General features: G+C 71.8%; 27 protein-coding genes (2 of these 27 running past the window's edge). 18 read left to right on the forward strand and 9 right to left on the reverse strand.

Features of this window, described 5'->3' with window-relative positions:
- Positions 1-2,522 carry the 5' portion of a hypothetical protein gene (locus tag K8612_RS20945; RefSeq protein WP_223763572.1) on the reverse strand. 106 nt of this gene lie to the left of the window's left edge, so only the first 2,522 of its 2,628 coding nucleotides appear in the window; it begins with the start codon at positions 2,520-2,522; the stop codon falls past the left edge of the window.
- Between the two features lie 135 nt (positions 2,523-2,657).
- On the opposite strand from K8612_RS20945, the gene K8612_RS20950 reads away from it, so the two are divergent.
- From K8612_RS20950 to K8612_RS20985, 8 genes are all read left to right on the forward strand, one after another.
- Complete coding sequence (locus tag K8612_RS20950; RefSeq protein WP_223763573.1) at positions 2,658-4,127, forward strand: NADH-quinone oxidoreductase subunit F; 1,470 nt, start codon at positions 2,658-2,660, stop codon at positions 4,125-4,127.
- Positions 4,115-6,778 carry a formate dehydrogenase subunit alpha gene (fdhF, locus tag K8612_RS20955; protein ID WP_223763574.1) on the forward strand — a complete coding sequence of 888 codons (2,664 nt, stop codon included), beginning with the start codon at positions 4,115-4,117 and terminating at the stop codon, positions 6,776-6,778. The genes K8612_RS20950 and fdhF overlap by 13 nt, the downstream gene beginning before the upstream one ends.
- 98 nt (positions 6,779-6,876) lie before the next feature.
- The gene (locus K8612_RS20960) at positions 6,877-8,115 is read left to right on the forward strand and encodes an efflux RND transporter periplasmic adaptor subunit (RefSeq protein WP_223763575.1); all 1,239 of its coding nucleotides are present in this window, start codon (positions 6,877-6,879) and stop codon (positions 8,113-8,115) included.
- Positions 8,112-8,807, forward strand: coding sequence for an ABC transporter ATP-binding protein (locus K8612_RS20965; RefSeq protein WP_223738247.1), 696 nt, complete (start codon positions 8,112-8,114; stop codon positions 8,805-8,807). Before K8612_RS20960 ends, K8612_RS20965 begins: the two co-directional genes overlap by 4 nt.
- Positions 8,804-9,970, forward strand: a complete 1,167-nt coding sequence (locus K8612_RS20970; RefSeq protein WP_223763576.1) for an FtsX-like permease family protein — start codon at positions 8,804-8,806, stop codon at positions 9,968-9,970. The genes K8612_RS20965 and K8612_RS20970 overlap by 4 nt, the downstream gene beginning before the upstream one ends.
- 3 nt (positions 9,971-9,973) lie before the next feature.
- The gene (locus K8612_RS20975) at positions 9,974-11,131 is read left to right on the forward strand and encodes an FtsX-like permease family protein (protein ID WP_223763577.1); all 1,158 of its coding nucleotides are present in this window, start codon (positions 9,974-9,976) and stop codon (positions 11,129-11,131) included.
- Between the two features lie 5 nt (positions 11,132-11,136).
- Positions 11,137-11,862 (forward strand): TVP38/TMEM64 family protein, encoded by a 726-nt coding sequence (locus K8612_RS20980; RefSeq protein WP_223763578.1) that lies wholly within the window; start codon positions 11,137-11,139, stop codon positions 11,860-11,862.
- A gap of 67 nt (positions 11,863-11,929) precedes the next feature.
- Positions 11,930-12,634 (forward strand): phosphoribosyltransferase, encoded by a 705-nt coding sequence (locus tag K8612_RS20985; protein ID WP_223763579.1) that lies wholly within the window; start codon positions 11,930-11,932, stop codon positions 12,632-12,634.
- Between the two features lie 6 nt (positions 12,635-12,640).
- On the opposite strand, the gene K8612_RS20990 is transcribed toward K8612_RS20985, so the two are convergent.
- Positions 12,641-13,063, reverse strand: a complete 423-nt coding sequence (locus tag K8612_RS20990; protein ID WP_223738242.1) for a CBS domain-containing protein — start codon at positions 13,061-13,063, stop codon at positions 12,641-12,643.
- A gap of 255 nt (positions 13,064-13,318) precedes the next feature.
- Here K8612_RS20990 and K8612_RS20995 point away from each other — a divergent pair, with 255 nt between their 5' ends.
- Together K8612_RS20995 and K8612_RS39605 are read left to right on the forward strand one after the other, a co-directional pair.
- Positions 13,319-13,621, forward strand: coding sequence for a hypothetical protein (locus tag K8612_RS20995; RefSeq protein WP_223763580.1), 303 nt, complete (start codon positions 13,319-13,321; stop codon positions 13,619-13,621).
- A 17-nt stretch (positions 13,622-13,638) separates the two neighbouring features.
- Positions 13,639-14,292 carry a DUF4091 domain-containing protein gene (locus K8612_RS39605; protein WP_223763581.1) on the forward strand — a complete coding sequence of 218 codons (654 nt, stop codon included), beginning with the start codon at positions 13,639-13,641 and terminating at the stop codon, positions 14,290-14,292.
- A gap of 22 nt (positions 14,293-14,314) precedes the next feature.
- Here the strand turns inward: K8612_RS39605 and K8612_RS21005 are convergent, their stop codons facing one another.
- From K8612_RS21005 to K8612_RS21020, 4 genes are all read right to left on the reverse strand, one after another.
- Positions 14,315-14,677, reverse strand: a complete 363-nt coding sequence (locus K8612_RS21005; RefSeq protein WP_223738240.1) for a YciI family protein — start codon at positions 14,675-14,677, stop codon at positions 14,315-14,317.
- A 241-nt stretch (positions 14,678-14,918) separates the two neighbouring features.
- A complete protein-coding gene (locus tag K8612_RS21010) occupies positions 14,919-16,073 on the reverse strand; it encodes a protein kinase (protein ID WP_223763582.1) in 1,155 nt (384 codons plus the stop codon).
- A 155-nt stretch (positions 16,074-16,228) separates the two neighbouring features.
- On the reverse strand, positions 16,229-18,037 hold the full coding sequence (locus tag K8612_RS21015; protein ID WP_223763583.1) for a serine/threonine protein kinase: 1,809 nt from the start codon (positions 18,035-18,037) through the stop codon (positions 16,229-16,231).
- Positions 18,034-18,903 (reverse strand): DUF2381 family protein, encoded by an 870-nt coding sequence (locus K8612_RS21020; protein WP_223763584.1) that lies wholly within the window; start codon positions 18,901-18,903, stop codon positions 18,034-18,036. Before K8612_RS21020 ends, K8612_RS21015 begins: the two co-directional genes overlap by 4 nt.
- Before the next feature lie 192 nt (positions 18,904-19,095).
- Here K8612_RS21020 and K8612_RS21025 point away from each other — a divergent pair, with 192 nt between their 5' ends.
- Together K8612_RS21025 and K8612_RS21030 are read left to right on the forward strand one after the other, a co-directional pair.
- The gene (locus K8612_RS21025; RefSeq protein ID WP_223763585.1) at positions 19,096-19,362 is read left to right on the forward strand and encodes an efflux RND transporter permease subunit; all 267 of its coding nucleotides are present in this window, start codon (positions 19,096-19,098) and stop codon (positions 19,360-19,362) included.
- Positions 19,278-20,756 (forward strand): efflux RND transporter permease subunit, encoded by a 1,479-nt coding sequence (locus K8612_RS21030; protein WP_223763586.1) that lies wholly within the window; start codon positions 19,278-19,280, stop codon positions 20,754-20,756. Before K8612_RS21025 ends, K8612_RS21030 begins: the two co-directional genes overlap by 85 nt.
- Here the strand turns inward: K8612_RS21030 and K8612_RS39305 are convergent.
- Both K8612_RS39305 and K8612_RS39310 read right to left on the reverse strand, forming a co-directional pair.
- Positions 20,734-21,498, reverse strand: a complete 765-nt coding sequence (locus K8612_RS39305; RefSeq protein WP_223763587.1) for an immunity 52 family protein — start codon at positions 21,496-21,498, stop codon at positions 20,734-20,736. The genes K8612_RS21030 and K8612_RS39305 overlap by 23 nt on opposite strands.
- Before the next feature lie 12 nt (positions 21,499-21,510).
- Positions 21,511-22,662 (reverse strand): Tox-REase-5 domain-containing protein, encoded by a 1,152-nt coding sequence (locus K8612_RS39310; RefSeq protein ID WP_306799692.1) that lies wholly within the window; start codon positions 22,660-22,662, stop codon positions 21,511-21,513.
- Positions 22,663-23,223: 561 nt separating this feature from the next.
- On the opposite strand from K8612_RS39310, the gene K8612_RS21045 reads away from it, so the two are divergent.
- Positions 23,224-24,276 carry a hypothetical protein gene (locus K8612_RS21045; RefSeq protein WP_223738234.1) on the forward strand — a complete coding sequence of 351 codons (1,053 nt, stop codon included), beginning with the start codon at positions 23,224-23,226 and terminating at the stop codon, positions 24,274-24,276.
- Positions 24,277-24,290: 14 nt separating this feature from the next.
- The gene (locus tag K8612_RS21050; protein ID WP_223763588.1) at positions 24,291-25,613 is read left to right on the forward strand and encodes a glycosyltransferase; all 1,323 of its coding nucleotides are present in this window, start codon (positions 24,291-24,293) and stop codon (positions 25,611-25,613) included.
- On the opposite strand, the gene K8612_RS21055 is transcribed toward K8612_RS21050, so the two are convergent.
- The gene (locus tag K8612_RS21055) at positions 25,588-26,463 is read right to left on the reverse strand and encodes a class I SAM-dependent methyltransferase (protein ID WP_223738232.1); all 876 of its coding nucleotides are present in this window, start codon (positions 26,461-26,463) and stop codon (positions 25,588-25,590) included. The genes K8612_RS21050 and K8612_RS21055 overlap by 26 nt on opposite strands.
- A gap of 162 nt (positions 26,464-26,625) precedes the next feature.
- Here K8612_RS21055 and K8612_RS21060 point away from each other — a divergent pair, with 162 nt between their 5' ends.
- From K8612_RS21060 to K8612_RS21075, 4 genes are all read left to right on the forward strand, one after another.
- Positions 26,626-27,780 (forward strand): hypothetical protein, encoded by a 1,155-nt coding sequence (locus K8612_RS21060; protein WP_223763589.1) that lies wholly within the window; start codon positions 26,626-26,628, stop codon positions 27,778-27,780.
- Between the two features lie 134 nt (positions 27,781-27,914).
- The gene (locus tag K8612_RS21065; RefSeq protein WP_223763590.1) at positions 27,915-30,422 is read left to right on the forward strand and encodes an acylase; all 2,508 of its coding nucleotides are present in this window, start codon (positions 27,915-27,917) and stop codon (positions 30,420-30,422) included.
- Positions 30,423-30,635: 213 nt separating this feature from the next.
- Complete coding sequence (locus K8612_RS21070; RefSeq protein ID WP_223763591.1) at positions 30,636-48,638, forward strand: non-ribosomal peptide synthase/polyketide synthase; 18,003 nt, start codon at positions 30,636-30,638, stop codon at positions 48,636-48,638.
- Positions 48,631-57,671, forward strand: the 5' portion of a protein-coding gene (locus K8612_RS21075) for a non-ribosomal peptide synthetase/type I polyketide synthase (RefSeq protein ID WP_223763592.1). It continues 3,244 nt past the right edge of the window; the window shows 9,041 of its 12,285 coding nt (coding positions 1-9,041); it begins with the start codon at positions 48,631-48,633; its stop codon lies beyond the right edge, outside the window. The genes K8612_RS21070 and K8612_RS21075 overlap by 8 nt, the downstream gene beginning before the upstream one ends.

The following is a 57,671-nucleotide window of genomic DNA, read 5'->3' on the forward strand; positions in this document are numbered from 1 at the left end:
AGCCACTCCTGATACCTGGCCGAAGCAGGCCCGCCGTCCGCGCCGAGCGCGCTCCGGAGCGACTCGGCCGTATTGGAGAAGTGCACCGCTTCGCGCACCCGCTGGCGCCGGAGCGCCGCCAACCGGATCCCCTGGGCACGCCAGTCCTTCAGCAGGGCATCCCACCCGGAGCCTGCACCCGGGGCTCCAGCCGGCGACGGCAGCAGGTCCCGCGCATCGGAGGCGAGCGCGAACTCCGGCAGGACCTGGAGCGGGAGCGTGTTGCGCAGCCAGACCCGCGCCGTCCACTCCCGGCCATACACGGCGCTGCCCTTGGCGCAGTGGGAGACGAGTTGCTCCACCTGTTGGCGCACCCGCGTTTCGTAATCCGTGACCCTGGCCTGACTCAGCTCGGGCTTCAGCACGGACATGACGCCGGGGTCCCCCTTCCAATGCCAGTGGCCCAACGGATCGCCCGCCACGGAGCAGATGTTCTCCACCCACGCCGCCTGGATGAGGCGGGCGCGCAGGTTGGCGTCCTGGGAGTCATTGAGGAACTCCAGGGGGAGCTGACCGAGGAACGCGCGCCACTGGGCGGTGAGGATGGCGAACTCGATGAAGGTGCTCCACGAAGGAGGCGTCCACCAGGAGTCCACCTGGACGAACGGCGTCCCGTTCGTGTGCTCCACCCAGAGCTCGTGGACGGTCACGACCATCTCCGGGCTCATCTCGAAGGGCGTCACGTTCGCGCTCAGCACGCGGGGCTGCTCGAACAGCATCAGCACGTCATGCAGGATCATGAACCAGCCCGCGACGTTCGCGGGCATCGGCGCTTCGCGGCCGGCTCCCGTCAGCTCCTTCAACACCAGCACCACGTCGTGGAAGCGGCGCAGGTGGATCTCCGTGCTCAGCAGCCGGTCGTGCGATTGCGGTCCGTCTCCGTCCAGGTCGCCGGGGATCCCCCGCAGGACGCCATGGAGGCTGGTGCGCTTGACGCGACGGACGGGCTTGCCGGTCAGGTCCAGGAAGACGCGTCCCTGGTCGTCATGCCGGAGAATGCGGTGGAGCAATTGCTCGCTCGCCCAGGCCGGCAGGTCGCTCTCGTCGATGGCGTTGCGGAGCATGTCCTTGGCGATCCGGACCGCGGCCCCGCCCTGCTCCTGAGCGCTGAAGCCAGGGGTCGATGAGCCAGGTCCATGGACCTCACGCCGGACCGCATGCCAGAGGTCCTGCAGGGTCCGCGCGGGCAGCCTGAGGGCGTTCCTGCCGGCGTGGGTGAGGATCGGCTCGTCCTTGAGCGCGCTGGATTCGTGCGCCTGCTGACCGTCATCGGCGGCGACGGCGTCCCGGTAGGCCCGCGCCACGTCGGCCTGGAGTTGATGCTTCAGGTCGAAGAGGGCGGCGAAGGATTTCAGCAGCGGTTCCCCGCTCCGCGCTCTTCCCGGCAAGTCGATGCGTCCCAGGAACTGGCCCAGGGATTCGCTCTTCCCTCCCTCCACGGTGAAGTGCCAGGCCTCGTAGGGCTCCACCGGCCTCAGCGAGATGCGGTAGCTGGGGGGCAGCGCCCGGCGCAGCGTGGTGGCGGCCTGCCGCCGGGCGATGGCGAGCGTCTCCTCCTGATCGCTCACGCCGATGCCGGCCTGTCCGGAGACGATGAACTCCTTCTGGAAGGAGCGCTCCATGAAGCGCTGGAACTCCTGGTGGCCCGCGGCCAGCACGAACCAGAGGTGGCGGCTGGCCACCATGCGCGTGAGCTTCACGATGTTGTAGAGGTGCTCGATGCTGCGGTCGACGTTGTCGATGGGCAGCACCAGCAGCACCTGGTCCCCCCCGGACGGACCGAAGCGCGGCATGGCCAGCGTGCGGGCCACGTCCTCCATGGCCTCGGCGAAGCGCGTCTGGAAGTTGGCGTAGATCTCCGACGCGCGGATCTGCTGCTCCGCGCGCACGCGGGCATCGGTGGTGGCCGGGATGTCCTCCCACATGAACGACGCGTCACGGATGAGGTGATCCAGCTTCCCCCACGTCTCCTCCGCGCCCTCCTCCAGGATGGAGGAGGACCATCGCGCGGACTCACCCTGCGCGCCCTTCACGTGCCGCTGCTCGTCCAGCGCGGCCCGCACGCGGACCAGCAGCGTGGCCAGCAGGTTGGCATTGGGCGAAACGGGCTCCAGGTCGAGCGGCTCCAGCCAGTGGATGCGCCGCTCCAGCCGTTCGAGCATCCGCGCCAGCTCGACTTCGTGCCCCGAGTCACCGACGAAGTGCTTTGAGTCCGTCAGGGCCTGCACGGCGCTGAGCAGGAGGGTCGTCTTCCCGGAGCCACGGTCACCGGAGATGAGGAGGCTGGTGGACAGGTGCTCGTTCTCGTGGCCCGCGACTCGCGCGCTGTTCTCGCAAGCGGCCTCCAGCCAGGAGAAGAGCTTCCCGAGTCCCTCGCGGGTGGAGGTCAGCAACTGCGCCCACTCGAAGGCCCGGGCCTCCGGAAGGGGGGTGGGCAGGTACGGCGTGCGCGCGCCCGGGGCGCTGTCCGGTGTCGTTGCCATGGCCCCGGAGGATGGCCCTGGGGCTGCACGGTGCGAATCACCCTGGAGTGGTGAGGGATGTCACGCCGAGGAAGCAGCGCGGGCGCGAAGTCCGAGCCTCGCGAACGTGCACACCGTTGCGGGAGGAGGCGGCGCATGAAGCCAGGGCAGCACACCCCCGAACTCGAATCCTTCTACCACCTCGGGCCCGGCCCCCTGGGGACGCATGCCTGCCATGGCACCGCCTGCTTCGTCGCGCGCCACCTGGATGCCGCGCGCTGGCGGCAGGCCACCTCGGGTGACACCCGCGTCTACTGCCTGGGCCAGTGCTACCGGGCCCCCTCCGTGACGGGAGAGGACGCCCGCCCCGAAGTGCACGTCCGGGCACCGCAAGCCATCACGCTGGGGCGCGTCGCCCAAGGTGGAGCGCGCGACCTGCCGGAGGCCACCCGCCAGGGCGCCTACGCGGCGCTGGAGCAGGCGCTGTCCTCGCCCCCGGAGGCACTCATCGCGCAGGTGGAGCAGTCCGGGTTGCGCGGCCGGGGAGGCGCGGGCTTCCCGACCGGACGCAAGCTGCGCGCGGTGGCCGCCGCGCCCGGCGGGGAGAAGACCGTCGTGGCCAACGCGGACGAGGGCGACGCCGGGGCCTATATCGACCGCTTCCTGATGGAGGACGACCCCCACGCCGTGCTGGAGGGCCTGCTCCTGGCGGCGTACGCGGTGGGCGCTCGCCGGGGCGTCATCTACGTGCGCAAGGAGTACCCGCTGGCGGCGTGCGCGCTGCACGTGGCCCTGCACGAGGCCCACCGCGAGGGCGTGCTGGGGCCACGCATCCTGGGCAGCGCGTTCTCCTGCGAGATCTCCATCGAGGTGGGGCGCGGCAGCTACCTGTGCGGCGAGGAGACGGCGCTGCTCAACGCCCTGGAGGGACGCCGTCCCTTCGTGCGCGCGCGGCCCCCCTACCCCGCCCAGGCGGGCCTGTTCGGCCAGCCCACGCTGGTGCAGAACGTGGAGACGCTCGCCAACCTCCCGTGGATCGCGCGCCATGGCGGCGAGGCCTACGCGGCGCTGGGAATCCCAGGCAGCCGGGGCACGAAGGTGCTGTCGCTCAACTCGCTCTTCCAGCGCCCGGGGCTCTACGAAGTGGAGCTGGGCACGCCGGTGCGCACCGTGGTGGAGGAGCTGGGAGGCGGGCTGCGCACCGGACCGCTGAAGGGCGTGCTCATTGGAGGGCCGCTGGCGGGCATCCTCCCGCCACGGCTGCTGGACACCCCGCTGGGCTTCGAGGAGCTCCGGGCCGTGGGCGCCTCCGTGGGGCACGGCGGCGTGGTGGCCTTCGACACGCACACGTCCATCGCCGCGCTGGTGCACCACGTCTTCTCCTTCGGCGCGTACGAGTCGTGCGGAAGGTGCACGCCGTGCCGCATGGGGGCCCGGCACGTCGAGCAGCTCTTCGCGCGCGTGCTGGAGACCGGCGCCGCCCCCCGTGCCGGCGCCGCGGACTGGGAGGAGGTCGCCGAGGCGCTGCGCCTCACGAGTCTGTGTGGACACGGCACCGGCCTGGGGGAGTTCGCCCGGAGCGTGCTGCGCTACTACCGGGAGGAGGTGGAGGCATGCTTCGGGTGACCATCGACGGTCAGCCTCGCGAGTGCGCGCCCGGCACCGTGCTGGAGGCGCTGGAGTCCCTGGGCATCTCCATTCCCGCGCTGTGCGCCGACGCCCGCCTGACGCCGGTGGGCGCGTGCCGCACGTGCATCGTGGAGGTGCGGGGTTGCGATCATCCGGTGGCCGCCTGCACCACTCCGCTGGTGGAGGGCATGGAGGTGCGCACGCGCAGCCCCCAGGTGGAGGCGCAGCGCCGGGTGCTGCTGCGGCTGCTGGCCTCCCAGTACCCGGCCGAAGCGGTGGAGCGCCATCCGGACAAGCCCTTCCACCGCGCGCTGCGCGAGTACGGCCTGGAGGACGAGGTGCGCGGCGCACCCCGGCCGGAGTCGCTGGACGACTCGCACCCGTATCTCCACGTGGACATGTCCCAGTGCATCCACTGTTACCGCTGCGTGCGCATCTGCGACGACGTGCAGGGCCAGTTCGTCTGGCGGGTGTGGAACCGCGGCGCCGCGACGCACATCCTCCCGGACGGGCCGGACCTGAGGCAGAGCTCGTGCGTGTCCTGCGGGGCGTGCGTGGACAGTTGCCCCACCGGCGCGCTGGAGGACCGCACCCTGCTGGACCGGGGCTGGCCGGAAGCATGGACGCGGACCATCTGCTCCTACTGCGGCGTGGGCTGCGAGATGGACGTGGGCACGCGGGACGGCCGCATCGTCACCGTGCGCCCCTCCCGCGAGGGCCCGTCCAACCGGGGCCACCTGTGCTCCAAGGGGCGCTATGCCTTCGACTTCGTGACGGCGCCGGACCGCGTCACCGTGCCGCTCCTGCGCGAGGCGGGCGGCTGGCGGCGGGCCTCGTGGGACGAAGCGCTGGGCTTCATCGCGGAGCGCCTGCGCCGCCTGCGGGACGCGCACGGCCCGGACTCGGTGGGCATGCTGGGCTCCGCGCGGGCCACCAACGAGGAGAACTACCTGGCGCAGAAGCTGGCCCGCGTGGTGCTGGGGACGAACAACGTGGACTGCTGCGCCCGCGTGTGCCACGCGCCCAGCGCCGCCGGGCTGAAGCGGATGCTGGGCACGGGCGCCGCCACCAACTCCTTCGAGGACGTGGAGCACGCGCGCACCCTGCTGGTGGCGGGCAGCAACACCACGGAGTGCCACCCCGTCGTCGGCGCCCGCATCAAGCAGGCGGCGCTCCGGGGCGCGAAGCTCATCGTCATCGACTCGCGGCGCACGGAGCTGGCGCGCTACGCGGACGTGCACCTGCGGCCCCGGCCCGGCACGGACGTGCCGCTGCTCAACGCGCTGGCCCAGGTCATCGTGACCGAGGGCCTGTGCGCCCCGGACTTCCTGCGCGAGCGCGTGGACGCCGTGGAGGACTTCCAGGCCTTCATCCGCGACTGGACGCCCGAGCGCGCCGCGCGGCTGTGCGAGGTGGACGCGGAGGACCTCCGGAAGGCCGCGCGCCTCTACGCCACGCACGGCCCGTCCATGATGGTGCACGGGCTGGGCATGACGGAGCACGTGCAGGGCACGGAGACGGTCATGGCGCTGGTGAACCTGGCGCTCCTCACGGGCAACCTCGGCGGGCCGGGCATGGGCGTCAACCCGCTGCGCGGACAGAACAACGTGCAGGGCTCCGCGCACATGGGCTGCGAGCCGGGGCAGCTCACCGGCTACGTCCCCTTGGAGGAGCACCGCGCCCGCTTCGAGGACGCCTGGGGCGCGCCCCTGCCGTCCACGCCGGGGATGGACCTGATGCGGATGATGGAGGCGGCGCGCGGCGGGCGGCTCAAGGCGCTGTGGGCCTTCGGCTACGACGTGCTGCTCACCAACCCGGGGGCGAACGCCACACGCGAGGCGCTGGAGCGGCTGGAGCTGCTGGTGGTGCAGGACCTGTTCCTCAACGAGACGGCGAAGGCCCTGGGCCACGTCTTCCTGCCCGCGTGCACGTCTTTCGAGAAGGACGGCACGTTCATGAACGGCGAGCGGCGCGTGCAGCGGGTGCGCGCGTCGCTGCCCCCCATGGGAGAGTCCCTGCCGGACTGGGAGATCCTCTGCCGGGCGGCGCGCGCGCTGGGACACCCCGAGGGCTTCGCGTTCACCTCTCCGGAAGAAATCTGGAACGAGGTACGGCGCGTGTGGCCCGTGGGCGCGGGTCTGTCATATGCGCGGCTGGAGCGCGGCGGTCTCCAGTGGCCCTGCCCTGACGAAACGCACCCGGGCACCCGGGTGCTGCACACCCGTGGCTTTTCCCTGGGCCCACGGGCGGCGCTGCGCCGTATCGGCTACACGCCGTCGCCGGAGGCGCGCTCGGACGACTTCCCCTTCGTGTTGATGACGGGCCGGCGGCTGTATGGGTTCAACGCGGGCACCATGACGTCACGCACGCCCCACGCGCGGCTCCAACCCGGGGACTGGCTGGACATGGCCCCGGCGGACGCGGAGCGGCTGGGGCTCCAGGAGGGCGCGCGCGTGCGGGTGCGCAGCCGCCATGGCGAGGCGGTGTTGCCCATGCGCCGCGCGGAGGGCCTGCGGCCCGGCGAGCTCTTCACCACCTTCCACACCGCGGAGACCTTCATCAACGCCGTCATCGGACCGCATCAGGACCCGTATACCCATACGCCCGACTACAAGGTCACGGCCGTCCGGGTGGAGCACGTGGAGTAGCCGGGGCGCGGCGGCGAGCGGCGCCTCGCTCGTGGCACCCCGCCCTCCGCCTCCCTACCCTCATCCACGAGGTCCCGGAGTCCGGGCCGGGAGGTGCCATGGCCGACGCACAGTCCCAGACCGCGTTGAGCGCCCTGCGCATCGACCGCTCCGCCGCTCCCGTGAAGCGGCGGCGCAGGCTGCGCTGGCTCATCCCCGCCGGGATCCTGGTGGGGGTGCTCGTCCTGGTGGCCGCCCTGGTGGCGCGCCGCGCGCCCACCGTGCGCGTGGCCGAGGTGCGCGAGCCGCTCCCCGGCGAGCAGCAGACGGAGCTGTCCGCCTCCGGCTACGTCGACTCGCGGCGCCGCTCGGTCATCGCGCCGCTCGTCGCGGGTCAGCTCGTGCAGGTCGCCGTGGAGGAAGGCGAGGCCGTGCGCAAGGGCCAGGTGATTGCCCGGCTGGATGACCGGGACGCCCGCGTGGTGCTGGACCGCGCCGAGGCGGCGGTGCGGGCCTCCGAGGCCCAGCTCGCCGCCTCCGAGGCCCAGACCCTCAACGCGGAGCGCACCACGCAGCGCACGCGCAACCTCGCCAGTCAGGGCGTCATCCCCCGCGCCCAGCTCCTGGACGTGGAGACCGCGGGCCGCGCCACGGAGGAGTCCCTCAACCAGGCCCGGTCGCAGCTCGCCGTCGCCCGCCGTGCGAGCGAGGCGGCCCGCCTCCAGCTCACGCACACCGTGGTGCGCGCGCCGTTCGACGGCACCGTGTCGAAGAAGCTCGCGAACGAGGGCGCGGTGCTCGCGCCAGCCGCCCTCACCGGCACCAACCTGGGCGGCATCGTGGAGCTGGTGGACCTCAACGCCCTGGAGGTCGAGGCCGAGGTCAGCGAGGAGCAGCTCTCGCGCATCCGCATCGGCCAACCCGCGCTCATCTTCCTGGACGCCATGCCGGAGCGCGCCTTCCCGGGGACGGCGACCACGGTGCGCCCCGCCATCGACCGCTCCAAGGCCACCGCCACCGTGCTGGTGCGCTTCCAGTCCGTCCCCCAGGGCGCGCTGCCGGACATGGGCGCCAAGGTGTCCTTCCTCCGCCAGCCGCTGCCCCCCGGGGAGCTGGCCGCGAAAGGACAGCCGCCGCGCGTGCCCGCCAGCGCGGTGGTGCGCGACGCGAAGGGCGCCGCCGTGTGGGTGGTGAAGGACGGGCGGACCACGCGCCAGCCGGTGCGCGTGGGCGAGCGCGTGGGGGACGAGGTGTCCCTGACGCAGGGGCCGGGCGCGGGCACGCAGGTGGTCGTGGCCCCGGATCCGAAGCGCCTCCGCGACGGCCGGCGCGTGAAGGTGCAGGCGGGGGGCGGATGAGCCTGGATGCGCCATCCGCGACGGCCCCCATGGTGCGCCTCCAGGGCGTGTCCAAGACGTACCGGCGCGGCACGGTGGAGGTGCCCGTGCTGGCCGGGGTGGACCTGACCATCGGCACCGGCGCCTTCGAGGCCTTCATGGGCCCGTCCGGCTCCGGCAAGTCCACGCTGCTCAACCTCGTCTCCGGGTTGGACCGGCCCACCACGGGCGTCGTCGAGGTGGCCGGCCGCGACCTGGCGGAGATGGACGACCGGGAGCTCAGCGACTGGCGCGCCGCCCACGTGGGCTTCGTGTTCCAGCTCTACAACCTCATCCCCGTGCTCACCGCGGCGGAGAACGTGGAGCTGCCCCTGTTGCTCACGCCGCTGACGCGCGGGGAGCGGCGCCAGCACGTGGCCGCGGCGCTGGAGCTGGTGGGGCTGGGCCACCGCGTGGGCCACCGCCCGCCGCAGATGTCCGGCGGCGAGCAGCAGCGCGTGGCCATCGCCCGCGCCATCGTCTCCGACCCGGACCTCATCATCGCGGACGAGCCCACGGGGGACCTGGACCGCAAGGCGGCGGAGGCCGTGCTGGATCTCTTCGGCGTGCTCCACCGGGACCTGCACAAGACGCTCGTCATGGTGACGCACGACCCGCACGCCGCCGAGCGCGCGGGCCGCGTGCACCACCTGGACAAGGGGGTGCTCCAGTGAACTACGTGGGACTCGCGGGCCGCGACCTGATGCGAAACCCGCTGCGGCTGACGCTCACCGTCCTCGCGGGCGCGGTGGGCGTGACGGCCTTCATCTTCCTGAGCACCGTCGTCGACATGTTCTATTACAACGCGCGGGCCGCGCAGGTGGACCGGCTCATCGTCCGCAACAAGGTGTCCTTCACCCAGCCGCTGCCGCTGTCCTACTACGCGCGCATCGCCGCGCTGCCGGGCGTCACCTCCGTCACGCACCAGGAGTGGTTCGGCGGCACGCTGGGCGACACGCAGAAGGACTTCTTCGCCAACTTCGCCATCGACGCCCGCACCTTCCTGGACGTCTTCCCGGAGTTCATCGTCCCGCCCGCGCAGCTCGCCGCCTTCCGCGGTGACCCATGCGGCGCGCTCGTGGGGGAGCAACTGGCCCGGCGCTTCGGGTGGAAGGCGGGGGACCGGGTGACGCTCAAGGGGCAGCTCTACCCCGGCGACTGGACGTTCAACGTGCACGGCATCTACCGAGGCGCGCGGCCCGGCGTGGACACCACCGCGCTGGTGTTCGGCTACCGCTGCCTCAACGAGAGCGACCGGCTGACCGAGGCCATGAAGGACAAGGTCGGCATCTACGCGGTGCGCGTGGACGACCCGTCGCGCTCGGCCGAGGTGGCGGCGGCCATCGACCACCTGTTCGACAACAGCCCCTTCCCGACGAAGACGGAGAGCGAGAAGGCCTTCCAGTTGGGCTTCGTGGCCATGTCCTCCGCCATCGTCACCGCCGTGCGGGTGGTGTCCTCCGTCATCCTGCTCATCATCCTGCTCGTCATCGGCAACACGCTGGCCATGGGCGTGCGCGAGCGCACCCGGGACATCGCCACCCTGCGAGCCCTGGGCTTCCGCCCGCGCACCGTGGTGGCGCTCGTCTTGGCCGAGTCCTCCTTCATCGGCCTGTGCTCGGCGGCGCTGGGCGTGACGGCCGCGCCGGTGCTGGTGAGCCTCTTCGCGAAGCTCATCGCCTCGCGGTTCGGCCCCATGCCGGACCACCTCACGCGCTGGCACACGCTCTGGGTCTCCGCGCTCGCGGCGGTGGCGGTGGCCCTGCTGGCGGGCGTGGGGCCGGCGCTGCGCGCGGTGCGGCTTCCTGTGGCGGAAGGCCTGCGGAAGGTGGCCTGAGCGATGGTGCCGCTCTTCTACAACGCCCGCAGCCTGTGGGCGCGCCGGCTGTCCACCGGCCTCACGGTGGTGGGGCTGGGGCTCGTCGTCTTCGTCTTCTCCGCGGTGCTGATGCTGGCCAACGGCATCGAGTCCGCGCTGGCCTCCGGAGGGGACGCGTCCAACGTCGTGGTGCTGCGAAAAGGGGCCACCAGCGAGCTGGTCAGCGGCCTGGAGCGGGACGCGGTGCGCATCCTCGCCACGGAGCCCCAGGTGGCGTCCGGGGCGGACGGCCAGCCGCTGGTGGCCGGAGAGCGGGTGGTGCTGCTGACGCTGCCCAGCGGCAGCACGAAGGCGATGAACACGTCCGCGCGAGGCATCAGCGCGGAGAGCTTCGAGGCGCGGCCGGAGGTCCAGCTCGTCGCCGGGCGCAGGCCCCGGCCGGGCACCAACGAGGTGGTGCTGGGCCGCTCGCTCGTCGGGACGTCACCGGAGGCCACGCTGGGAGGGGAGCTGCGGTTCGCCCGGCAGCGCTGGCCGGTGGTGGGCGTCATCGCCGCCCGGGGCGGCGCCTTCGAGTCCGAGGTGTGGGCGGACGCCATGCGCCTGGGCACGGCGTTCGGCCGCGACGACTTCAGCTCCGCGGTGGTGCGGCTGCGCTCGCCCGCGGAGGTGGACGCCTTCGTGAAGCGGGTGGACGCCAACCCTCGCTTCACGCTGGAGGCCAAGCCGGAGCCGAAGTACTGGGCGGATCAGGCCAGCGGGCTGGCGGCCTTCATCCGGGTGCTGGGCCTCTTCGTGTCCTTCGTCTTCAGCGTGGGCGCGGTGCTGGGGGCGATGATCACCATGTACGCGCAGGTGGCGACGCGCGTCGCGGAGCTGGGGATGCTGCGCGCGGTGGGCTTCCGGCGGCGCAGCGTGCTGGCCAGCGTGGTGGTGGAGTCCGCCATGCTGGGCGCGGCCGGAGGCGTGCTGGGCGCGCTGGGCGCGTTGGCCACGCGGTGGATCCACATCCGCACGCTCAACTTCCAGACGTTCGCGGCGGTGAGCTTCGGCTTCTCCCCCACCCCCGCCATCCTGCTGGGCGCGCTGCTGTTCGGCACGGCGATGGGGCTGTTGGGCGGACTGCTGCCCGCGCTGCGCGCCGCGCGCCTGTCCATCCTGGACGCGCTGCGCGCCTGAAGGCCATGAACCCCTCCTCCCAACCCCAGGGCGAGCGTCATGGGCTCCCCGCCATGTGGGGCCGGGCGCTCCTGCTGGGGCTGCTGCTCACGGGACTGGCGCTGCTCGCGTCCTCGGAGGCGTTCCAGTCCCGCCTGCGCCAGGTCGTCGACGCGGTCGCGCCGATCATCTCCACGCATCCGGTGTGGGGCGCGGTGCTCTTCGTCATCCTCTCCGCCCTGTCGGCGATGCTCGCCTTCTTCTCCAGCGCGCTGCTGCTGCCGGTGGCGATCCAGGCCTGGGGAAAGGCGATCAGCGCGCTCTTGCTCTGGGTGGGCTGGATGCTGGGCGGCGCGTGCGCGTACGTCATCGCCCGCGCCTGGGGCAGGCCCGTCATCCGCAGGCTCACCTCCGCCAGCCTGCTCGCCCGTTACGAGGAGCGCATCTCCCGGCGCACGCCCTTCGGGGTGGTGCTCCTCTTCCAGCTCGCCGTCCCCTCCGAAATCCCGGGCTACGTGCTCGGGCTCGCGCGCTATGGCCTGCGCCGCTACCTGGCCGTGCTCGCCCTGGCGGAGCTCCCCTACGCGGTGGGCACGGTCTACCTGGGCGCCAGCGTCCTGGAGCGCCGCACCTCCGTGCTGCTGGGCCTGGGCGCGGCCGGCATCCTCGTGGGCCTGTGGGCCTTCCATCTGCTGCGCAAGCGCCTCGGCGCGCGGTCGCCAGCGGGCCGGAGGGGGGATGGCACCTCGTGACCTGCCACGGCCGGCAGCGGGCCCCACTTTGTTCCGGATGCCACGGTCACTTTCGGGAGAGCACGCCATGCCTGTTTCCTGCTCGGGGGAGCAGCCCCTGTACTTCGAGGACCGTGTGGATGCGGGCCGGCGGTTGGCGCGGAGGCTGCTCGAGCGCGGGTACACGGGCGAGGACACCCTCGTCGTGGGCTTGCCCCGGGGCGGGGTCCCCGTGGCCTACGAGGTGGCGGCGGCGCTGGGCGCCCCCTTGGATGTCTGCGTGGTGAAAAAGCTCTGCGCACCGGAGTACCCGGAGCTGGGCCTGGGGGCGGTGGCGGAGGGAGGCGTCGTCTTCCTCAACCGGAAGCTGATGGACGAGCTGGCCCTCAAGGAGGACGACCTCCGTGGAGCCATCCGCCAGAAGACCGCCGAGGTGGACGCACGCGTGAGGTGCTTCCGCCAGGAGGCCAGGCCGTCGCGGGTGGAGGGAAGGCGCATCATCCTCGTCGATGACGGCATCGCGACCGGAGCCACCGTCCGGGCGGCCCTCCAGGCGCTGCGCGCGAGAAGGCCCGGGCGGCTGGTCCTCGCCGTCCCCGTGGCGGACACCCTGACGCTCAACGAGCTGAAGCCGCTGGTGGATGACGTGGTGTGCGAGTGCTCCACCCTGTCGATGTCCGCGATCGGCCAGTGGTACCGCGACTTCCTCCAGGTGCCCGACGAGGAGGTGGTGGAGCTGCTGGCGCTGGCGCGGAGCACCTCCAAGCAGGGCCGAGGCACGGTCCCGGGATGACCGGCCTCAGGGCCCCTGGTTGTCGCGAACGGCGGCGGCGGTCTGGTCCAGCTCCGCGGACAGCAGCACCCAGAGGTCATCGAGCGAGACGAGCCCCGCCACGTGTCCCTGCTCGTCCACGATGGGCAGGCGGCGCACGCGGTGCTGCCGGAAGGCGAAGAGGGTCCTGTCGATGGAGTCCTCCTGACGGACGACGACGGGCCGGGACGACATGGCGTCCGAGACGGGGGTGGCGGCCGGGTCCTTCCGTGCGGCCAGCACCCGGGTCACGATGTCCCGGTCCGTCAGCATGCCCACCGGACGCAGGTCCTGCTGCACCACGACGAGCGCGCCCACGTGCTGGTCGCGCAGTGCCTCCGCGGCCTCGGACACGCTCTGCGTGGGCTGGATGATGGCCACCGGCTTGCGGCAGAACCTTGCGAGCGACATGGTGCCTCCCCGGACGTCGCGGCCGTGCGTCCAGTCGCACGTCCCGTTGGCGAGGTGTCCCCGCGCGCGTCCTCCTCCCCAGGACGCAGCGCACGCCAGCGGCCGGATGCAACCCACGGCCCACCCGGCGCCGCCACCATGGCCCGAGTCGTACCGGAGGGCAGACCGGATGCCCGCCGGTGTCGGATGCCCTACAGGCGCTGGTACCGGGGGACGGCTTGCCGCAATCCCTCTCAAATCCCAGCCTGGGATGCCATGCAACTCCTCAAGCTGGGACTCGCCTGTGTGTTGTTGCTGGGGAGCCAGGTCGCCTGGGCGCATCCGTCGCGTCCGGCCGTCTGGGGCGAAAGCGCGATGGTGAAGGTGCGCCCGGAGACGCCTCCCCGCGTCCAGCGCTCCGTGTCGCTGACCGCCGCGCGCAACGAGTTCGTGTCGTTCCAGGTGGTGCTTCACGGAGGCCGCTCGGGCCTGCGGGGCGTGAGCGCCGTCCTGCCGGAGCTCCGCGGGCCCCGGTCGCGCATCCAGGGCGGGGACCTGCTGCTCTGCGCACGCTGCTGACCAGCACCGTCACCGAGGTGGAGGCCCATGGGCTGCTGGAGGAGATCGACATCCTCACCGTGCTGGTCAACTTCATCGACGGAACCCAGCCTCCCTACGTGGGGGACCAGCGCCCGAAATACGATGACTTCCTCGACCTGCCCCACCGGGAGCTGTGGCTGTACCAGAGCTGCGCGAGCCACGGCTGCTCCCCCTCGGAGCCGCCCCCGCCGGAGAACAAGCCCGGCCAGGGCTGGCCCTCGTACATGGTGGACCGCTCGGCGGCGAAGGCGCGCGGCATGCAGTGGCTGGACTTCATCAACGGCGCCAGCGGCGAGCTGTACTACCAGACGGTGGGCCTGCTCTACACCGCGTGGACGACGCAGTTCCGCTTCAATGGCAACGGTGACGGCACGCTCTTCTATCCGGGGCTGCCCTCCATCATCGGCGGCACCACCGAAATCCCCCTGCCCTCCATCCGCATGAAGCTCATCCGGCAGGGCATGCAGGACTACGAATGGCTGAAGCTGGTGAGTGACGCGGGAGACCCGGCGTATGCGCGCGCCGTGGCCCGGAAGCTCATCCCGCACGCCTGGGCGGTCCCCGACGACGGCGAGGCCTTCGACCGGGCGCGGCTCCAGCTCATCCGGCGCTACCTGCAGTTGTGCCGCGACCGCGCCACGGCGCCGTAGGCCATGGCGCGCGCGGCCCCGCTCACGGCTCGTAGCAGGGGCCGCTCTGGCGGACCTCGACGGTGGACCACTCCGCCGCGGGGCACTGCGTGGCCAGCTCCAGCGCCTCCTCGCGCGTCTTCACGTCGATGAGGAAGAAGCCGCCGATGATCTCCTTGGACTCGGTGAAGGGCCCGTCGCTGAAGCTGAGCTTCCCGTCGCGCCGCTCCACCCGGACGCCCTCCGCGTCCGAGCGCAGGGAGTCCGCCGCCTGGAGGATGCCGCGCGCCTGGAGCGAAGCCCCGAAGCTCCGCATGCGCTCCATCCGGTCCGCCGCGACGCGCTTCTCCTCCGCCGTCTGGGGCTTCCCGCCCCCCGTCTGCATCACCACCAGCATGTACGACATGGCCCGCTCCTTGTTGGGGGCGCAGCCTATGCCACCGGTCCGACGCGGCCACCACTCCCCTTGGGTTCGCCAAGGGGAGCGTCCCCTTCGCCAGGTCGGCAGGAAACCTCACGCAGGACGCGCGGTGCCCCACCTGCCGCCCTGGTTTCGCTTGGGACGTCATCCCGTTCTGTTCCCGGCTGTGCCCCTTCAATCCACGCTGGAGGGGCACACTGGGGGCACATGACGGCCCGGCCTTCCGCTATCTGGTGGTGATATCGTCCAAGCGCACCGAAGCAGGACGGCGGCTCCGGAGTCCAAGCTCCACCAGGGCCTGCCCCGCGTCCGTCACGGCCTTCTCAAGCTCCGCAGCGGCTTCCTCCTGTCCGAAGACGACACCCTTCCCGAGCCAGCCATTCAGCTCGGCGGCCAACGCACGCGCCGACGGGTAGCGGTCAGCGGGCGACGGCTGAAGGAGCTTGCGAAGCGGCAGGCGGAGGGGCTCGGGGAGCTTCGCGGTCAACGCCTCCAGGTCCGCCTGTGTGTAGGTCGCCGCGCGCCAGATGGCCGCCTCCGTCCGGACGTCACATCCCGCCAGCCGGGCCCGACGAATCGCACGCCGGACGCGCACGAGCTTCCGCTTCGACAGCGAAGCCTTCACCTCTTCCGTCACGTCGTCCGGGGCATCCAGCAGGTTCCTGCCCGTGGCCAGTTCGAGCATCACAACGCCCAGATTGAACAGGTCCGAGCGCGCATCGACACGGCCGGACAGGAGCATCTCCGGGGACGCGTAATAGGTGTCCCCCTGCGGCCTGTGCACGGTGGAGGAAACGCGCCCCGGCAATGAGGACAGCGCGAGGCCGAAGTCGGAGACCCGCACGTTGCCCTTCCAGTCCACGAAGACGTGGTCCAGGTCGATGGCACGGTGAACGATGTTCAAGGGGTTGCCGTTCGCGTCCTTCGCTTCGTGCGCGTGCGCCAGCGCTTCCGCGACCCGTGCGCCGACGTGCAGCACGAAGAGGGGCGAGAACCAACGACGGCACTCCGAGACGATGGTCAGCAGGTCGCACAGGCTGTGACCGGACGGATGCTCCGTGATCACGTACCAGTAGCCTTCCGCCTTCTGCATCCCCTCGACGCGGAAGATGCCCGGGTGATCCAGGAAGGAGGCAAGGCGCACCTGCTCCTCCAGCTTCGCTCGCGCCCGCTTCACGCGCGTCATTCCCTGGTCGCTCGAAACGCCAATCGCCTTGAGCAGCACCCGGCCCTTGATCTGCCCCTCTTCCGTGCGACGCCGCGCCACGAGGAGGCTGATTCCGTGATGCGCCTCGCCCAGGTCATCGCGGAACTCGTACTGGAAGCCATCCTTCGTGAAGAGGATGGACCCTCTTGGAGCCTTGAACTCGACTGCCGTCATCCGCCGTCTCCTCTCGCCCGGGCAACATCCCGACGCGATACCGTGCACGTTACCCAGCGGATGGGGAGGATTGGAACTACCCCGTGAGGTCGTGTCGCCCCACGAGTGGAATCCGGCGAAACCGACCACCTACCCAGGACGTCTCTTCGCCCCGCTCAGGGCCAGCGGTCCACAACGTGTCCGCGAACGGCGTTCGTCACGGCCTGCACCCGGCCATCCTTGAAACCCATGGCGGGGATCTCCACCACGAAGCAAACGGGCTGCTCGTCCTGTCCAGGGAGCTTCACGCGGTCATATCGAATCACGGCCGCCGGCCCGTCAACGCGCCCCTTCGAGTCAGGGGTGTAGTACGCCGTGCCATAGAAGCGCGTTCCTGGAGGAGCCACCTGCCTCTGTCGTGGATCGGTTGCCCCCTTGGGAACAACAGCCACCACCGCCGCACCTGCGGTGAGCCAAAGTGGCTCCATCATGTCGTGTCGGTCATCGGAGATGACCAGGAAGCTGTCGCGCACTTCCCAGTGAAGCTCTTCCCGCATGGCCCGTTCCGCACCGGCTGGGCACGTGAACGCCTCGGGGCGAATCTGGGAGCCGGGGCAGCCCGCCGCCAGCGCCGCCACCAGGGACAGCGACGCGCACCCGACGGCACCAGGGGTTCGCTTCTGCATGCGGGTCGCGGCCTGGGGGGGCGCTTCGAGTGACGGGGTCTTCACGGGTGAACCTTCCTTGCGGGCGGCGACGATTTCGGGTCTCGGAGTGGATACGGGTGCCGGGCCAGTGGGTGACATACCAGGGGCCAGGGGCATGGACGGCGAGGAACGAACGGTGCCGGGTGGGGTCTGCGAGGCAAGCACACGCGGTGCCTGCGGGGGCGACGCCCCAGGGCGGGACCAGAAGGCCGCAATGGCGACGAGTGCGCCGAGCGCGACGACTGCGAGCCAGCGCCGCGTATCGCGGGGGCGAGGCATCAGGCTGACGTGCCGTTTGAGCGGGGAGGGATGAAGCGACGGCACCAGGGCGGTAGGGAGCACGCTGCCAGCCGGCTCAATCTGCCGCTGTTCAGAGGGGGCATGCACCGGCACGTCGTAGTCGCTCCCGGGAGCGGCGAGCAGTTCCGAGAACTCGCGACGTAGCGCTTCGGTATCGACCGGACGCCGCTTGGGGTCACGAGAGAGGATGTCGTCGACGAGATCACTCAGCGCTTCGGGAACGCGGGCATTGACCGCGCGAGCAGCGGGCGGCGGTGCGACCGGGCTGTTCAAGGCAAAGCGCCCGTTGAACTCCGTGGGGCGTGGATCCGTCAGCAGTTCATAGAGCATGGCGCCGACGGCGAAGATTTCGTCCGCCACCTTGAAGGCGTACCGTGCCCGGTGCTCGTCCTTGTGCTCCCGTAGGAACTGGAACTGCTCGGGGGCACGGAAGCGATCTGTCCCCGGGGGCAACCCGCCCTCCGTCAGCTCCTCAGCGAGCGTGTGGGTCGCACAACTGAAGTCGATGATGACCGGCTCGCCGTCGCTCTTGCGGATGAGGACGTTGCTCGGCTTCAGGTCGCGATGAAGCACGCCCCGCCCGTGCATGTAGGTCATCGCGGCGCACAACTGGTCAAAGACCTTCAGGATCTCGCGCACCGTGGGGTGTTTGCGCTCCTTCCACTCCGCCAGCGTCCAGCCCTCTACGTAGTCGAGCGCAAGGTAGGCATTGCCACTCTCCGCGTAGCCGTACCCCCGGTGCCCGACGATGTTGGGATGGTCCAGCAGGAGCAGCGCCGTCAGCTCGCGCAGCGTGCGGGCGTGGGTCTTCTTGAAGTCCCCGCTGGTTTCACGGTGACGCGCGATCTTGAGCGCGCATTGAATCCCGTTCTTCTCCACGCGGTAGACGACAGCGAAGCCGCCGTTGCCAAGCTCTCCTGTGACGCGCCATCCGTCCACGACGGCCCCTGACGGCAGTCTGAGCAAGGTCGCGGTCATTGGGCTCTCTCTGGAGTGGGCTTGGGGAAGCGCACCTTCTGAATCGTGAGGCTTCGTCCCCCATCCCCGCGTACCTCCAGGGTGAAGCTGGGGCTGGCCTCCAATCCTTGCGCATTCGCCACTACAAGCATCCGCCGCTCCTCCCCTGGAGGAATCGCATCCCCCTGGACGTTCACGAGCCGTGTCCTCAAGGGTCCCCCCACCCGTCCCACCAACAGTGCCTCACGCGGCGTCCACGCTGGCCGGTCCACACCGTTCATGATCAGGAGATCCACCAGCACCCACCCCTTGCCCCGGAAGGACACGGCCTTGCTTGACGTAAGCCCCTGGGCGCCGGGCTTGGCGATGTTGATCTCGGAGGTCGTGACGCCCATCTCATCCACGTAGCCCAGCAACACGAAGTCCTCCGGCTGCGGCACCTTGGCTTGAGCGTCCGTCGGACAAGTCTCGTTCGGCGGCGCGGGACGCTGCACGTCGATCCGCGTGTCCACTTTCGCCGGGTCGGTGACGAGCACGAAGGCGGCCCGCGCGGGTGCCCTGCCGTCAACGAAGAAGACCCCCATCTCCTGCTGCTCGTCCTTCCGGAGGTCGGACACGGCCTGGACGATGACCGACCGTTCCCCCGCATCCAGGACGCGGATCCGCGACTCATCGAAGGTGAGGGACTTCCGCTGAATCGGATCGGGGAACAGGAACAGCGTCGGTGTGTCCTGGGCGATGTGGACCACGGGCAGAGGTTCACCCGCGGTACTCGCGACGGTGACAGGCCGTTCCCGTCGGACGCGGCCCCCAGGTGATGGCTCGGCGTGCGCCGCAGCTCCCCACGCGAGCGCAAGCGCAAGGGCCAATCTGAAAGGTTGGAGCAAGGATGAGTGACCTCCCAGATGGGCACGCTAGCATCGCCAACACTCGCGCAGGGGTGCTCTCTGCGCGCGGCTGCCAGATCCAATGGGACACAGCATTGGATCCGGGCGCCTGCGGCAGAGCTTCACGGCAGCGGCGTTGAACAGGCCCGTCTGCGGGAGAACGCGCACCTGCCGGAGGACCAGCGGCAGCCCATGTTGGGGGTCATCTATCAGGCCTCCATCGAGGTCCGTCACTCCATCGTCTTCGCCACGTTGATCATCATCCTCGTCTTCCTGCCGCTCTTCTTCCTGTCAGGGCTGGAGGGGCGGATGCTGGCTCCGCTGGGGCTCGCGTACATCCCCGGGCCATCCTCGCGGGGGCGGGGCTGGCGCTGGTGGCCACGCTCGCCGTCGTGCCGTTCCTGGGGCGCGCGTTCCTCCCCGAGTTCAACGAGGGCACGCTCACGCTCAACGTCGTGACGTTGCCGGGAACCTCCCTCCAGGAGAGTGACCGGCTGGGCCGGCGCGTGGAGGAGGTGCTGTTGTCCTTCCCCGAGGTCACCTCCACCTCCCGGCGCACGGGGCGCGCGGAGCTGGACGAGCACGCCCAGGACGTCAACGCGGCGGAGCTGGACGTGGGGCTGGACCTGTCCCGGGGAACGCGAAGCAAGGAACAGCTCCTGGAGGCCCTTCGCAAGGCGCTGACGCAGGTCCCGGGTGTCATCGTCACCATCGGCCAGCCGCTCAGCCATCGCATCGACCACATGCTGTCGGGGACCCGCGCCAACATCGCGTTGAAGGTGTACGGCGATGACCTCGACCAACTGCGCACGCTGGCCGAGCAGGTGAAGAAGGTGGCGGAGACCACGGCGGGGGCGGTGGACGTGGCCATCGAGCAGCAGGTGGACATCCCCCAGATTGGGATCCGCGCGGACCGCGACACGGTGGCCCGCTACGGACTCACTTCAGGAGAGGTGGCCGAAGCGGTGGAGCGCGCCTTCGCCGGAGAGACAGTCGGCACCGTGCTGGAAGGCCAGCGCGTGGTGGACATCACAATGCGTCTGGATGACGCCTCCCGAGAGGATCTGGACGCCATCGCGGCGACCCCCATCGACACGCCCACGGGCCACCGGATCCCGTTGAAGATGCTGGCGAGCCTCACGCGGGAGACAGGCCCCAACACCATCAGCCGCGAGGGCGTCCAGCGCAAGATGGTGGTGCAGGCCAACGTGGCGGGGCGCGACCTGTCCACGGTGGTGGAGGAACTGCGCGCCCGCATCACGCGCGAGGTGCCCATGCCCACGGGCTATTACGTGGACTACGGGGGACAGTTCGAGAGCGCGGAGGCCGCCACGCGCACCATCGGCTGGTTGAGCGTGGGCGTGGTGGTCGGCGTCTTCATGCTGCTCGTCGTGGCCTTCGGCTCCGTGCGCAACGCCCTGCTCACGCTCATCAACCTGCCGCTGGCGCTCATCGGCGGGGTGCTGGCGGTGGCGCTCACCTCCGGCGTGGTGAGCGTGGCGTCGCTGGTGGGGTTCATCACGTTGTTCGGAATCGCCACGCGCAACGGCATCCTCATGGTGAGCCACTACGAGCACCTGATGACCGTGGAGCGGAAGGGGCTCGCGGAGGCCGTGGTGCAGGGCTCGCTGGAGCGTCTGGCGCCCGTGCTGATGACGGCCCTGTGCGCGGGGCTGGCCCTGGTGCCGCTGGTCATCGCGGGAGGCGAAGCAGGCAACGAGATCCAGGCCCCCATGGGCGTGGTCATCCTGGGAGGGCTGCTGTCCTCCACCTTCCTCAACATGCTCGTCGTGCCGGTCCTCTTCCGCCTCTTCGGACGCGCGTCCCCTTTCAGGACGCCGCGGATCTCATGAGTCCCGCCCGGGCCAGCAGTTCGCGCACCCGCCGCGCCAGTTCGATGTGCTCGGGGTTGGTGGCCGTGAATCGATCAGGGGTCAAGATGATCAACGTGCCCTTGTCCTCGACAGGCTCGATGCGCACCGGAGCAGGAAGCGGCGGCACCGTTCCCCGGTCACGGGACAGGTAGGTCACCCAGCCCAGCGAGATGTCCTCCTGACTCGCCGGATCTTCCATGTCTCTATGCGCATGGGACATGGCCACGGCCCATTCCGGCTCCCATGCCAGCGCCATACTGCGCACGACCTCCATCAGAACGGGAGTCGTCATCAGCCGCTCTGCGTTCGGACTGCGACCGAGCGTGGGCAACGTCAACACGCAGGAGTTTGAGCCCGCTTCCGAGTAGCCCCCACTGTAGATGCGCAGACTCGCACGGTCGTAATCACGCCCCCCGTTACCGAACCAGAAGCCATACCCCAGTCTCTCGATGGCAGGGCCTCCCTTCTCGCGGTTGACGCCAAGCCGGAACTGCTCCGTGAGCATCGGCACATCGGGCGGCATCAGCGGGTACTCACGCGACTCCTTGGGTGATCGCGTGGGCAGGTACCACTGAGAGAGGAAGGGGTCGCATGACGCCAGCAAGGTAAGGAACTCAGCCGTGCGTCTGGCGCACTCCTCAGGCGACTCCTTGCGCGCTCCCCAGTAGGCCCCTGCGTAGTAGGTCTCGGGAGGGGGCCTGGCCTTGGGCTTGGCTGTCACGGTGTTCTCTCTTCACAGTGCCGGGGTGTGGATGACCGCAATCTCACGGACCCCATTGTCCTGAAGCAATTTCCGGATGGCCTTCGCGGCTCCTTCTTCAGCAACGTGCCACTCAATCGCGATCCCCATCCCCAAGACGCTGTCCCGTTGTCTCAGGGCTTGATCAACGAGCCCCTTGGCGCCTGTCGGCTCAAACCAGGACTTCGGATCAAGCGTATCGAGAAACTTGTTCGTGTAGCCGGGACCTTTGGCCTCCAGTAACACACCCTTCTTGAATCCATCGAACTTCACGCCTGCGACCCAGTACGCCTCATCCGCCGTATGCCCCGTGATTTGCTCCTGGTAGCGCCGGGCACGCGTGGACATCGACTCCTGGGCGGGCCCCCACTGCCCTGGCCCCTGGGAAGGTGCTCCTCCATTCGGGGTCGTGTTCGCCCGCTGGAGGATGACGACCGCACCGGGTCCGCCGCTCACCGCAGCCGCCGCGCGCCCTGCAGGCACCGCGACGCGCTCCAACGCCAGCGCGCCCTCCGCCGACAGCGAGAGCACCGGCACGGTGGCCTCCGCGCCCAGCGCCATCCCTTTCAGCGTCCGCGTCGTGGCCGAAGCCGCGCCCCCTGTCATGATCAGGCCCGTCGTCAGCCGCGACACTTCACGGATCTGCTCGCCACGGGTCATGGACTGGAAGCGCTCCCAGTACATGGGCGACGAAGTGATGAGCGCTGCTACACCCGCTGGCAGGTTGCTCAGCCCTGCGATGCTGTCCACGGGGCGCGTCAGCAGTTGGCCCAGCGCGTGGTACAGCTCCACGAACGCATCTTCCGCTCCATCCAGGGTGCGGTTGATGACATCCGCGTCGTCGTACACCTCGGCCAGCGGGCGCCAATCCGAGGCCTGAAGCCGCGCGTCCACAGTCCGGAAGACACCCCCCTTGCCGCTGTAGAAGCGGCCCAGCTCGAAGCCATGCGCTCGGAAGGCGCCGTCCTTCCACTCGACCGTCGCCACCTTCTGCTGTGTGCGCCCGGTGAGGGCCCACGCCAGAGCGCCATCCGGTCGCAGCACCGCGATCTGCTCCCGGGAGAAACGCTCCACCCGCCGCAACAGCTCCTGCCGCGTGACTTCGCCTCCCTCCATCACCTCGCGCAGGATGAAGCCCACGGCCATGCGAGGCGGGAAGGTGCTCAACGTGACGGGCTTTCCCAGCAGCACCTCCAGCAGACGCGCGGCCTGCGCGGGCTTCAGCCCCCCTCCCAGAGGGCGCTCGTCCCGCGCTTCCAGGCCCGCGTTCGTCAGCAGCCGATCCCAGACGTCCGCCTTGGCCTCCGTGCGAACGGGACGTGCCCACGCCCCAGGAGAGTCCGTGGCCGTGGAGGACGTGTAACTCAGCGTCCTTCCGGACGCGTGCGGCACGGATGCGCAGCCGGTGAAGAGGAGGACCACGCACCCGAGCAGGACTTCAACGCGCATTGTCCAACCCCCTGGCCCACTGACGCGAAGGCCCCTGCACTCCAGTGTAACGCACGGAAACGCGCCTTATCCCCCAGGTACGAAAGTCCCGAAGGTCTGGCTCAGCCACTACGCCCGCGCCCACCACATCGCAGCTCGAATCGCGACCGCGCCCCGCGAGCCGGGATGTCTTGATAATCCGTCACTCCCATGTATCAGCGACTTGCGTTGACAGGCCCTCCGAAGCCCTGTAACCCCGAGGCATCGGAGCCAGACACCATGATCGTCCGGGACGCGCTCGAGCACGCGAAGCACTGGGTGGACACCGAAGGCAGCCGGATCCCCGGCTTCGTGGGGGCCTACGTGGCGGGGCGCATGGCGTCGCTCCCGCTGGACACGCCCTTCAGCGCGTGGCGTGACGTGGACCTCGTCATCGCCACGAGCGACGCGGAGCAGGCCCGGGCGTCGCGCCTGGAGATGCTCCACAAGGGCGTCATCGTCGAGTGCTCCGTGCTGGACGCGGCGCTGTTCCAGAAGTTCGAGGCCGTCGTCTCCAACCCGGAGCACGCGGACAACGTGCGCGAGGGCCGCATCCTCGCGGACCCCACCGGCGCCTTCCAGACGCTGCACGAACAGGTGGCCCGGGAGTTCCCCCGCCGCACCTGGGTGAAGGCCCGCTGTGACTCCCACCGGCGCGCCGTCCTGGGCCACCTGGAGCAGGCCCTGCAGGACGCCGGCGCCGGGGCCATCCCCCGGATGCTCCTGAACTTCCACGCCGCCATGGTGTACCTGTCGGGGCTCGTGGCGCTGTCCCACCTGAAGCCCATCACCGTCCGCCAGTGCTACGTCCTGTCGGGGGAGCTGCTGGAGCGGCAGGGCCACGCGGCGCTCCACGAGGAGTGCCTGGCGCTCCTGGGCTGCGCGGACCTGTCCCGGCAGGAGGTGGAGGGCTACCTCGCGGACTTCATGAGGGCCTTCGACCGCGCCGTGGAGGTGAAGAAGGGCGACGTGCCCTATGGCTTCAAGCTCCGCGCGCACCTGCGGGGCGCCTACCTGGAAGGCACGCGGGAGATGATCGACGCCGGGCGCCACCGCGAGTCGATGTTCTGGTTCTTCGGCCTCTACTTCCTGGCCCTGATGGTCATCCAGAACGACGCCCCCGAGGCGGAGAAGGCCGCGTTCCAGGCCCGCTTCCACGCCTTCTTCGGCCGGCTCGGCTTCCTGCCCAACGCCCCCTGGGCCGCCCGCTTCCAGCAGACGAAGGCGGTGTTCGAGAAGCTCTCCCGCGCCGCGGACGAAGCCATCGCGAGCAACACCTCCCTGCCGGACTGACGCGGCCTCCTGCCATGGCGAACGTCCTCATCGCCCCCTACCCCAGCCACGGCCACGTCAACCCCACGCTCAAGGCCGCCCGGGCCCTGCGCGAGCGCGGCCACCACGTGGTGTACGCGGGCCCCGTGGATGCCCGGGAGCTGGTGCTGCGCGCCGGGTTCGAGTTCTTCCCCGTGCTGGAGGCGCAGTTCCCCGAGGGCAGCTTCCACGCCTTCGGGGCCCGCGGCTTCCTGGAGCACGTGCGCAAGCTGCGCCAGTACTCGCGGCGGGTGGATGACGCGCTGAAGGCCATTGGCGACGGCGCGCTGGACGACCTCTTCGAGCGCACGCGGCCGGACGTCGTCGTGTGCGACTCCATGCTGCCCTATCCCGCCATGGTGGCGCGCAGCCGCCAGGTGCCCGCCGTCTTCTTCAACGTCACCATCCCGCGCGAGCTGGTCCACCCGTTCCTCGCCCGTCCCGCCACCGCCTTCCCGCGCCGGGTGCGCGCCGTGGGCGTCCACACGCTGCTGTCCCTGATGGAGCTGCTGGGGGTGGCGCCCGCGATGCGCAAGCGCAACGCGCGGATCGCCCAGCGCTACGGCTACCCGGTGGAGGAGCTGGCCACGGAGCCCGAGCCCATCCTCGTGCGGGGCATCCCGGAGCTCATCCTCGCCCCGCGCGAGTTCGCCGAGCCCTCCGGCAGCGTGGACTCCACGTACCTCTACGTGGGGCCCAGCGTGGACCTGGATCGCCCTCCGTCCGACTTCCCCTGGGAGCGCCTGGCCGCGGACAAGCCGCTCATCCTCTTCTCCCTGGGAGGCATGGGCGGCTACAGCCGCGCCCTGGAGACGCGGGTGCTGGACGCCATGTTCGAGGTCGCCCGGGCCCGGCCCCAGTGGCAGTTCGTCTTCGCGGTGAACCCGACCCACGAGACGCAGCGCTTCGACGCGCTCTCCAACGTGGTGGCGGTGAAGCACGCCCCGCTGCTCCAACTGCTGGAGCGCGCCGCCGTGGCCATCACCCACGGCGGCTTCAACACCGTGAAGGAGTGCATCTACTTCGGCGTGCCCATGGTGGTCGTCCCGCTCGCGTTCGACCAGCCGGCGGTGGCGCGCCAGGTGGAGCTGCGCGGCCTGGGCGTCCACTGCCCGCCCAAGACACTGGACGCGTCCCAGATGCTGCGGCACCTGGACGCGCTGGTGGGCGATCCCCGGTGGCGCAAGGCCATGGAGCCGCTGCGCGAGCGCTTCCATGACAGCGAGCGCAACGCCTCGGCCGCGGACGCCATCGAGCAGTTGCTCCAGGCGCCCGGGGGCCGGACCGCCGCGCCTACGCCGGCTGCTTCCGCACGGTGAGCTGGAAGCCCTTGCGCACCACCTTCAGGTGGCGCGCGGCGGCGGAGACGAACGCGTCGATGCCGATGTCCGGCCGGTCGATGCTGTCGTAGTTCGCGAGCTGCGCGGTGGCCATGCCGTAGTCGTCGAAGGTCATGATGCCGCCCGGCTTGAGCAGCCGGAAGCACAGCACCGCGTCCTCCAGCGTGTCATACGCCTCGTGCGAGCCGTCCACGTAGATGTAGTCGTACACGGGCTCCGGCGGGAGCTGCCGCAGGACGACGCCGGACAGGCCCGCGCGCTTCTCCACGCGGTCGGCCGCGCCGCTCGCCGCCAGGTTCTCGTCGAACCGCTTCGCCGCGTCACCCTGGAACAGGTCCACGCAGGTCAGCCGGGAGGTGGGGTGCGTGAGCACGTTCTCCAACAGCCAGAGCGAGGAGCGCCCCTCGAAGCTGCCAATCTCCAGCGCGCGCACGCCGGGGGCGCCCATCAGCGGGGCGAGCGTCTCGCGCCACTCGGCCTCGCAGTTGGACATCCAGTCCGAGGAGAAGCGGTACTTGCCCACCTGCCGCGCCGCCGGGTTGCGCTCCAGGTACCCGTGCACCGCCGTCTTCACCTCCGGGCTGACCCAGTTGAAGTCCAGCAGCCGCGTGAGCGCGGTGCGCACCGTGAGCTTCAGGTTGTCCACCGAGGCGGCGTGCGGCCCCAGCCGGGCCACGGCCCCGTCCGTCAGCATCCCGCTCAGGGTCTCCACTTCCTGGATCCACCCGAGGATGGCGGGGTTCGCGGCGGAGGGCTCCATCCGAAGGAAGCCCTGGAAGCGGGCCGCCAGCGAGGACACCTGCGATGCGAGATCAATCCCGGGATTCACGCTGCGACCTGCCTTTCACCTGTGAAGGGGCCGGGATGGTTCCATGACGCAACTCACGCGGTCAACGAGAGCCAGGCAATACAAGAAAGAAAACCTCTTCCCGAAATCGCCTATAAGAGCGCACCTCCTCCGTCAGGGCCCGGCGGCCCGCCCACCTTCGACATGAACGACACGCGCCTCCTGGTCAGCAGCATCATCCGGATCACCGAGCCAGGCGCGCACAGCGGCTCCGTGCGGCTCGTCAGCGTGAAGGAGCGGCGCGTGCTGGCGACGTGGCCCATCCCCGAGTCGCCGTTTCGCGCGTTCGACCCCAACCCTCGCGGCGGGCTGCGCGGCGCCCGGGGCATCAGCGGGGATGGGGAGCGCATCGTGGTGTCGGTGACGGACCGCCTCTATGTCTTCGACCGCGCGTGGAGGCAGGTGGGGGAGCTGACGCACCCGCTGCTCGGGCAGGTGCACGACATCCTGGTGGAGCGGGATGGCGTCTGGGTCACGGCCAGCGCGTCGGACGTGGTGATGAAGCTGGGCTGGGACGGCGCCGTGCTGCGCACCTGGAGCTGGCGGGAGGACACGGCGCTGGCCCGGGAGCTGAACCTGCTGGACGCGCTGCACGGCGAGCCGTGTGACGACTACCGGGACCCGCGCAAGCTGCCCGCCGCGTTCGACTTCGTCCACGTCAACAGCGTGGCGCGCTGTCCGGAGGGGCTGCTGTTGTCCTTCGGCTTCGTGCCCTCGCGCGCCTCGCGGCGCATCCAGTGGTGGTTCGACCTGCCCGGCGCGCTGCAGCGGCGCCTGGGGAAGAAGGAGCAGGCGGCGCGGCCCTCCAGCCTCTTCGCGCTGCGCTTCATGGCCTCCAGCTTCACCACGTCCTCGTGGGTGGGCGTGCTGCTGCCGGACCAGGGGCCCGCGCGCGTCGTGGCCCGCCAGGACGGCATCATGCGGCCCAACCACAACCTGCTGCGGCACGCGGACACGCTCGTCTACAACGACACCCACGGCAACCGGCTCGTGCAACAAGCGTGTGACGGGAGCTGGACGAAGCACGTGCAAATCCCCGGCGACCCGCCCTTCGTCCGGGGGCTCGCGCCGTTCGGCGGCAACCGCTTCCTCGTGGGCAGCCAGCGGCCCGCGGCCCTCTACGTGGTGGACCTGGACGCCGGGAGCTGTGAGCGGCTGCTGGAGCTGGAGGGCGGCTCGCCGCACGAGTGCGTCTACGGCATCCACGCCGTGCCGGACGGCTTCGCGGAGCCGCCCGCCGCGCTCTGGGGACAGGGCCCCAAGGCCCCCAGTGACGACGTCCACCCACAGGTCGCCTGAGCCCCTGTCGCAGGCCGACGCGTCACATCCTATTTGTCTCGGATAACAAGTTAATTCAGTTCCAAAGGAATGGCTCAGAATCACGGCTGGTCAATTTGACCTTGTGAATCAGCTTTTCCTATCCTCCGCGCGCGATGCCCCCTGCCCGCTCTCCGAGGCCTTCTTTCGCAGCACCTTCGCACTCCCCACGTCGCGGCCCCTGGAGGCATCGTGCGCTCGCGCTCGCGCTGCTGCTGGGCGCGTCCGCCTGCGACGATGACGCGCCGGAGTCGCCGCCCGCGCCGGAGCCGGCGCCCCGGTACGAGGCGACGATCCGGCGCTCGGGCAACGGCGTCCCGCACATCACGGCGAAGACCCTGGGCAGCGCGGCCTTCGGCCAGGGCTACGCGTTCGCCCAGGACAACGTGTGCACGCTGGCGGATCAGATCCTCAAGGTGCGCAGCGAGCGGGCCCGGTTCCTGGGCCCGGGCGCCGGCAACGCGAACGTGGCGAGCGACTTCGGCTACCTCGCGCTGGGCGTCCACGCGCGCGCGAAGGACGCGCTGCCGGCGCTGCCCGAGGACGTGCGGGCGATGATCCAGGGCTACGTCGCCGGCTACAACCACTACCTGTCCCAGGTGGAGCCCGCCGCCCGCCCCGCGGCCTGCGCCAACGCCGCGTGGGTGAGGCCCATCGACGACGTGGACCTGATGGCGTACCACATCAGCCTGGCGCTGCTTTCGAGCAGCTACCAGTTCGTCGCGGCGGTGACCAACGCCCAGCCGCCCACGGTCACCGGCGGGCAGCACATCGACGTGCCGCCGCCCCAGGCCTTCCAGCAGCTTCGCGACCACGACCTGGGCAGCAACGGCTGGGCCATTGGCGCGGAGCGCTCCGCCACCGGCCACGGCATGCTCGTGGCCAACCCGCACTTCCCCTGGCAGGGCGAGCTGCGGCTGTGGGAGAGCCACCTCACCGTGCCGGACGTGATGAACGTCTACGGCGCGTCCCTGGTGGGCGTGCCCGGGGTGCTCATCGGCTTCAACGACAACGTCGCGTGGACGCACACGGTGTCCGCCGGCCAGCGGATGACGCTGTACCGGCTGAAGCTCGTGCCGGGCAAGCCGACGCACTACACGTACGACGGCCAGGAGCGCGAGATGGTTTCGCGCACGCACACCATCCTGGTGCGGCTGCCGGACGGCTCGCTGACGAACGTCTCGCGCACGCTCTACAGCAGCCACTTCGGGCCCATGCTCGCCATCCCGGGCGTGACGGACTGGACGGCGCAGGTGGCGTACACCTACCGGGACGCGAACCTGGAGAACACCGTCCTGCTGGCCCAGTTCCACGCGATGAACCGGGCCAGGAACCTGCAGGAGTTCAAGGACGCCTTCGCCACCGTGCAGGGCATCCCCTGGGTCAACACCCTGGCCACGGACCGGGACGGCAACGCCTGGTACACGGACGCCGCGGCCACGCCCAACCTCAGCACCGCGGCGCTGGATGCGTGGCAGCAGGCCATCTCCGGCGCGGATCCGGTGGCGACGCTGTTCTTCCGCAACCTCAACCTGGTGTTGCTGGACGGCAGCACCTCCGTCAACGCGTGGGTGGAGGCCCCCGGCGCCCGCAGCCCCGGCCTGGTGCCCTTCGCCCAGGTGCCGCAGTTGGCGCGCCGCGACTTCACCTACAACGCCAACGACAGCTACTGGCTCACCAACCCGGCGCAGCCGCTGGAGGGCTATTCCCCGCTGCACGGCCCCGCGCGCCGCAGCCAGCAGCCGCGCTCGCGCATGAACCTGGTGATGCTGACCGAGCAGTCGGCGGACGGCGCCTCCGGCGCGGACGGCAAGTTCACGCTCGAGGAGCTCCAGGCGGCCATCCTCAACAACCGCAGCTCGGTGGCGGAGCTGCTGCGCCCGCAACTGGTGGAGCGCTGCCAGCGCACGCCGTCCGCCACGTACCAGGGCAAGACGGTGGACCTCACCCAGGCCTGCGCGGTGCTGGCCGCGTGGAACGGCCGCTTCGACACGGACAGCGTGGGCGCGGTGCTGTGGCGCGAGTTCATCGGGACGTATCCGGTGAACCAGTTGCTCAACAAGGGCACCCTCTTCGACACGGCCTTCGACCTGAACGCCCCCTTCACCACGCCGAGCACGCTCACGCCCGCGCCCGCGCAGGGTGAGGACCCGGCGCTCGTGAAGCTGGCGCAGGCCGTGACGCTGCTGGGCACCGCGAAGATCGCCGTGGACGCGCCGCTGGGCACCGTGCAGTTCGCGCCGCGCGCCGGCCTGCGCATCCCCATCCACGGCGGGCACAACCGCGACGGCGTGGCCAACGTCGCCATCTCCGGCACGCTCCAGTCCTCGCTCGTCGACCCCGTCCCCGCGCGGGGCACGGTGCTCAACGGGGAGACGGGCCTGAGCACCAACGGCTACGTCGTCAGCAACGGCTCCAGCTTCATCCTGGCGCTGGCGTACACCGCGACCGGCGTGGACGCGCGCGCCCTGCTCACCTACGGCCAGTCCGGCGACCCGGCCTCGCCCTACTTCACGGACCAGACCCAGCGCTTCTCCCAGAAGCAGTGGCGCACCGTCCTCTTCAACGAAGCGGACATCCTCGCTGACCCGGCGCTCACGCAGCAGGTCGTGTCGGCCCAGTAGGCAGTCCCGTCTCACGTCACAAGGGCCGCTGGCCCGCGACGCTCCACCCCGGTCACCCGTCCCCGTCGGGTGCCCGGGAACACCTTCGCCCATGCCTTCGCGGGCCGTCCGCCTCCCTCCCCGTGGGAGCGCGGACGGTCACGCCACGGCCCTGGACCGCCCCCGGACCCGGGCTCCGCCGTACTCCATACCTACCAATAAATCGTGAAAAACATGTCTGTCAAACTTCACGTGGATTACGGCGCTACTCCGTCACTCGTCGCGCTGCTGCGGCAGCGGGCGGAAGCACGCGCGGAGGCGCCGCTCTACACGTTCCTGGAGGAAGACGGCTCCGAAGTCACGATGTCGCGGGGGGAGATGGACCGCTGGGCGCGGCGCATTGGCGCGGCGCTGGAGGCGGTGAGCCCGGCGGGGGCGCGGGTGGTGCTGCTGTATCCGCCGGGGCTCCAGTACATCGCGGGGTTCTTCGGGTGCCTCTATGCGCGGCGGATCGCGGTCCCGGCCTATCCGCCGGATCCGATGCGGCTGGGCCGGACGCTTCCGCGGCTGCGCTCCATCATCGAGGACGCGCGCGCGACGGTGGTGCTCACCACGTCGTTCATCGCGTCGTTCGCGGAGATGCTGTTCGAACAGGCGCCGGAGTTGAAGGCGCTGCACTGGGTGGCCACGGACGCGTTGCCGGAGGAGACGGGGCAGGACTGGCGGCCCGCGGACGTGGGGACTGACGCGCTGGCGTTCCTCCAGTACACGTCCGGGTCCACGGGCACGCCCAAGGGCGTGATGCTCAGCCACGGCAACCTGCTGCACAACCTGGGGCTCATCTCCCACGCGTTCGAGAGCCGCCAGGACTCCACGGGCGTCATCTGGCTGCCGCCGTACCACGACATGGGGCTCATCGGCGGCATCCTCCAGCCGCTGTACGCGGGGTTCCCCGTCGCGCTGATGTCGCCGCTGGACTTCCTGCGGCGCCCCATGAAGTGGCTGGAGGCGGTGTCCCGGTTCAAGGGCACCATCAGCGGCGGTCCGAACTTCGCGTTCGATCTGTGCGTGCGCAAGAGCACGCCGGAGGAGCGCGCGGCGCTCGACCTGCGGAGCTGGGAGGTCGCGTTCTGCGGCGCGGAGCCCATCCGCCCGGAGACGCTCGCGCGGTTCACGGACGCGTTCGCGCCCTCGGGCTTCCGGCCGGAGGCGCTCTACGCGTGCTACGGCCTGGCGGAGGCGACGCTCATCGTCTCCGGCGGCAAGAAGGGCGTGTTCCCCGTCCACCGTCCCTTCGACCCCGGCGCGCTCTCGCGGGGCGAGGCCCGGGAGGATGCCAGCGGTCCGCTGCTGGTGGGCTCCGGCGGGAACCTGCCCGACCAGGAGATCCGCATCGTGGATCCCGCGACGTGCGAGCCGTGCGCGCCGGGCCGCGTGGGGGAGATCTGGGTCCACGGCCCGAGCGTCGCCCGGGGCTACTGGGAGCGCCCGGAGGAGACGGCCCGCGCGTTCCACGGCCGCGTGGCGGGCGGCGGCGACACGGTGTACCTGCGCACGGGGGACCTGGGCTTCCTGGCGGACGGGGAGCTGTTCGTCTCCGGCCGGCTCAAGGACCTGATCATCCTCCGGGGGCGCAACGTCTACCCGCAGGACCTGGAGCAGACGGTGGAGCAGAGCCACCCGGCGCTGCGTCCGGGCTGCACCGCCGCGTTCGCCGTGGACGTGGACGGCGAGGAGCGGCTCGTCGTGGTCCAGGAGGTGGATCCGCGCCGCATGACGGATCCCGACGAGGTGACCGCGCGGGTCCGCCAGCGGCTCGCGGAGCTGCACGAGGTGCCCCTCCACGCCCTGGTGCTGATCGAGCCCGGGAGCATCCCCAAGACGTCCAGCGGCAAGATCCAGCGCAGCGGCACCCGCGCGGCGTTCCTCGCCCATGAGCTGCCCGTGGTGACGGCGTGGCGCGAGGAGGCCGTGACCGCGGCCACCCCGGCGCCGTCCGCCCCTGCCCTGCTGGCACCGGACGCGTCGCTCGCCGACACCACGGCGTGGCTGCGGGGGGCGATGGCCCGGAGCCTGCGCCTCGCGTCGGGCGCGCTCGACGGGGATCTGCCGATCACCCGCTTCGGCTTCGACTCGCTCGGCGCCATCGAGCTGGGGCACGCGCTGGAGACCGGCGCGGGCGTCGCCGTGCGCATGGAGGAGCTGCTCCGGGGGCCCACGCTCCACGAGCTGGCGGTGCTGATCCACGAGCGCCGCCAGTCCGCGAGCCCCCTGCCCGCGCCCATCGCGCGCCGGGCGGACGACGCGCCGCCGCGCCTGTCCCCAGGCCAGGAGCGGCTGTGGTTCCTGGAGCAGTTGGAGCCCGGGAGCGCGCTGTACAACATCACCGCGGCCGTGCGGTTCCAGGGCCCCCTGGAGCCGGCCGCGCTGGAGCGCGCGTTCCAGGACGTCGTGCGCCGCCACGAGACCCTGCGGACCACCTTCCACGCGGCGGAGGCGGAGGGCGCGGCCGTGGTGCGCATCTCTCCGGAGGCGTCCTTCACGCTCGGCACCGGGGACCTGCGCGCGTTGTCCGCGCCCGCGCGTGAGCGGGAGCTCCAGCGCCGCGCCGATGCGGAGGCGCTCCAGGGCTTCGACCTGGGCACCGGGCCGCTCCTGCGCGCGGTCCTGCTCCGGACCGGAGAACACGAGCACGTGCTGGTGCTCACGATGCACCACATCATCGCGGACGGCGTGTCCATGGAGGTGCTCGTCCGGGAGCTGGCGGTGCTCTACCCGGCGCACGCCGAGGGCCGCCCTGCCGCCCTGCCAGAGCTGACGCTGCGCTACTCCGACCACGGCGCGTGGCAGCGGGAGCTGCTCCAGGGCCCCGAGCTGGAGACGCTGCTCGGCTTCTGGCGCGGCGAGCTGGAGGGCGCTCCCGAGGTCCTGGACCTGGCCGTGGCGCAGCCCCGGCCGTCCACGTCCACGCACCGCGCCGCCAGCGTGGAGGTGGGCCTCTCCGCGGAGCTCCTGGAGCGGATGAAGGGGCTCGCGCGGGAACAGGGCGTGTCGCCCTTCGTCGTCCTGCTGGCGGCCTATCAACTGCTGCTCGCCCGCTACTCGGGGCAGGACGACATCGTCGTGGGCACACCCGTCCATGGCCGCGACCGGCCGGAGGCGCGGGACCTCATCGGCTTCTTCGTCAACACGCTGGTGCTGCGCACGCGGCTGTCGGGCGTAGCCTCCTTCCGGGAGCTGCTCGCGCGCGTGCACGACGTGACGCTGCGGGCCTACGCGCACCAGGACCTGCCGTTCGAGAAGCTGGTGCAGGCGCTGCGGCCGGTGCGCCACCCGGGCGCCTCGCCGCTGTTCCAGCACGTGCTGGCCATCGTTCCGGATCCGCTCGCCACCCAGCCGCTGCCGGGCCTCACCCTCCAGCAGTGGGAGCTCCCCAGCCACTTCCTCCAGGGCGACCTGCGCCTGGCGCTGTCCGAGAGCGCGGCGGGGCTCCGGGGCCGGCTGGAGTACAGCACGGACCTGTTCGACGTCGCGGCGGTGCGCCAGTTGGTGGCGCACCTGGGAGGCCTGCTCACCGCGGCGGTGTCCCAGCCCGATGCCCCGCTCGACAGCCTGGACATGCTGGAGGCCGGTGAGCGCCACCGGCTCCTCGTGGAGTGGGCGGAGACCGGCACGGGAGAGGCGGACGAGAGCTGCGCGCATCGCCTCTTCGAGGCCCAGGCCGCGCGCACACCCGACGCCACGGCGCTCTGTCTCGGCGACGAGACGCTCACCTACCGGGAGCTCAACACGAGGGCCAACCGGCTCGCGCGCGTGCTGCGGCAACAGGGCGTGGGCCCGGAGACGCTCGTCGGGCTGTGCTTCGAACGTTCGTTCGACATGGTCGTGGGCCTGCTGGCCATCCTGAAGGCGGGCGGCGCGTACGTGCCGCTCGACCCGGCCCAGCACCCGGAGCGGCTCGGCTTCATCCTGGACGACACGCGCGCGCCGAGGGTGCTCACACGCCACGCCCTGCTCCCCCGGCTGGGCGGACGGGATGACCGCGCGCTGTGCATCGAGGACGTGGAGTCCTTGTGCGCCCGGGAGTCCGGCGAGAACCTGGAGGGCGGCGCCACCAGCGGCTCGCTGGCGTACGTCATCTACACGTCGGGTTCGACGGGCCGTCCCAAGGGGACGCTCCTGCAGCACCGCGGCCTGTGCAACACGGCGCGCGAGACGGCCGCGATGATGCGGCTGGGCGTGGGCAGCCGCCTGTTGCAGTTCTTCGCGCTGAGCTTCGACGCGGCGGTGTCGGACATCTTCCCGCCCCTGCTGTCCGGCGCGGCGCTGGTGCTGGCCCCCCGGGACGCCGTGATGCCGGGGGCGCCGCTGGAGCAGACCCTGCGCAAGCAGGAGATCACCGTCGTCACCCTGACGCCGTCCGTGCTGGCGCAGTTGGATCCATCCCAGGCCACCGGGCTCCAGACGTTGCTCACGGCCGGCGAGGCGTGCACGCCGGAGCTCGCGCTGCGCTGGGCGGACCGGCTGCGCTTCGTCAACGCCTACGGCCCCACGGAGGTCACCGTCTGCGCGACGTTCAACCCGAACGTGGATCCGGAGCGGCCCACGCTCGGCCGGCCGCTGGCCCATGTGCAGGTGTACGTGCTGGACGCGGGGCTGCGGCCCGTGCCGGTGGGTGTCCCCGGGGAGCTGTGCGTCGCGGGCGTGGGGCTCGCGCGCGGCTACCTGGGCCGGCCCGACCTGACCGCCGCGCGGTTCGTGCCGAATCCCTACTCCCGCGTCCCCGGCGGCCGGCTGTACCGCACGGGTGACCGCGTGCGCCGGCTGCCTGACGGGGGCCTGGAGTACGTGGGCCGCGTCGATGATCAGGTGAAGCTGCGCGGCTACCGCATCGAACCGGGGGAGATTGAAGCGGCGCTGCGTGCCCGGCCGGGCGTGCGCGACGCGGCGGTCATCCTCCGCGAGGACAACCCGGGCGATCCCCGCCTGGTGGCCTACGTGGTGGCCACGTCCGACGTGGCGCGCGGCCTGCGCGAGGCGCTGGAGTCCCAGTTGCCGGACTACATGGTCCCCTCGGCCTTCGTGCCGCTGGAGGTGCTCCCGCTGACCTCCCACGGGAAGCTGGACCGCAAGGCCCTGCCGCCGCCGGGCGCGCAGAGCACCTCGGAGGACGGGACCTTCGCCGCGCCCACGACGGACACGGAGCACCGGGTGGCCGCGCTCTGGGCGGAGGTGCTGAAGACCGACCGCGTCGGCATCCACGACGACTTCTTCGACCTGGGGGGTCACTCCCTCATGGCCACGCAGGTGATCGCGCGCCTCCGCACGGCGTTCGGGGTGGAGCTGCCCCTCAGCGCCTTCATGAACGACGTGACGACGGTGGCCGCGATGGCCCGTCACATCGACGCGAACACCCAGCCCCGCCGCGTCGTGCCCGCGCTGACCGCGCTGCCTCGCACTGGTCCCCTGCCCCTGTCGCTGGCGCAGGAGCGGCTGTGGCTGGCCGACCAGCTCTCCCCGGGCTCGCCGCTCTACAACGTGCCCGCCGCGGTGCGGATGCACGGCACGCTGAACCTGCCGGCGCTGGCGCAGGGCCTGGCCGAGCTCATCCGCCGGCACGAGGCGCTGCGCACCGTCTTCCGCCAGGACGAGGGCCGCGCGGTGCAGGTCATCCAGCCCGCGTCTCATCCGGCGCTGCCGGTGGTGGACCTGTCGGACCGCCCGCGCGACGAGGCCGAGGCCGGCGCCCGCCGGGTGGCGCGCGAGGAGGCGGTGCGTCCGTTCGACCTGGAGCAGGGGCCGCTGCTGCGCGCGGTGCTCGTGCGCCTGGCCGAGCAGGAGCACGTGCTCTGCCTGACGCTGCACCACATCGTCTCCGACGGCTGGTCGGGTGGCGTGTTCCTGCGCGAGCTGGCGGCGGTCTATGGCGCCTTCAGCCAGGGCCAGCCCTCGCCGCTGCCGGAGCTGCCGTTCCAGTACGCGGACTATGCCGCGTGGCACCGCGGCTGGCTGGAGTCCGGCACGCTGGCGGAGAACCTGGGCTGGTGGCGCAAGCAGTTGGACCAGCTCCCCACGTTGCAGTTGCGCTCGGATGTCCCGCGTCCTCCGGGCGAGCGCTTCCACGGCGACGGCCGGCGCTTCACCCTCCCCGCGAAGCTGACCGGGGAGCTGGAGGCGCTCGCGCGCGCCGAGGGCGCCACGCTGTTCATGGTGCTGCTCGCCCTGTTCGACGTCCTGTTGCAGCGGCACACGGGGCAGGACGACATCGTCGTCGGAACGGACATCGCGGGCCGCGAGCACGAAGCGCTCGAAGGCATCATCGGCTTCTTCACCAACCAGCTCGTCCTGCGCACGCAGCTCTCCGGGCAGCCCACCTTCCGGGAGCTGCTCGCGCGCGTGCGGCAGGTGGCGCTGGATGCCTACGAGCACCAGGAGACCCCGTTCGGGAGGCTGGTGCAGGAGCTGCGCGATCAGCGCGCCACCACCGGTCAGCCGCTCTTCCAGGCCAAGCTCGTGCTGGAGAACGCCCCCATGCCCGCGATGCGGCTGCCGGGCCTCTCGCTGGAGCTCATGGAGGGCGAGAGCAACGGGCTGGCGCGCTGGGACCTGCTCTTCATCCTCACGCCGGAGGAAGGCGCGCTGAAGGTCGTCGCCGAGTACAACACCGACGTCCTCGACGGCGAGGCGATGGAGCGGATGTGGCAGCACTTCCTGCGCCTGGCCCACGCCGCCGTGGCCTCCCCCGGACAGCGCATCTCCGCGCTGCCCATGCTGCCTCCCGGTGAGTTCCAGCAACTGGCGGCCTGGAGCGGCCCGGTGCGCGAAGTCCCCCGCGCGCTGTCCATCCCGGCGTGCTTCGAACAGCGCGTGGCGGAGGCCCCGGACGCGGTGGCGCTCGTGTTCGAGGGCCAGACGCTCGACTACGGCGGGCTCGACCGCCGCGCGAACCAGTTGGCCCACCACCTGCGCGCGCAGGGCGTGGGGCCCGGGGCCCGGGTCGCGCTCGCGCTGGAGCGGTCGCTGGACCTGGTGGTGGCGCTGGTGGCCATCCTCAAGGCAGGCGCGTCCTACGTGCCGCTGGACGCGAACGATCCGCCGGAGCGCCTGGGCTTCCTGCTGGAGGAGACACGGCCCGCGGCCATCGTGACGACGTCGGAGATCGCGGACGGCCTGTCCTCGCAATGGATCCCCTTCGTGTGCGTGGACACGGACGCGGCGGCGATCGCCCGCAGGCCCGTGCACGCCCCCGAGCACGGCGTGGGCGCGGAGTCCGAGGCCTACGTCCTCTTCACCTCCGGTTCGACGGGGCGGCCCAAGGGCGTCGCGGTCCCGCACCGCGGCGTCCTCCGGCTGGTGCGCGAGCCGGGCTGGGTGCGCCTGTCACCGACGGAGACGCTGCTCCAGTTGGCGCCGCTCGCCTTCGACGCGTCCACCTTCGAGGTCTGGGGAGCGCTGCTCAACGGCGCCCGGCTGATCATCGCGCCGCCCCAGGCGCTGTCGCTCGACGCGCTCTCCGGGCTCATCGCGCGTGAGCGCATCACCACGCTGTGGCTCACGGCGGGCCTCTTCCACCAGGTCGTCGATTCGCACCTGGGAGCGCTGGCGCCGGTGCGGCAGTTGCTCGCCGGGGGTGACGTGCTGTCGCCTCCGCACGTGGCGCGGGTGCTGGAGGCGCACCCGGGCTGCCAGGTCATCAACGGCTATGGCCCCACGGAGAACACCACCTTCACCTGCTGCTTCCCGGTCCCACCCCGCGAGGACCTCCGCGCGGGCGTACCACTGGGCCGGCCCATCCCGGGCACGCGGGTCTACGTGCTCGACGCCGCCATGGAGCAGGTGCCCATCGGCGCGCCCGGCGAGCTGTACGCCGCGGGAGACGGCCTGGCGCACGGCTACCTGCACCAGCCCGCGCTGACCGCGGAGCGCTTCGTGCCGGATCCGTTCGGGACGACGCCGGGCGCGCGGCTGTATCGCACCGGCGACCGGTGCCGCGTGCGCCGGGACGGCACGCTCGAGTTCCTCGGCCGCGTGGACCAGCAGGTGAAGGTCCGCGGCTTCCGCATCGAACCGGGAGAGATCGAGACCGCCGTGCGCAGGCATCCGGCGGTGCAGGACACCGTGGTGATGGTGCGGGAGATCGCCGGGGAGAAGTCCCTGGTGGCCTACGTCGTGCCCACCGAGGGACGGACGCTGACCATCGACGCGGTGCGCGCGTTCCTCGCGGACAAGCTGCCCGCGCACATGCTGCCGGCGGCGCTGGTGACGCTCGCGGAGCTGCCGCTCACGGTCAACGGCAAGGTGGACCGGCGCGCGCTGCCGGCCCCGGACGGTGAGCGCCCCGAGCTGGGCACCAACTACCAGGCCCCCCGGACGCCCACGGAGGAGATCCTTTGCGCCGTGGGCGCGGAGCTGCTCGGCGTGGCGCGGGTGGGCATCGACGACAGCTTCTTCGACCTGGGCGGCGACTCCATCCGCGCCATCCAGTACGTGGCGCGCTGCCGCGAGCGGGGCCTGGAGCTGTCGGTGGCGACGCTGCTGGAGAAGCAGACCGTCCGCGCGATGTCGGAAGCGCTCCAGGGTCAGGTGCGGGCCGCGGCGGACGCGGCCACTCATGCGCCGTTCGCGCTGCTCTCCGAGTCCGACCGCGCACGGCTGCCCCCGGACCTGGAGGACGCCTATCCGCTGGCGACGCTCCAGGCGGGCATGCTCTTCCAGAGCGAGTACAGCCAGCAGACCGCGCTCTACCACGACGCGTTCAGCTTCCACCTGGAGGTGGACCTGGAGCCCGTGACGCTGCGGCGCGTGCTGCGCGAGCTGGCCATGCGCCACGCGGTGCTGCGGACCTCGTTCGACCTGGCGCACTACGACGAGCCCTTGCAGTTCGTGCACCGCGAGGTGGAGGTGCCGCTGCATGTGGAGGACCTGAGCGCCCTCTCCCGCGCGGAGCAGGACCGCCACCTGACGGCGTGGCTGGAGCGCGAACGCTCCCGGCCCTTCACCTGGGAGCAGGCGCCCCTCATCCGCTTCGGCTTCCACCGGCGGACCGAACGGACGGTGCAGCTCTCCGTCATCTTCCACCACGCCATCCTGGACGGCTGGAGCTTCGCCTCGCTCCTGGCGGAGTTCCTCCCCCAGGCCCTGGCCGCGCGCCAGGGGGTGGAGGCGCCCGTCCCGCCGCTGGCGGCGGCGTACCGCGAGTTCGTGGCGCTCGAGCGCCAGACGCTCGATTCGGAAGCGGCCCAGCGGTACTGGCGCGAGCAGTTGGCGCAGGTGTCGCGCGCGAGGTCGAACGTCGCGCCCCGCTCCCCGGCGCAGGGCCCCGGGCAACTGCTGTTCCGCGAGTTCCCCCTGACGGCCTCCGTCGCCCAGGGCCTGCGCGCGCTGGGCCACCAGGCGGTGGTGCCGCTCAAGAGCGTGCTGCTCGCCGCGCACCTGCGCGTGCGTGGCGTGCTGGACGGGTCGTCCCACGTGGTGTCGGGCTTCGTCGTGAACGGACGCCCGGAGGTGACGGACGGCGAGCGCGTCCTGGGCCTGTTCCTCAACAGCGTGCCCTTCGCGCTGGAGCTGGGGGGCGGCACCTGGGTGGAGCTGGTCCGCGAGGTGTTCGCTCGCGAGCAGGCGCTCTCCCCGCACCGGCGCTACCCGATGGCGCGGCTCCAGCAGCAACTGGGCGGCCGTCCCCTGTTCGACGCGCTCTTCAACTTCGTCCACTTCCACGTCTCCGCGGGCCTGACGGGCATCCCGGGCGTGCGGCTGGTGGAGCCGTACTGGGAGACGTCGTGGCTGGACCTGCCGCTCGACACGACGTTCAGCGTGGATCCGGAATCGCAGGACGTGAAGCTCACGCTGCGCAGCCACGGACAGGACTGGGACGCGGCGAAGCTGGACCGCGTCGCCGGCATCTACCTGCGCACGCTGGAGCGGATGGCCCTGCATCCGAAGGAGCGCTACGAGCGCAGCCAACTGCTGGACGCGGACGAGTACGGCCACCTGCTGCACACCTGGAATGACACGGCCACGGCGTCAGCGCCCGCGCCGCACGTGGCGGCCCTCTTCGAGGCCCAGGCGCGACGCACGCCCGGCGCCGTGGCCGTCGAGTCCGGCGCGGAGTTGCTGACGTACGCCCAACTGAACACGCGGGCGAACCAGCTCGCGCGCGTCCTGCGGCGCGGCGGCGTGGGGCCGGAGGTCCGGGTGGCGCTCGCGCTGCGGAGGACCCCGGACCTGGTGGTGGCCGTGCTCGGCGTGCTCAAGGCCGGCGGCACGTACGTGCCCATCGACCCGAGCTACCCGCACGACCGGCTCGCCTACGTGCTCCAGGACAGCGGCGCCCAGGCCCTGGTGCTGCATTCCGACCTGCGCGGCGCGCTGCCGGGCATCACCGGGTACACGCTGTGCCTGGACGAGACCGACCTGTCCTCCGAGGACGGCGCGGACCTGGGCCTGGCGGTGGATCCGGAGCAACTGGCGTACGTCCTCTACACGTCGGGGAGCACCGGCCGGCCCAAGGGCGTGATGGTGACGCACGGGGGCGCGGTGAACTACCTCGCGTGGAGCCGTGACGCGTACGACGCGGCGGCGGGCGCGGGGGCTCCCGTGCACTCGCCGCTGGGCTTCGACCTGACCATCACCAGCCTCCTGACGCCGCTGATGGCCGGAGGGCGCGTCGTCCTGGTGCCGGAGGGCCGCGCTGGCGAGGGGCTGGCGCAGGTGCTGCGCTCGGGCATGGACCGCTCCATCGTCAAGCTGACGCCCACGCAGCTCTCCCTCCTGGAGACGCAGTTGTCGGACGTGGAAGTCGCCGGCCGGGTGCGCTGCTTCGTCGTGGGCGGCGAGGCCCTGACGTCCGCGGCGCTCGCGTCCTGGCGCAAGCGCGCGCCGGCCACGCGCATCATCAACGAGTACGGCCCGACCGAGACGGTGGTGGGCTGCTGCACCTTCGAGGTGGGCCCGGACGCCCGCTTCGACAGCGCGGTCCCCATTGGCCGCCCCATCGCCAACACGAGGCTGTACGTGCTGGACGCGCACGGGGCCCCCACGGCGGTCGGCGTCCCGGGCGAGCTGTTCATCGGCGGCGCGGGCGTCGCGCGCGGCTACAGCCAGCGTCCGGACCTGACGGCCGAGCGCTTCGTGCCGGATCCGTTCGCCTCCACGCCCGGCCAGCGCCTGTACCGCACGGGCGACATCGTGCGCTGGCGCGCCGATGGGCAGCTCGAGTACCAGGGCCGCATCGACGACCAGGTGAAGGTGCGCGGCTTCCGCATCGAGCTGGGCGAAATCGAAGCGGTGCTGGCGGAGCACGCGGCGGTGCGTGAAGCGGCCGTCGTGGTCCGGGACGTGGACGGAGACCGCAGGCTGGTGGCGTACGTCGTGCCCCACGACACGATGCCGGACCCGCTGGAGCTGAGGCGCTGGTTGCTCACGCGGCTCCCGGACCCGATGGTGCCCTCGGCGTTCCTGTCGTTGACGGCGCTGCCCCTCACCGTGAACGGCAAGGTGGACCGCCGGGCGCTGCCCGCCGTGGACGCGGACCTGGCCACCCCGGGCGCGGCCTATGTCGCTCCCGCGACGCCCGTGGAGGAGCGGCTCGCGGAGATCCTCGCCCAGGTGCTGGGCGTGGCGCGCGTGGGCCGCGAGGACGACTTCTTCGCGCTCGGCGGCCACTCCCTGACGGCGACCCAGGCGGCCGTGCGCATCCGCGCGGCCTTCCGCATCCAGTTGCCCGTGGGGACGATCTTCGAAGCGTCCACCGTGAGCGCGCTCGCAGCTCACGTCGAGCGGGCCATCGGCGCCAGCACCGGCACCCGGTGGGCCGCCATGTCGCGCATCCCCCGCGACGGCGTGCTGCCCCTGTCGTTCGCCCAGCAGCGCCTGTGGTTCATGGATCAGCTAGAGCCGGGGAGCGCGTCGTACAACATCCCGGCGGCGGTGCGCATCGACGGCGACCTGGACGTGGCCGCGCTCGAACGCGCCTTCGCGTCACTGGTGGAGCGCCACGAAGCGCTGCGGACGACGTTCCGCGCCGAGCAGGGCCAGCCGGTCCAGGTCATCTCCCCGGAGGCCACGGCGCCGCTGCGCCACGTGGACCTGCGCGGGCTGCCTCCAGCGGATCGCGCCGCCGAGGAGGCCCGCCTGATGGCGGAGGAGGGCCGCACGCCGTTCGACCTCCAGCGAGGACCGTTGCTGCGCGTCACGCTGCTCCAGCGGGACGACCGCGCGTTCCTGCTGCTGGTGACGCTGCACCACATCATCTCTGACGGCTGGTCCACCGGCGTGCTCATCCGCGAAGTGGCGGCGCTCTATGAGGCCTTCACGCAGGGACGCGGCTCGCCCCTCGCGCCCCTCCCCTTCCAGTACGTGGACTACGCGGCCTGGCAGCGGCAGTGGATGGAGGGGCCGGTGCTCGACGCGGAGCTCGACTACTGGCGGAAGACGCTCGCGGGCGCGCCGCCGCTGCTGGAGCTGCCCACGGATCGCCCGAGGCCGCCCGTTCGCGCTTACCGCGGCGCCATCCACCCGTTGGCCCTTCCCCAGGACGTGTCCGAACGGGTGAAGGCGCTTGGCCAGCGCGAGGGGGCCACGCCGTTCATGGTGCTGCTGACGGCGTTCCAGACGTTGCTGTCGCGCCTCTCCGGCCAGGACGACTTCTGCGTGGGTACGCCAATCGCCGGACGCACGCGCGCGGAGATCGAAGGCCTCATCGGCTTCTTCGTGAACACGCTGGTCCTGCGGACGAACACCGCTGGCGATCCGTCGTTCCAGGAGCTGCTGGGCCGGGTGCGCGAGGTGACGCTGGCGGCGTACTCCCACCAGGACGTGCCGCTGGACAAGCTCGTCGAGGAGCTGCGGCCCGAGCGCAGCCTGAGCCACCCGCCCCTCTTCCAGGTGGTGTTCGCGCTCCAGAACGCGTCCACGGCGGAGCTGGCGCTCCCCGGGCTCGTCTTCCGGGAGCTGCCCACCGGCAGCCAGGCGTCCAAGTTCGACCTCTCGCTGTCGCTGCGCGACGGACCGGGCGGCTTCGACGGCGTCATCGAATACGACACGGACCTGTTCGACCCCGGCACGATCGACCGGATGGCGGCGCAGCTTCGCGTGCTGCTGGAGGCCATCGTGGCCGCGCCGGAGCAACGGCTCTCCCAGTTGACGCGCGCGCTCGCGTCCAGTCCCGCCGAGGCCACCGCCCTCCCCGTCCCCGCCTCCCCCGGCGTGCTCCCGCGCATCCGGGGTTGGGTGGAGCGCACGCCCTCCGCGCCCGCGGTCATCGACGGCGAGCACGTCCTCACCTATGGCGAGCTCGACCGTGAAGCCACGCGCCTGGCGCGCGTGCTGCCGCGTCCGTCTCCCGGCGCGACTCGTCCCATCGCGGTGCTGATGGAGCGCTCGGCGGCGATGGTCGTCGCGCAGTTGGCCATCCTCCGGGCGGGAGGCGTGTTCATGCCGCTCGAGCCCACGCTGCCGGACACGCGGCTCCACACCATCCTCGCGGAGTCGCGGGCCACGGCCGTCGTGACCACCCCGGCGCACGCGGCGCGCATCCCGCCGACGCTGCGGGTGATCTTCGCGGAGGGCACGGCGCCCGGCGCCGAGGCCACGTCGGGCGAACTGCCCGCGGATCCGCCGCCGTCCTCGCCCGCCTACGTCATCTTCACGTCGGGCACGACGGGCGTCCCCAAGGGCATCACCGTCGACCATGGCGCGCTGGCCCACCTGTCGGACTGGCATCAGCGGGACATGCCCGTGGGCCCCGGTGACCGCGCGGCAGTGCTGGCGTCTCCGGCCTTCGACGCGTCGGTGCTGGAGCTCTGGCCCAAGCTGGCGGCTGGCGCGGCGCTGGTCATCGTCCCGGAGGCGGTGCGCGCGGATCCCGCGGCGATCGCGCGTTGGCTCGCGGACGCCGCCATCCAGACGGTGTTCTTCACCACCGCGCTCGGGGAGCTCGTCCTCGGTGAGCGCCTGCCGGAGCACCACCAGCTCCGCGTCATCAGCGTCGGTGGAGATCAGTTGCGCCGGCGTCCGCCCTCCGGGGCCCGGTACCGCTTCCTCAACGTGTACGGTCCCACCGAGGTGACGGTCCTCGCCACCTGCGACGTCGTGGCGCCCGAGGGTTCCGAGGAGGGGCTGCCCACGATCGGCCGCGCCATCTCCGGAGCGCGCGTCTACGTCCTGGACGCGTCCCTGCGTCCGGTGCCGGCCGGCGTCCCGGGGGAGATGTTCCTCGCGGGCGGCGGCATCGCCCAGGGCTACCTGGGCCGTCCGGACCTGACGGCCGAGCGGTTCCTGCCGGATCCGCATGGTCCGCCCGGAGCGCGCATGTACCGCTCGGGCGACCGCGCCCGCGTGCGGACCGACGGCCGGTTGGAGTTCCTGGGCCGGCTCGACGGACAGGTGAAGATCCGCGGCTTCCGCATCGAGCTGGGCGAGGTCGAAGCGGTGCTCGGGTCGCACCCCGCGCTGAGGGAGGCGGTCGTCACGGTGCAGGACGTGGCGGGAGACCGCCGGCTCATCGGCTACGTCGTGGGCCGTGAGGCGGTGCCGTCCGCGACGCGGCTGCGGCACTGGATGCTCGAGCGGCTGCCGGAATACATGGTGCCCTCGGCGTTCGTCGCGATGGACGCGATGCCGGTGTCCACCAACGGCAAGGTCGAACGCAAGGCCCTGCCCGCTCCGGACGCGCGCGCCTTCGCGAGCGTCGAAGGCGCCGCTCCGCCGAGGACCCCCACGGAGGAGATCCTCGTGGGCCTCTTCTCGCGGCTGCTCGGCGTGGAGACCGTGGGCATCCGCGACAGCTTCTTCGACCTGGGCGGACATTCGCTCCTGGCCACGCAGTTGGTGTCGCGGCTGCGCGGCGCCTTCGGCGTGGAGCTCCCCCTGCGGGAGCTGTTCCAGGCGGCGACGCCGGAGCACCTGGCCACGCGCCTGGAGGTCTTGAAGCGGGAGCAGGGAGCGCCCGGCATCCCCGCGCTCGCGGTGATGCCACGAGGAGAACGGCTGCCGCTGTCGTTCGCGCAGCAGCGCCTGTGGTTCCTCGACCGGCTGGAGCCCGGCAGCGCGAACTACACCCTCTCCCAGGCTACGCGGCTGAAGGGGCCGCTCGACGTGGACGCGCTGGAGTGGAGCCTGTCGGAGGTGGTGCGCCGCCATGAGAGCCTGCGCACCACGTTCGCGATGGAGGAAGGGATGCCCCACCAGGTCATCTCCGGGCACCTCCCGTCCATCCTCGAACGCGTGCGCCTGGAGGGGACGCATGAGGAGCGCGAGCAGGCGGCCCTGAGCCGGTGCGCGGAGGAGGTGCGCCGGCCGTTCGACCTGTCGCGCGGGCCGCTCCTCCGGGCGGTGCTGATGGAGTGCGCCGCGGACGAGCACGTCCTGATGATGACGATGCACCACATCATCTCCGACGGCTGGTCCGTGGGCGTGTTCGTGCGGGAGATGGCCACGCTCTACGAGGCCCGCCTTCGCGCTCAGGCCCCGGCGCTCGCGCCGCTGCCCATCCAGTACGCCGACTACGCGCTCTGGCAGCGTCAATGGATGGAGGGCGGAGTCCTGGAGGCGCAACTCGCCTACTGGAAGGCCCGCCTGTCCGGGGCGCCCCGCGCGCTGGAGCTGCCCACGGACCGTCCGCGTCCCCCGGTGCGCACCTCCCAAGGCGCGAGCCACCGCATCCGCTGGTCCGCCGAGCTGTCCGCGCGCGTGCGCAGCGTGAGCCGTGAAGAAGGCGTCACGCCCTTCATGACGCTGCTCGCCGCCTTCCAGTCCCTGCTTGGCCGGTATGCGGGACAGGACGACGTCAGCGTGGGCTCCCCCATCGCGGGGCGCACGCGCGAGGAGACCGAGCCGCTCATCGGCTTCTTCGTCAACACGCTGGTGCTGCGCACGAAGCTGGACGGCGACCCCACGTTCCGTGAGCTGCTGGGACGCGTGCGCGACGTCACGCTGGGCGCCTACGCCCACCAGGACGTGCCGTTCGAGAAGGTGGTCGAGACGCTCCACCCGGAGCGCGACCTCAGCCGCACCCCGCTGTTCCAGGTCCTGTTCGCGCTCCAGAACACGGCGCAGCCGACGCTCGCGCTGCCCGGGCTGGCGGTGGCGCCGCTGGATCCGGACCTGCCCACGGCGCGCTTCGACCTGAGCCTCACGCTCATGGAGGAGGACGGCGCGCTGACCGGGGCCATGGAGTACAACACCCAGTTGTTCGACCGGGCGACGCTCGAGCGGATGGACGCGCACCTGGTGGCGCTGCTCGAAGGCGTGCTCGCGGATCCGGGGCGGCGTCCGTCCTCCGTGGACCTGCTCTCCGAGTCCGAGCGGCGTGACGTCCTCACCGGCTGGAGCACCACGGCGGTGCCCTTCCCCGACGGGCTCGCGCACGAGCGGTTCGCGCAGTGGGCGGCGCGCGCGCCGGACGCGACCGCGCTGGTGTTCCAGGACCAGCGGGTGAGCTACCGCGAGCTGGAGCGGCGGGCGAACCAATTGGCGCACCGGCTGGCCGGCCTGGGCGTGGGCCCCGAGGTCCGCGTCGCGCTGTGCCTGGAGCGCTCGGTGGAGCTGGTGGTGGGCATCCTCGCGGTGCTCAAGGCGGGCGGCGCGTACGTGCCGCTCGACCCGAGCTTCCCGCGCGAGCGTCTGGCGTACATGCTCGAGGACAGCGGGGCCCGGCTGACGCTCACGCAGCCGCACCTGGCGAAGGACCTGACCGCGCTGGGCGTGGCGGTGCACGTGCTCGAACCCGGCGCGCCGCTGACGCAGGGGATGCCGGACACGGCTCCGTCCAGCGCCCTCCACGCGGACACGCTGGCGTACCTCATCTACACGTCGGGTTCGACGGGCCGGCCCAAGGGCACGCTGCTCACGCATCGCGGCCTGCGCAACACGGCGCTCGCGGCGGTTCAGGCCCATGGCTTCCATCCGGAGAGCCGCGTGCTGCAGTTCGCCCCCATCGGGTTCGACGCGTCCGTGTGCGAGGTCTTCGCCACGCTGCTCGCGGGAGCGACGCTGGTGCTGGCATCGCGCGAGGCCCTGTTGCCCGGACCTCCGCTCCACGCGGTGCTGAAGGACCAGGGCGTCACGGCGGTCACGCTGACGCCGTCGGTGCTGGCGCAACTGGAGCCGGAGGGCCTGCCCGCCCTCACCACGGTCATCTCCGCCGGCGAGGCCTGCCCGCCCGAGGTGGCCCGGCGCTGGAGCCGTGGCCGGAAGCTGCTCAACGCGTACGGCCCCACGGAGGTGACCATCTGCGCCTCCATCAACGACGCGGTGGTCCCCGAGGCACCCACCATCGGCCGGCCCTTCCCCAACGTGCGGGTGTACGTGGTGGACGCGCGCCTGCGGCCCGTCCCCGTGGGCGTGGCCGGCGAGCTGCTCGTGGGTGGACCGGGCGTGGCCCGCGGCTACGGCGGTCGCGCGGAGCTGACAGCGGAGCGGTTCATCCCGGATCCGTTCGGCCAGGAGCCCGGAGCGCGCCTGTACCGCACGGGCGACGTGGTCCGCTGGCGCGCCAACGGCGAGCTGGAGTACCTGGGCCGCGCCGACGACCAGGTGAAGCTGCGCGGCCTGCGCATCGAGCTGGGCGAGGTGGAGTCCGTGCTGCGCGAGCACCCGGCCGTGAAGGACGCCGCCGCGGTGGTGCGCGAGGACGCCGGGACCCGCCGGCTGGTCGCCTACGTCGTGAGCAGCGGCCAGGACCTCCAGGCCTCGCAACTGCGCGAGCACCTGTCGCGGCGGCTACCGCAGTACATGGTCCCCGCGACCTTCGTGGCGCTGGAGTCCCTGCCCCTGTCGTCGAGCGGCAAGCTGGACCGCAAGGCGCTGCCCGCCCCCGACGTGGGGCAACTGGGAACGGCGACCCCGTACGAGGCGCCGCGCAACGACATCGAGCGGACCGTCGCTGGCATCTGGCAGGAGGTCCTCAACGTGCCGCGCGTGGGCCTGCACGACGGGTTCTTCGACCTGGGCGGCAACTCCCTGTCGCTGGTGCAGATCCACAGCAAGCTCCAGGGCGCGCTGGGCATGCAGCTTCCCCTGGTGGAGCTGTTCCAGCACCAGAGCGTGGCCGCGCTCGCGGCCCACCTGCGCCGCGCCACGGAGGCCGCGCCCCCCGCCACGGAGACCGCCGCCGCGGACGAGGAGCGCTTCGACACGCGACGCGCCCTGCTCTCACGGCAACAGGCCCGCCGCCGAGGCCGCGCCGACCCCGCCGAGTCCGACCTGGACGGCGACCCCGAGGATTCCCATGAGTGACACTTCCGAGCGCTCCGCATCCCGTCCGGAAGGCGTGGCGATCATCGCCATGGCCGGACGGTTCCCCCAGGCTTCGACGCTCGAGCAGTTCTGGGACAACCTGCGCCGCGGCGTGGAGGCGCGCACGGAGTTCACCGACGCGCAGATGATCGCGGACGGCGCGGACCCGGCCCGCATCCAGCAGCCCGGCTACGTGCGCGCGGGCTTCGTGCTGGACGACGTGGACCGCTTCGACGCGGGCTTCTTCGACTTCAGCCCGCGCGACGCGGAGGTGCTGGACCCGCAGCACCGCGTCTTCCTGGAGGTCTGCTGGGAGGCGCTGGAGCGCGCGGGCTACGCGACCCGTGCGTTCCGCGGGCTCGTCTCCGTCTTCGGCGGCGCGGGGCCGTCGTCGTACATGTACAGCAACCTGCTGTCCCGCCCGGACGTCCTCCAGGCGATGGGCACGTTCCAGGTCACGCTGAGCAACGACAAGGACTTCCTGCCGCCGCGCGTCTCCCACAAGCTGGGGCTGCGCGGCGCGAGCATCGCGGTGCAGACGGCGTGTTCGTCCTCGCTGGTCGCGGTCCACCTCGCGTGCCAGAGCCTGCTCACGGGTGAATCCGACGTCGCCCTGGCCGGCGGCGTGTCCATCGCCACGCCCCAGCGCACCGGCTACCCCTACCAGGAGGGCGGCGTCGTCTCGCCGGACGGGCACTGCCGGACCTTCGACGCGCGGGCCGCGGGCACCGTGCGCGGCTCGGGCGCGGGCGTCGTCGTGCTCAAGCGCGTGGCGGACGCGCTGGCGGACGGCGACACCATCCTCGCCATCATCCGAGGCTCCGCCATCAACAACGACGGCGAGGCGCGGCTGGGCTACACCGCCCCCAGCGTCGAGGGACAATCCGCCGTCATCGCCGAGGCCCTGGGCCTGGCGGACGTGCCGGCGGAGACGGTGACCTACGTGGAGGCGCACGGGACGGCCACGCCCCTGGGCGATCCCATCGAGGTCACGGCGCTCGCCAAGGCCTTCCGCTCCCGCCTCAAGCCCGGCGCGACGGCGCGGTGCGCGCTCGGCTCCGTGAAGACCAATATCGGGCACCTGGACGCCGCCGCGGGCATCGCCGGCCTCATCAAGACGGTGCTCGCCCTCCAGCACCGCGAGCTGCCGCCCAGCCTCCACACCGAGACGCCCAACCCCCGGCTCGACCTGGCCAACAGCCCGTTCTTCATCAACGGGACGCTGCGCCCGTGGACGTCGGACGGCGCGCCCCTGCGCGCGGGCGTGAGCTCGTTCGGCATCGGCGGGACGAACGCGCACGTCATCCTCGAAGAGGCGCCTCCCCGGGAACCGGCGAAGGCGCCCGGCCGGCCCTGGCAGTTGCTGCCCCTGTCCGCGCGCACCGCTCCGGCCCTGGAGGCCGCCACGCACAACCTCCGGGCCTGGCTGGAGCAGCACCCGGAAGCGGAGCTGGCCCAGGTGGCCCACACGCTCCAGGTGGGGCGCCAGCGGTTCGAGCACCGCCGCGTGCTGCTCTGCCGCGACACGAACGACGCGCTCACCGTGCTCGGCGCGCAGGCACCGGACGGCGCGCAGCGCCTGCGCACGGAGGTCCAGGAGGCCTCCACGCGCCCCGTCGTGTTCCTGTTCCCCGGTCAGGGCAGCCAGTACGTGGGCATGGGCCGGGAGCTCCACGCCTCCGAGCCGGTCTTCCGCAAGCACGTGGACGACTGCTGCAATCGCCTGAAGCCCCTGCTCGGCTTCGACCTGCGCGAGGTGCTGTTCCCGCCACCGGACGCGGACGTCGCGGCGGCGGAGGCGCGGCTCACCCGGACCGAGGTGACCCAACCCGCGCTCTTCGTCATCGAATACGCGCTGGCGAAGCTCTGGGGTGCGTTGGGCGTGACGCCCCAGGGCATGCTCGGCCACAGCGTGGGCGAGTACGTCGCCGCGTGCCTCGCGGGGGTGCTGTCGCTGGATGACGCGCTCGCGCTGGTCGCGGCGCGCGGTCAACTGATGCAGTCGCTTCCGGAGGGCGCGATGGTGTCCGTCGCGCTGCCGGAGGCCGAGCTGCGGCCCCTGCTGGGCCCGGCGCTCTTCATCGCCGCGGTCAACGCGCCCGCGCTCTGCGTGGCCTCGGGGCCCACGGAGATGGTGGAGGCGCTGGAGGCGGTGCTCACCCGGCGCAAGGTCGCCTTCCGCCGGCTGCACACGTCGCACGCGTTCCACTCGGCGATGATGGATCCCATCCTCGACGCGTTCGCCGCGAAGGTGCGCGGCGTGAAGCTGTCACGGCCGCGCCGGCCCTTCGTCTCGAACCTCACCGGCACCTGGATCACCGAGAAGGAGGCCACGGATCCGGGCTACTGGGTGGAGCACCTGCGCCAGGGCGTGCGCTTCTCGGACGGCGTGCAGCGGCTGATCGAGGATCCCTCGAACGTGTTCCTGGAGGTCGGCCCGGGCACCACGCTCGGCGCGCTGGTGCGGCAGGCGGCACGGGCACCGGGGCAGCCGCAGCCCACGCTGATGTCCACCCTGCGCCATCCGCGCGAGACGGTCTCCGACCGGGAGCGCTTCCTGGAGACCGTGGGCCGGCTGTGGCTCGCCGGAGCCGCGTTGGAGCTGAATGGCCTCCAGCCCGCGGAGCACCGCCGCCGGCTCCCCCTGGCCACCTACCCCTTCCAGCGGGAGCGCTACTGGATCGACGCGCGTCCCGCCAGCGCACCGCAGCTCGCGCGCGCTGGCTCCCCGGGGCTCGCGCGCAAGGAAGGCGCGCTGTCCGACTGGTTCTATGTCCCGGGCTGGAAGCAGACGGCCCCGCCTGTTCCCCGCACGTCCACCGCGCGCTGGCTGGTGTTCCTCGACGCCACCCTGGGGCCCGCGCTCGCGAATCACCTGGAGACCGCGGGCGAGGACGTCGTCCGGGTCGCCACGGCGGACGCCTTCAGTCGCCAGGGCCCCCGGCACTTCACCTTGCCGCCCGGGCAGCCGGAGGCCTACGCACGGCTGCTCGCGGACCTGGACTCCGAAGGCTGGACGCCCGAACGGATCCTCCATCTGGGGAACGTGCGCGCGGAGAGCCCGGCCCTGGACGAAGCGGTGCGCGGGTTCCACGACCTGCTCCACCTGACGCAGGCCTTGCACGCGAGGGGGACGGCGGACGCCGTCGAGCTGAGCGTCCTCACCTCGGGAGCCCAGGACGTCACCGGCGAGGAGTCCCTCCAGCCCGAGAGCGCGCTCCTGGTGGGAGCATGCCGCGTCCTGCCGCAGGAGCACCTCCCGGCGCTGCGCGTGCGCGCCATCGACCTCAACCCCGCCGAGCTGGGGAACGCACGGCTCGCGAAGCACCTGGCCCAGGAGCTGCGGGCGGAGGCCACCGAGCCGGTCATCGCGTACCGGAGCGGCCGCCGCTGGACGGAGACGTACGAGCGCGCGCGTCCGCCCGAGCCGGGCACGGGCCTGCTGCGCGAGCGGGGCGTGTACCTCCTCACGGGCGGCCTCGGGCGCATCGGCATGGCCTTGGCCGAGGAACTCGCCACCTCGTTCCAGGCCCGGCTGGTGCTCGTGGGCAGGTCCGCGTTTCCCGCGCGCGAGGAGTGGGACGCCTGGCTCGGAGCACACGCCCCGGAGGACGCCACGTCCCAGCGCATCCGCCACCTGCGCGAGCTGGAGCGACGCGGCGGCGAGGTGCTGGTGATCCGCGCGGATGTCGGAAACGCGGAGGACATGGCGCGGGTGCTCGAACGGACCGAGGCCCGCTTCGGCGCGCTCCACGGCGTCATCCACTCGGCGGGCAGCCTGGGCGCCAGCGCGCACGTGCCCACGCTCGAAGCCAACGAGGCGCGGCACGCGGAGCAGTTCGAGGCGAAGGTGCGAGGCACGCGGATCCTGGAGCAGGCCCTGCGAGGCCGGCCGCTGGACTTCGTGCTGTTGCAGTCGTCGCTGGCGGCGGTGCTGGGCGGCATCGGGTTCGCGGCCTACGCGGCGGCCAACCTGTTCCTGGACGCCTTCGCCGCGCGCCAGGCACGGAGCGACGACACGCCCTGGTTCAGCGTGGACTGGGACGGCTGGAGTGAGGAGGACGCGCTCGAACCTGAGCGGATGGCGCTCACCCTGGCGGAAGGAGTCGCCGCGTTCCGCCGCGTGCTGGCGGGAGACGTCCGTCGCTGGGCCGTGTCGACGGGGGACCTCGCCGCGCGCAGGGCCACGTGGACCCAACCGGCGGCCGCGAAGCGAGAGCTGACGGGCGCCGCATCGCACGCGCGGCCGGAGCTGCCCACCGGCTACGTGGCGCCCCGCGACGCGCTGGAGAAGGAGCTGGCGGAGGTGTGGCAGGAGCTCCTCGGCGTGACGCCGGTGGGCATCCACGACAGCTTCTTCGAGCTCGGCGGTCACTCGCTCCTGGGCACGCAGTTGCTGTCGCGGCTGCGAGAGACCTACCGGGTCGAGCTGCCCATCCGCACGCTGTTCGAAACGCCCACGGTGGCGGGGCTCGCCCAGGCCATCACCGCGAGCCGAGGCTCAAGCGAACACGCCACGCCGGCCGAGGCGGCCCTGTCCCCCGTCGCGGCCACCGGACCGACAAGGGCCCCGCTGTCCTTCGCCCAGCAGCGCCTCTGGTTCTGGGAGCGCCTGGAGCCGGGCACGTCGGTCTACTCCATCCACACCGCGCTTCAGTGCGACGGAGACCTGGACGTGGGTGCGCTGGTGCGCAGCCTCCAGGCGCTGGTGGCCCGCCATGAATCCCTCCGGACCACGTTCGTGGAGGACGGCGATCAGGTCTTCCAGGTCATCGCGCCCCGGCTGGACCTGGAGGTGCCCATCACCGACCTGCGCGACCTCCCGGAGCCCGCGCGGGCCGGGGAAGCCCGCCGCGTCGCCGAAGCGGAAGGGCACCGCCCCTTCGACCTGGAGCGCGGGCCGCTCATCCGCGCCGGGCTCATCAAGCTCGGCGCGCGAGAGCACGTCGTCACCCTGACCGTGCATCACAGCGTGTTCGACGCCTGGTCGCTGGGCCTCGTCATCGGAGAGCTGGCGGAGTTCTACGCGGCCTTCGCGGAGGGCCGGCGGCCCCGCTTGCCGGAGCTGACCCGGAGCTACGCGGACTTCGCGCGCTGGCAGCGGGAGCGGCTCCAGGGTGAGGTGCTGGAGGCGGAGCTGACGCACTGGCGCTCCCAGTTGGCCGGAGCCCCTCCGGCGCTGGAGCTGCCCACGGACCGTCCCCGCCCGGCGACGCCGTCCTACGACGGCGCGAGCCAGCCGCTGGACCTGCCCCGCGAGCTCACGGACGGCTTGAAGGAGCTGGGCCGGCGCGAAGGCGCCACGCTGTTCATGGTGCTGCTCGCGGGCTTCCAGGCGGTCCTCGCCCGGCACTCGGGCCAGGACGACGTCGTGGTGGGGACGCCCATCGCGGGACGCAACCGCAAGGAGCTCGAAGGCACCGTCGGCTTCTTCATCAACACGCTCGCGCTGCGCACGCGCCTGTCGGGCAACCCCACGTTCCGTGAACTCGTGGGCCGCGTGCGCGAGGTGACGCTCGCCGCGTACGCGCACCAGGACATCCCCTTCGACAAGCTGGTGGAGGCGCTGGCGCCCCCGCGCGACCGCAGCCGGTCGCCCCTGTTCCAGGTCCTGCTCATCCTGCAGAACGCGCCGGTGCCCGAGCTGGCCCTGCCCGGAGGCCTGACGCTGCGCCCGCTCGCGGGAGCGGAGGAGGCGGCCCGCTTCGACCTCAGCCTGTCCTTCATGGAGACCCCCAGCGGCCTGCGGGGCACGCTGCGCTACGCGACGGCGCTGTTCGACGCCGCCACCGCGCACCGCCTGCTGGCGCACCTGCGCGCGTTCCTGGAGGCCGTGGTCGCCAGGCCCGACCAGCGCGTGGACGGAGTCCCCCTGCTGTCCACGGCCGAGCGCCGCGAGCTCCAGCGCCTGGAGTCGGGCGTGCGCGAGCCCCCCTCGCCCCGGTCCATCCTCGAGCGCTTCCACGGCCAGGTGGAGCGCGCACCGGCGTCGCCCGCCGCCATCATGGGCGCACGCACCGTGGGCTACGCGGAGCTCGCGCGCGACGCCCGGCGCATGGCCGCCGAGCTGGCGCGGCTCGGAGTCCGTCGCGGGACGCCGGTCGCCGTCTTCCTCCCCCGCTCGCCCGAGCTGCTCTCCACCTTGCTGGGCGTGTTCGAAGCGGGCGGCGCCTACGTGCCGCTCGACCCGGGCTATCCGCCGGAGCGCATCGCGTACATGCTCGACGACGCGCGCCCCAGGGTCGTCGTCACGGACGGGCCCCGGCGCGAGCAGCTCCCGGAGGCGTGGCGGCGCCACGCGGTGCTCATCGAAGGCATCGCCAGCGCGTCCACCGAAGGCTTCCAGCCGGTCGCCGTCCAGGGCGATGACGTCTCGCACCTGGTCTACACGTCCGGCTCCACGGGCAGGCCCAAGGGGATCATCTGCCACCACGCCGGCATCCTGAACTACGTGGGCTATCTGGAGCGCACGTACCAGCCGGGCCCGGGGGATGTCGCCCTGCAGCTCGCCTCGGCCTCGTTCGACGCCTCGCTGCGCGACATGCTGGCGCCGGTCCTGATGGGCGTCCCCGTCGTCTTCGCCGAGGGCGAGCGCGGGCGAGACCCGGAGGAGCTGCTCGCCACCATCGAGCACCACCGCGTGACGCTGCTGCCCAGCGTGGTGCCCAGCCTGCTTCGCCTGCTGCTGGCGGCGGCGGACACGCGCCCGCGCGACCTGCGCACGGTGCGGGTCATCCTGTGCAGCGGTGAGCGGCTCCTGGCCACGGACGTCGAGCGGGCGCGCGCGGTGTTCGGCCCGGGCGTGGGCATCGTCAACCAGTACGGCCCCACCGAGTGCACGCTGACGAGCACATTCCACCGGGCCACGCCCCAGGGCGTCCTGGGCGTGGTGCCCGCGGGGCGGCCCATCGACAACGCGGAGGTGCTGCTGCTCGACGAGTCGGGCGAGCGCGTGCCCACCGGCGTCGTCGGCCACATCCACATCGGCGGCAAGGGCGTGACGCACGGGTTCCTCGGCAGGCCGGACCTCACCGCGGAGCGCTTCGTCCCCCACCCCGGCCCGGACCGGTTCGGCGCGCGGCTCTACGCCACGGGCGACTACGGGCGCTGGCGCGCGGACGGCACGCTGGAGTTCGTCGGACGGCGTGACGACCAGGTGAAGGTGCGCGGCAACCGCGTGGAGCTGGGTGAGATCGAATCCACGCTCACGCGGCACCCCGGCGTGCGCGCGGCCGTGGTCCTCGCCATTCCCGAACAGGACGGCGGAGCAAGGCTCGTGGCCTGCGTCGTCCCCGGCGACACGGGCGCGCCCGGCGACAGCGACCTGACCGCGTTCCTCGCGGCCCGGCTGCCGGAGCCCATGCTCCCGTCCGCCTTCATCACCGTGGACGCCCTGCCCCGCACGCCCAACGGCAAGGTGGACCGCGCGGCGCTCATGCCCGCGGCGACGGCGGCCCGGCGGCGCGGAGGTGCCGGCGGCGACCAGCCCGTCGTGGCGCCGAGGACACCGACCCAGGAGATCCTCGCCGGACTCTTCGCGCGGCTCCTGTCGGTGGAGCGAGTGAGCGTCCAGGACAGCTTCTTCGACCTGGGCGGACACTCGCTGCTCGCGACCCAGGCCGTGTCGCGCATCCGCGCGGCCCTGGGCGTGGAGCTGCCCCTGCGCGAGCTGTTCGCGCACCCCACCGTGGAGGCCCTGGCCGAGCGCATCGACGAGCGCCTCCAGCGCCTGGGCGCGGGCGTGGACCGGCCGGCCATCGTCCCCGTCCCGCGCGAACAGGCGCTGCCGCTGTCCTTCGCGCAGAAGCGCCTCTGGGTGGTGGACCGGATGCGGCCCGGCAACGCGGCCTACAACATCTCCGGCGCCATCCGGGTGCATGGCGAGCTCGACGCGGGCGTGCTCGAGCGCTGCATCGCGGAGATCGTCCGCCGGCACGAGAGCCTGCGCACGACCTTCGAGCTGGTGGACGGTGAGCCGGTGCAGCACATCGCCGCGGACCTGGACGTCCCGCTGGCGCGCGTGGACCTGTCGGACGTGCCCCAGCCGGAGCGCGACGAGGTGGTCCTCCGCTACGTGAGCGACGAGGCGGGAGGCTCCTTCGACCTGGCCCGCGGGCCGCTCGTGCGCGTGTCGCTGCTGCGCATGTCCGCGCGGGAGCACGTGCTCGTCTTCGTGATGCACCACATCATCTCCGACGGGTGGTCGCGGGGCATCCTCGTCCGGGACCTGATGGCGCTCTACGTCGCCTTCGTCGCGGATCAACCCTCGCCCCTGCCGAAGCCGGCGCTCCAGTACGCGGACTTCGCCACCTGGCAGCGCGGCTGGCTGAAGGGCGACGTGCTGGAGGCGCAGCTCGACTACTGGCGGCGGCAGCTCGCGGACGTCCCGCCGGTGCTGGCGCTGCCCACCGACCGGCCCCGCCCGCTGACGCAGAGCCTGCGGGGCGCCCACCACCGCGCCACGCTGCCGCCTGCGCTCGTCGAGGCGCTGAAGGGCCTCAGCCGCGCGGAGGGCGCCACGCTGTTCATGACCCTCATGGCCGGCTTCCAGGCCCTGCTCGCGCGCTACACGGGCCAGGAGGACCTGACCGTGGGCACCGACGTGGCCGGCCGCAACCACGCGGACATGGAAGGCCTCATCGGCTTCTTCGTGAACCAGTTGGTGATCCGCGGACGGCTGGGCGGAGACCCGGCCTTCCGCGAGCTCATCCGCCGCGTGCGTGAGGCCTCGCTGGAGGCCTACGCGCACCAGGACCTGCCGTTCGAGGAGCTCGTCCGCGCGCTCAACCCGGAGCGCAGCCTGGGGCACACGCCGCTGTTCCAGGTGAAGCTGGCGCTCCAGAACCAGCCGCTCACGGAGCTCAGGCTGCCCGGCCTGACGTTGAGCGGCGTGGCTTTCGAGAACGACTCCTCCAAGTTCGACCTCACCCTGGTGCTGGAGGAGTTCCAGGGCAGCCTCGTCGGCGTGTGGGAGTACAGCACGGACCTCTTCGACGCGGCGACGATCGCCCGCATGGCCCAGGCCTACCAGCG

Origin of the sequence: Corallococcus sp. AS-1-6 (assembly GCF_020037015.1) — a bacterium.
GTDB lineage: Bacteria > Myxococcota > Myxococcia > Myxococcales > Myxococcaceae > Corallococcus.

What these genes read in the sequence shown, in the direction of transcription:
- K8612_RS20980 (WP_223763578.1), top strand. Translation starts at nt 11,137, where the DNA reads ATGAACCCCTCCTCCCAACCCCAGGGCGAGCGTCATGGGCTCCCCGCC.
- K8612_RS20990 (WP_223738242.1), bottom strand. Translation starts at nt 13,063, where the DNA reads ATGTCGCTCGCAAGGTTCTGCCGCAAGCCGGTGGCCATCATCCAGCCC.
- K8612_RS20965 (WP_223738247.1), top strand. Translation starts at nt 8,112, where the DNA reads ATGAGCCTGGATGCGCCATCCGCGACGGCCCCCATGGTGCGCCTCCAG.
- K8612_RS21060 (WP_223763589.1), top strand. Translation starts at nt 26,626, where the DNA reads ATGAACGACACGCGCCTCCTGGTCAGCAGCATCATCCGGATCACCGAG.
- K8612_RS21010 (WP_223763582.1), bottom strand. Translation starts at nt 16,073, where the DNA reads ATGACGGCAGTCGAGTTCAAGGCTCCAAGAGGGTCCATCCTCTTCACG.
- K8612_RS21005 (WP_223738240.1), bottom strand. Translation starts at nt 14,677, where the DNA reads ATGTCGTACATGCTGGTGGTGATGCAGACGGGGGGCGGGAAGCCCCAG.
- K8612_RS20975 (WP_223763577.1), top strand. Translation starts at nt 9,974, where the DNA reads ATGGTGCCGCTCTTCTACAACGCCCGCAGCCTGTGGGCGCGCCGGCTG.
- K8612_RS21070 (WP_223763591.1), top strand. Translation starts at nt 30,636, where the DNA reads ATGTCTGTCAAACTTCACGTGGATTACGGCGCTACTCCGTCACTCGTC.
- K8612_RS21065 (WP_223763590.1), top strand. Translation starts at nt 27,915, where the DNA reads ATGCCCCCTGCCCGCTCTCCGAGGCCTTCTTTCGCAGCACCTTCGCAC.
- K8612_RS21025 (WP_223763585.1), top strand. Translation starts at nt 19,096, where the DNA reads ATGTTGGGGGTCATCTATCAGGCCTCCATCGAGGTCCGTCACTCCATC.
- K8612_RS20960 (WP_223763575.1), top strand. Translation starts at nt 6,877, where the DNA reads ATGGCCGACGCACAGTCCCAGACCGCGTTGAGCGCCCTGCGCATCGAC.
- K8612_RS21045 (WP_223738234.1), top strand. Translation starts at nt 23,224, where the DNA reads ATGATCGTCCGGGACGCGCTCGAGCACGCGAAGCACTGGGTGGACACC.
- K8612_RS39310 (WP_306799692.1), bottom strand. Translation starts at nt 22,662, where the DNA reads ATGGCCGTGGGCTTCATCCTGCGCGAGGTGATGGAGGGAGGCGAAGTC.
- K8612_RS21050 (WP_223763588.1), top strand. Translation starts at nt 24,291, where the DNA reads ATGGCGAACGTCCTCATCGCCCCCTACCCCAGCCACGGCCACGTCAAC.
- K8612_RS20950 (WP_223763573.1), top strand. Translation starts at nt 2,658, where the DNA reads ATGAAGCCAGGGCAGCACACCCCCGAACTCGAATCCTTCTACCACCTC.
- fdhF (WP_223763574.1), top strand. Translation starts at nt 4,115, where the DNA reads ATGCTTCGGGTGACCATCGACGGTCAGCCTCGCGAGTGCGCGCCCGGC.
- K8612_RS20985 (WP_223763579.1), top strand. Translation starts at nt 11,930, where the DNA reads ATGCCTGTTTCCTGCTCGGGGGAGCAGCCCCTGTACTTCGAGGACCGT.
- K8612_RS20995 (WP_223763580.1), top strand. Translation starts at nt 13,319, where the DNA reads ATGCAACTCCTCAAGCTGGGACTCGCCTGTGTGTTGTTGCTGGGGAGC.
- K8612_RS21015 (WP_223763583.1), bottom strand. Translation starts at nt 18,037, where the DNA reads ATGACCGCGACCTTGCTCAGACTGCCGTCAGGGGCCGTCGTGGACGGA.